At 47.5% G+C, this 44,628-nt stretch carries 41 protein-coding genes; 20 read left to right on the forward strand and 21 right to left on the reverse strand.

Translation table 11 applies throughout. From position 1 onward, the window contains the following. The 10 genes from M0R47_RS14790 to dnaA form a co-directional block, all read right to left on the reverse strand. Window positions 1-678: helix-turn-helix domain-containing protein (locus tag M0R47_RS14790; protein ID WP_292556185.1), on the reverse strand; the 678-nt coding region annotated here is incomplete at its 3' end. A gap of 377 nt (window positions 679-1,055) precedes the next feature. Beyond that, entirely contained in the window at window positions 1,056-2,900 is a 1,845-nt protein-coding gene (locus M0R47_RS14795) for a TniQ family protein (protein WP_292556187.1), read from the reverse strand. Beyond that, window positions 2,897-3,868, reverse strand: coding sequence for a TniB family NTP-binding protein (locus M0R47_RS14800; RefSeq protein ID WP_292556189.1), 972 nt, complete (start codon window positions 3,866-3,868; stop codon window positions 2,897-2,899). The genes M0R47_RS14795 and M0R47_RS14800 overlap by 4 nt, the downstream gene beginning before the upstream one ends. Further along, window positions 3,861-5,819 (reverse strand): Mu transposase C-terminal domain-containing protein, encoded by a 1,959-nt coding sequence (locus M0R47_RS14805; protein WP_292556190.1) that lies wholly within the window; start codon window positions 5,817-5,819, stop codon window positions 3,861-3,863. The genes M0R47_RS14800 and M0R47_RS14805 overlap by 8 nt, the downstream gene beginning before the upstream one ends. Continuing rightward, the gene (locus M0R47_RS14810) at window positions 5,758-6,513 is read right to left on the reverse strand and encodes a TnsA endonuclease N-terminal domain-containing protein (RefSeq protein WP_292556192.1); all 756 of its coding nucleotides are present in this window, start codon (window positions 6,511-6,513) and stop codon (window positions 5,758-5,760) included. The genes M0R47_RS14805 and M0R47_RS14810 overlap by 62 nt, the downstream gene beginning before the upstream one ends. 166 nt (window positions 6,514-6,679) lie before the next feature. Then, entirely contained in the window at window positions 6,680-7,072 is a 393-nt protein-coding gene (locus tag M0R47_RS14815; RefSeq protein WP_292556194.1) for a helix-turn-helix transcriptional regulator, read from the reverse strand. A gap of 819 nt (window positions 7,073-7,891) precedes the next feature. After that, window positions 7,892-10,354 carry a DNA topoisomerase (ATP-hydrolyzing) subunit B gene (gyrB, locus tag M0R47_RS14820; protein ID WP_292556196.1) on the reverse strand — a complete coding sequence of 821 codons (2,463 nt, stop codon included), beginning with the start codon at window positions 10,352-10,354 and terminating at the stop codon, window positions 7,892-7,894. A 42-nt stretch (window positions 10,355-10,396) separates the two neighbouring features. Further along, window positions 10,397-11,473: a DNA replication/repair protein RecF gene (recF, locus tag M0R47_RS14825; RefSeq protein WP_292556197.1), complete on the reverse strand. Its 1,077-nt coding sequence runs from the start codon at window positions 11,471-11,473 to the stop codon at window positions 10,397-10,399. Between the two features lie 10 nt (window positions 11,474-11,483). Further along, entirely contained in the window at window positions 11,484-12,584 is a 1,101-nt protein-coding gene (dnaN, locus tag M0R47_RS14830; RefSeq protein ID WP_292556199.1) for a DNA polymerase III subunit beta, read from the reverse strand. A gap of 188 nt (window positions 12,585-12,772) precedes the next feature. Beyond that, entirely contained in the window at window positions 12,773-14,089 is a 1,317-nt protein-coding gene (gene dnaA / locus M0R47_RS14835; protein ID WP_292556201.1) for a chromosomal replication initiator protein DnaA, read from the reverse strand. Between the two features lie 168 nt (window positions 14,090-14,257). Here dnaA and rpmH point away from each other — a divergent pair, with 168 nt between their 5' ends. Genes rpmH through mnmE form a run of 5 tightly spaced genes read left to right on the forward strand, consistent with a single transcriptional unit; the run spans window position 14,258 to window position 18,094 of the window. Then, complete coding sequence (gene rpmH / locus M0R47_RS14840; RefSeq protein WP_081466895.1) at window positions 14,258-14,392, forward strand: 50S ribosomal protein L34; 135 nt, start codon at window positions 14,258-14,260, stop codon at window positions 14,390-14,392. Between the two features lie 10 nt (window positions 14,393-14,402). Continuing rightward, window positions 14,403-14,771 (forward strand): ribonuclease P protein component, encoded by a 369-nt coding sequence (rnpA, locus tag M0R47_RS14845; RefSeq protein ID WP_292556203.1) that lies wholly within the window; start codon window positions 14,403-14,405, stop codon window positions 14,769-14,771. Then, window positions 14,753-14,986 (forward strand): membrane protein insertion efficiency factor YidD, encoded by a 234-nt coding sequence (gene yidD, locus M0R47_RS14850; RefSeq protein ID WP_292556205.1) that lies wholly within the window; start codon window positions 14,753-14,755, stop codon window positions 14,984-14,986. The genes rnpA and yidD overlap by 19 nt, the downstream gene beginning before the upstream one ends. Further along, the gene (yidC, locus tag M0R47_RS14855) at window positions 14,979-16,688 is read left to right on the forward strand and encodes a membrane protein insertase YidC (protein WP_292556207.1); all 1,710 of its coding nucleotides are present in this window, start codon (window positions 14,979-14,981) and stop codon (window positions 16,686-16,688) included. Before yidD ends, yidC begins: the two co-directional genes overlap by 8 nt. A gap of 17 nt (window positions 16,689-16,705) precedes the next feature. Beyond that, window positions 16,706-18,094: a tRNA uridine-5-carboxymethylaminomethyl(34) synthesis GTPase MnmE gene (gene mnmE / locus M0R47_RS14860; protein WP_366513231.1), complete on the forward strand. Its 1,389-nt coding sequence runs from the start codon at window positions 16,706-16,708 to the stop codon at window positions 18,092-18,094. Window positions 18,095-18,221: 127 nt separating this feature from the next. On the opposite strand, the gene norR is transcribed toward mnmE, so the two are convergent. Further along, entirely contained in the window at window positions 18,222-19,772 is a 1,551-nt protein-coding gene (gene norR / locus M0R47_RS14865; protein WP_292556210.1) for a nitric oxide reductase transcriptional regulator NorR, read from the reverse strand. 186 nt (window positions 19,773-19,958) lie between these two features. Between norR and hcp the strand changes: the two genes are divergently transcribed. Both hcp and mmoC read left to right on the forward strand, forming a co-directional pair. Beyond that, window positions 19,959-21,626: a hydroxylamine reductase gene (hcp, locus tag M0R47_RS14870; protein ID WP_292556212.1), complete on the forward strand. Its 1,668-nt coding sequence runs from the start codon at window positions 19,959-19,961 to the stop codon at window positions 21,624-21,626. 137 nt (window positions 21,627-21,763) lie between these two features. Then, window positions 21,764-22,798 (forward strand): aromatic/alkene monooxygenase hydroxylase FAD-binding subunit MmoC, encoded by a 1,035-nt coding sequence (mmoC, locus tag M0R47_RS14875; protein ID WP_292556214.1) that lies wholly within the window; start codon window positions 21,764-21,766, stop codon window positions 22,796-22,798. A 143-nt stretch (window positions 22,799-22,941) separates the two neighbouring features. On the opposite strand, the gene M0R47_RS14880 is transcribed toward mmoC, so the two are convergent. The 5 genes from M0R47_RS14880 to M0R47_RS14900 all read right to left on the reverse strand — a co-directional run bounded on the left by M0R47_RS14880 (window position 22,942) and on the right by M0R47_RS14900 (window position 25,790). After that, a complete protein-coding gene (locus tag M0R47_RS14880) occupies window positions 22,942-23,322 on the reverse strand; it encodes a hypothetical protein (protein ID WP_366513230.1) in 381 nt (126 codons plus the stop codon). 230 nt (window positions 23,323-23,552) lie between these two features. Then, entirely contained in the window at window positions 23,553-23,945 is a 393-nt protein-coding gene (locus tag M0R47_RS14885; protein ID WP_292556217.1) for a hypothetical protein, read from the reverse strand. Between the two features lie 238 nt (window positions 23,946-24,183). Next, complete coding sequence (locus M0R47_RS14890; protein WP_292556219.1) at window positions 24,184-24,375, reverse strand: CPXCG motif-containing cysteine-rich protein; 192 nt, start codon at window positions 24,373-24,375, stop codon at window positions 24,184-24,186. A gap of 2 nt (window positions 24,376-24,377) precedes the next feature. Then, the gene (locus M0R47_RS14895; protein WP_292556221.1) at window positions 24,378-25,208 is read right to left on the reverse strand and encodes an SDR family oxidoreductase; all 831 of its coding nucleotides are present in this window, start codon (window positions 25,206-25,208) and stop codon (window positions 24,378-24,380) included. A gap of 6 nt (window positions 25,209-25,214) precedes the next feature. Further along, window positions 25,215-25,790 (reverse strand): DUF4124 domain-containing protein, encoded by a 576-nt coding sequence (locus M0R47_RS14900; protein WP_292556223.1) that lies wholly within the window; start codon window positions 25,788-25,790, stop codon window positions 25,215-25,217. A gap of 461 nt (window positions 25,791-26,251) precedes the next feature. Here M0R47_RS14900 and M0R47_RS14905 point away from each other — a divergent pair, with 461 nt between their 5' ends. Genes M0R47_RS14905 through M0R47_RS14935 form a run of 7 tightly spaced genes read left to right on the forward strand, consistent with a single transcriptional unit; the run spans window position 26,252 to window position 34,049 of the window. Further along, window positions 26,252-27,259, forward strand: coding sequence for a MoxR family ATPase (locus M0R47_RS14905; protein ID WP_292556225.1), 1,008 nt, complete (start codon window positions 26,252-26,254; stop codon window positions 27,257-27,259). Further along, the gene (locus M0R47_RS14910; RefSeq protein ID WP_292556227.1) at window positions 27,259-28,215 is read left to right on the forward strand and encodes a DUF58 domain-containing protein; all 957 of its coding nucleotides are present in this window, start codon (window positions 27,259-27,261) and stop codon (window positions 28,213-28,215) included. The genes M0R47_RS14905 and M0R47_RS14910 overlap by 1 nt, the downstream gene beginning before the upstream one ends. Next, window positions 28,216-28,683, forward strand: coding sequence for a DUF4381 domain-containing protein (locus M0R47_RS14915; RefSeq protein ID WP_292556229.1), 468 nt, complete (start codon window positions 28,216-28,218; stop codon window positions 28,681-28,683). Next, window positions 28,680-29,660 (forward strand): VWA domain-containing protein, encoded by a 981-nt coding sequence (locus M0R47_RS14920; protein ID WP_292556231.1) that lies wholly within the window; start codon window positions 28,680-28,682, stop codon window positions 29,658-29,660. Before M0R47_RS14915 ends, M0R47_RS14920 begins: the two co-directional genes overlap by 4 nt. Then, window positions 29,657-31,456 carry a VWA domain-containing protein gene (locus M0R47_RS14925; RefSeq protein WP_292556233.1) on the forward strand — a complete coding sequence of 600 codons (1,800 nt, stop codon included), beginning with the start codon at window positions 29,657-29,659 and terminating at the stop codon, window positions 31,454-31,456. Before M0R47_RS14920 ends, M0R47_RS14925 begins: the two co-directional genes overlap by 4 nt. Before the next feature lie 2 nt (window positions 31,457-31,458). Then, window positions 31,459-32,346 (forward strand): carbohydrate kinase, encoded by an 888-nt coding sequence (locus M0R47_RS14930; protein ID WP_292556235.1) that lies wholly within the window; start codon window positions 31,459-31,461, stop codon window positions 32,344-32,346. 14 nt (window positions 32,347-32,360) lie between these two features. Continuing rightward, complete coding sequence (locus M0R47_RS14935; protein ID WP_292556237.1) at window positions 32,361-34,049, forward strand: BatD family protein; 1,689 nt, start codon at window positions 32,361-32,363, stop codon at window positions 34,047-34,049. A 215-nt stretch (window positions 34,050-34,264) separates the two neighbouring features. Here the strand turns inward: M0R47_RS14935 and nudE are convergent, their stop codons facing one another. Next, window positions 34,265-34,822 carry an ADP compounds hydrolase NudE gene (nudE, locus tag M0R47_RS14940; protein ID WP_292556239.1) on the reverse strand — a complete coding sequence of 186 codons (558 nt, stop codon included), beginning with the start codon at window positions 34,820-34,822 and terminating at the stop codon, window positions 34,265-34,267. A 43-nt stretch (window positions 34,823-34,865) separates the two neighbouring features. Here nudE and yrfG point away from each other — a divergent pair, with 43 nt between their 5' ends. Then, window positions 34,866-35,522 carry a GMP/IMP nucleotidase gene (gene yrfG / locus M0R47_RS14945; protein WP_292556241.1) on the forward strand — a complete coding sequence of 219 codons (657 nt, stop codon included), beginning with the start codon at window positions 34,866-34,868 and terminating at the stop codon, window positions 35,520-35,522. Here the strand turns inward: yrfG and M0R47_RS14950 are convergent. Further along, complete coding sequence (locus M0R47_RS14950) at window positions 35,485-36,843, reverse strand: DEAD/DEAH box helicase (RefSeq protein WP_292556243.1); 1,359 nt, start codon at window positions 36,841-36,843, stop codon at window positions 35,485-35,487. The two genes, yrfG and M0R47_RS14950, sit on opposite strands and share 38 nt — an antisense overlap. Before the next feature lie 97 nt (window positions 36,844-36,940). On the opposite strand from M0R47_RS14950, the gene trxA reads away from it, so the two are divergent. Both trxA and rho read left to right on the forward strand, forming a co-directional pair. Next, window positions 36,941-37,267, forward strand: a complete 327-nt coding sequence (gene trxA, locus M0R47_RS14955; RefSeq protein WP_292556245.1) for a thioredoxin TrxA — start codon at window positions 36,941-36,943, stop codon at window positions 37,265-37,267. A 209-nt stretch (window positions 37,268-37,476) separates the two neighbouring features. Further along, on the forward strand, window positions 37,477-38,733 hold the full coding sequence (rho, locus tag M0R47_RS14960) for a transcription termination factor Rho (protein ID WP_292556247.1): 1,257 nt from the start codon (window positions 37,477-37,479) through the stop codon (window positions 38,731-38,733). A gap of 65 nt (window positions 38,734-38,798) precedes the next feature. Here rho and M0R47_RS14965 read toward each other — a convergent pair whose 3' ends face one another. The 3 genes from M0R47_RS14965 to M0R47_RS14975 form a co-directional block, all read right to left on the reverse strand. Continuing rightward, complete coding sequence (locus M0R47_RS14965; protein ID WP_292556249.1) at window positions 38,799-39,071, reverse strand: oxidative damage protection protein; 273 nt, start codon at window positions 39,069-39,071, stop codon at window positions 38,799-38,801. Continuing rightward, on the reverse strand, window positions 39,068-40,117 hold the full coding sequence (gene mutY / locus M0R47_RS14970) for an A/G-specific adenine glycosylase (protein ID WP_292556250.1): 1,050 nt from the start codon (window positions 40,115-40,117) through the stop codon (window positions 39,068-39,070). The genes M0R47_RS14965 and mutY overlap by 4 nt, the downstream gene beginning before the upstream one ends. Window positions 40,118-40,211: 94 nt before the next feature. Beyond that, window positions 40,212-42,302: an AsmA family protein gene (locus tag M0R47_RS14975; RefSeq protein ID WP_292556252.1), complete on the reverse strand. Its 2,091-nt coding sequence runs from the start codon at window positions 42,300-42,302 to the stop codon at window positions 40,212-40,214. 141 nt (window positions 42,303-42,443) lie between these two features. On the opposite strand from M0R47_RS14975, the gene M0R47_RS14980 reads away from it, so the two are divergent. The 3 genes from M0R47_RS14980 to M0R47_RS14990 all read left to right on the forward strand — a co-directional run. Further along, window positions 42,444-42,728, forward strand: a complete 285-nt coding sequence (locus tag M0R47_RS14980; protein WP_292556254.1) for a hypothetical protein — start codon at window positions 42,444-42,446, stop codon at window positions 42,726-42,728. 436 nt (window positions 42,729-43,164) lie between these two features. Further along, a complete protein-coding gene (gene rfbB / locus M0R47_RS14985; protein ID WP_292556256.1) occupies window positions 43,165-44,232 on the forward strand; it encodes a dTDP-glucose 4,6-dehydratase in 1,068 nt (355 codons plus the stop codon). 67 nt (window positions 44,233-44,299) lie between these two features. Beyond that, window positions 44,300-44,628: sugar nucleotide-binding protein (locus tag M0R47_RS14990; protein WP_292556258.1), on the forward strand; the 329-nt coding region annotated here is incomplete at its 3' end.

The raw sequence follows: 44,628 nt of genomic DNA on the forward strand, positions 1-44,628 counted from the left end.
CGGTTTGCCTTTAATAAGGACGTAATCAGCCAAATCAGCAACGTCCATCCGAATCTCGTCGTCGCTGCGAGGCTCGATAAGCAATCCATATTCAGGCCCTGTCCGCAAGTGGACTTCGCATACCGTAATACCGCCCGCGCCGACTTCAAGCACGGGAGCAAGAGAACCATCCTCCTTGGTTGTTTCAAGCCCTGTCATGCGACAAATAGCTGTTGACTTACCAACGCCTATGCTTCCTATAAACGCGATTTGATGGTCACGTTTCAAAAGTAGATTAGCGCTACGCGTTAACTCTTCGATATATTCAGAAAGACGACGTTCAAAAGCATGTGGAGTTTCTGGCTGATCGCGAAGTTCGACTAATTCACATGCGATTTGCTCGGCTTCCCAAAGCAAACGCTGATCAGGGTGATCTAGGTTTGGTCTTGGCAACACTTTCCATGCGCGTTGAAGGGAGTCTGAAAGCTCTGCAGCTTCCTGACTACCTATTTGAATCAAAATATCTCGAACTTCCTGAAGTGTGACTTGGCGGTCACCACTTTCAATTCTTGATAATACTGCTGGACTTAATGAAACACGCTTTGCCAATTCTGATTGCGTTAAGCCTGCGCGGTCACGGACTAGCATTAGGTATCGACCTAGTTCGCCTTGACTTACATTGATTTCTTTCTCTACCACAAACACCTCTACAAGAAACTATGCTGTAATGATATAGAAACATTCCTAAAAATAAAACATAATTTATGAAATATTTCATTTTGACACGAAACTGTTTCTTGCTACCTAAACTCAAACATATCTCAATCCCTTGTAATACAATAGGAAACCGGATGTATTTGAGGCGTCGCCACAGTGGCTTTGACAGAGAATGCAAGTACGCAAATTGTCTTTATCAGCTTAATAGGCCGAACTCGAGCAATGGAAACTCGGCTGGGATTGTAAGTTATCGGTTAACTCAAGTGGTGGCTAATGCCTCCGTTTATCATCAGTGATGTGACTGACTTTGCCTTAGTCATAGTTGCTATTTTGCTTTATGGCAGCTGTTTACATACCAATTACTCCGGTAAATATTGAACATAGCGATAGAGTAAGCCTGTCTTCAGAATATCAGCACGGGTATATAACTTCTGTCTAAGCTTGTCATAATGTTTGTGGTCAGCAGGAAATATTTCGAGTGACTCCAAGATTTCAACAATTCTTGCTGAACTCATTTCGGACTCTTCCGACAGTTTGGATAAAATTACATAATCTTGCTTAAATTGCCTTATATGATCGGGAAAAATGACTTTGGCATTTCTGGAGTCCATTTTATGGTGAAGGTAGCCCCGGTTTACCAGCTGATAGGTAAATTCTTCGTGTATGCCTAATAACTTAGAGGCTTCGGTCACTGACATATATTCTGGAGTGGGACGCAGATTATTTAACCAGCGCATGAATTCTTTCCCATCAATGGATAATGCACGTATTTTTAATATTTGAGGATCGGATTTCCTGACGATGAGCCGGCCTGATAGTATTGCCTTGATCAGTTGCAAGAAGGGCATTTCAATCCTGCCTTGGATGTGATATTGCATGATTTGGGATATGGTTAGGCAAGCTGAAGTGCTTGGTGCTGCTCCTCTGTTGATATTTTCGATGATGGCGCTGAGTTCAGGTTGTGAATATTGCCATGTTGAACAATAGCCTATACGTGGTGGTGTTTCGAATTTAAAGCAACCACTGTTTTGCAACTGAGAAAACTGGGCTTTGGTTACTCCTAAAATGTGAGCTGCAAAATTTGCAGGGATTAACATTTTTAGATGGGGCAAAATTTTTTCCAAGTCAGGGCGATACACTGCGCTTTTGGTATATTTCTCTGCATACTCGTGATGGACTTTAACCTGTTTATCTGTAATTGCTCTGCTCAATACAGAACTGGCAATACCATATTCCTTACAGGCTTTTTGGAATGAGCACCATAGCTGAACTTTTTTGGCGTTTGGACTGAAAAGCGTGTGCTTGTCGGTTATATCTCGGATTAAGTTCATTGTTGCATAGTTCTCGACTATGTCTCTTAGTGGTTGAAAAGACGGCTTAAAAAATTGTTTAAGGAATTGCCGGTAAAAATAAACTAGCCGTTTCTGTTGGATATCAATGTAGCTCGCATGAGATAAATGTATTGTTTGTAAAAAACGCCAGAAACTATTCTGATCGGAAAAAAGTGCTTCGGCGCATCGAATAACGTTATCTTGAAAATCACTCACATACTCTAATTTCTGCCGCGTAGGCTTGGCCAGATCTTCTCCAATGTCTTGCCATTTCAACATGAATGCAATGAGCTCACACCGTTCCACAATAGATAGCTGATGATTGGTGTCGAATAAATTATTTTGTTGATTCAGCAAGCCTTTCTCCAAAAATTGCTGCATCTGAAGGACGGATGGTGGAACTGGCACAGCTTCTGCATTAGTTAGTTGTTCAAGGCATACACATTGATTCTTATGCGCTTTTAAAAAGCTATATTCTCTATGGCAGTGTGGGCATAAGTCACGGAGCCATATCTGGTGTCTGGTACAGGCTGCAGCTAGCTTTATTTGCCAACCAATGCGCCAGTATGACTCTTCCTGAAGGCATAGTGGGCAATAGCGCAGCCGCGAAGAATTGATATGTATATTGGATAAAGAACATATTTCTTGAAGCTCAGGAACGGTTTGCTGATAGCCAGTCCAATCTGTCGCCAAAAGGGTGTTGTATAACAGCTCGTAATTGATTGTTTCTGTGCTTTTGCCAGAAAGTAACCATCGATAGGAGGGATAGGTATTCTGATTGGCAAGCCTTACTAAGAAGCTAATCGGATTTTCATCAGAAAAGCAGCTGGTACGGACAGGAGGACAAATTAATGTTAGTTGTTCGTCCGTCATAACTTTTTCTCCTTGCTCCGGATTACCTCTAACACAGGGGCCTTATAGAAGACCATGCCGCGCTTATCCAGCCTTTGACCAATAAACTGCAGACTAAACGGGTTCATCTTGCCAACACCTTCAACCCATATTGAGTCACTGAACGCCTGTTCCAGACATTGGCGATCAATTCCGGGCATATTGCGATTTATAGCGATTTGATAAGCGCCCAGCATCAGTTTGACCATGTAGTCCATAGTCCCGTTAGTGGCAAAGTGTAATTGCCTAACAATACCGTCTTGCTGTAAGTCCAGTCGAGACGACATGGCCAATGCCTCATCAATTTTTTTTATTACACCGAGAAAATGGCTTCGGCTTGTCGGACACTCCAGATCGAAAGGTTTTAAGTCGATGCGCCGACAAAAACGCCGACGCAGTTGTTCATTAGCATCAAGAATGATTTGCGTACGCTCCAGCCCCATAATCACGGTTGATACCTGGGCTTTATCAATTAGGGTTTTCAACCAATCGGCTACTTCTGCTGGAGCTCGTTTATGGCCTCGGTCGACGAAATGTTGCATTTCATCGAACAAGATCAGTTTGATGTCGCAAGCTTTGATTAAATGCAGGATGCGTATGGTTTTATCGATGGCTGAACCCCGATGAAAAAGAGGATCACCCAATTGAACCAGAATTTCTTCTGCCAGATTTTTGATGGTGGGCAAGGCTGGGATATTGATTGCCAATATGGGAATGCTCTTCCGATCAACACGGTCTACAGGTGGAAACTCTTTAACCAGCATATCCATTAGGGTGGTTTTGCCTGTGCCCGTTGGACCGACTACCCAATAATTTTTAGTTAACCCAGTTTGCTGATTAAAAAGATAAGCCTCTTTAAGCAATTGATAGGCTTCATTAAACGCAGGATGCTTAATAATGAGTCTGGACACAACGGCCCATGTTTGATTGAGCGCGCTCTGGTCAAACATGATCAGTTTCCTTGCTGTCTACGTCAAAGTCAGGTATGTCGTCAGTGCGATAATCTTTGTCAGACTGCTCACTGACTTTTTCCGGTAGCGTATTAGATGAAAAAGCAGCCAGATTAAGCCCTTCTGTTTTATAACGGGCGGCTTTTTTGCGCTTGCTGAGTTTCTTACTATTGCTGACCTCTTCGATTAACTGGCGTAGTTTATCTTTTCCACGCTGATATAAGTCGATATCGACACGCTCAGCATTCGTTTGGTTGTTGTGTTGGCGTATTAATAGATGCTGTGCCAGAGTGAGCTTACTGGCGTATTCTGCATAGGTACAGGGCACCCTAAGGTAATCACCCTGATGTTCATCAAATACCCATATCTCACCTAAATCTTCTGAATTAATCCGAATGTTGACCTTAGCAATACCTAGTTTGCGCAAAGTGGCCAGTTCCGACGAGTTGTACATCAATCCCTTAAGTTGCACGCCTTCATGATTTAATTGGCGACTTTTCTGAATGGACAAAATTAGATCCAGCTTTTCTTTGCTTTCTGGCAGAACAGGTTCAATCATTTTAAGACCGTCTTTCCAAGCCAGTGCCGGTGTGATGCCTAGGCTTTTATGAGGAGTTTGAATATAAACATCAATCAGCCAGACATGGAGTAGTTTTTTGAACTCAGCCAATGTTAAACAGGCTGATTTGTCCGCATCATAATCCCCCCGCTGCTCGATATTAGAAAAGGTTGTTCCTTCCACTTTGTGGCTGACTTGTCGATTAAAGGTGCCCAAAAATCTCTCAATGGCGCCTTTGTAATGAGGTTGTTTTTTCGGACAGAATGTCAGTTCGATATTCAACTCTGCACACATGCGTCTCAGTTGATGGGAGTGGAACTCCAAGCCATTGTCACAAACCAAGTTAGAAGGAATGCCATAGGCAAGCCATTCATTTTCGACCTCCGAGTATTCCTGCGCTACATAAGTTTTCGGCAGAATCGCGCGTCGAAGCGCTCGCATCACCGCGAGTTCTGACGGTGGCTCAAACCCCACTTCAAATCCCAGCGGCAAACGGGAATAGCGGTCAATAATGAACGTAACTGTGGGCCTGCCGATCGTTAACCCGGTCACGTCATCAATAATCAGCAAATCCAGCGGAGTATGATCAACCTCGGCCCGCTCGAGTATGTATTCGGGCTCTGGACCTTTGCCTGTCGCCCGATAATGCCGGTCGGCGGCTTGTTTCCCTTTTCTGGCAGCCATGACTAAGTGTTGATCATAGGTTGCGATATAGCGATAAACTGTTGCTCTGCTGGGCGTAGGAATAGGTGTATTTCGACTGCTATTCAGCGCTCTAATTTTGCGATCAAGGGCATCATAGACATCTTGAATACTGCCCCCTTCGCGTTTCAGATAGATTTCTTCAATAAGTTGTTGTGCTTCTTGCGCCAATTCTCTGATAATCCGGCGCTTATTTTTAGGTCCCCTTTTATTTTTAATCAGGACGGTAATAGACCGATCCGCTTTTATCCACCGTTTCCACCAGCGGTAAACAGTGAGTGGCGACGGTGGGTGAGGATCATTGCACTCTTGTGCAACCGACTTAATTACTCGGGATAATCCTTGGCAAGTGACGTTCTCGCCATATAACTCGTCGGCTTTTTTTACGTAGTTAAATCGGTAAAAAACCTGTTGTTGTATTGCTTCAGGATACGCGGATAAATCGCAATCGAACCGCAGATCATTTTCTGTTGTTGCTATAAGGCTCTGCTGTCCGCATAACACGAGCTGTCCCGTACTAAGAAAGCCTAGGAGTTCCTGCTTGGAATAACTGCTTAATGCCAAATCACTTTTCCGCTCCAATTGGCACTGACCGTCTTCCAGCATGCGGATCAGCCGGTACGGTACATTATTTAAAATCAGGTCCTGTCCGGTATGCAAAGAGGCTAGTTTCATGGTGATGATCTCCATTGACGGGGGTAAAAAGTGAGCTGGTGTGGCAGAGTGGTTCGTCAAAATCAAAGCCTATATGCAGCTGTGCGAGCAACGCAAAAGCAGTGGATTGCAATCCCAAAAAACCGCTGATAGCTTCCAAGGTCGGATCGCTCGTATGAGTCATCCAAGCTTTGGCCTGTTCTAAAATCTGAACAGGGATCTCAAATCGCAGATAGGGTCGTAGTATCGAAAAATTTCTGATTCGGTTGGGAAAATTGAGTTCCTCATCGGTCAATACGATGAAGTTGTAGCCTTTTTCGGCTAAGAACTGATGAGCCAACTGCAACCGCTCCATTACTTGCGGTGAGCGTAACTTGGATAAGGGTTTTACTTCGACATAACAGATTTCGCCGTCATGCAAAATCAGCTCAAAGTCCGGAGTGTACTTACCTAACCCTTTCTGCGTAGGAAAGCTGAGTGTGAGTGGTTGCTCGCGAAACGACACAACGGCAGGAGAAAACTCAAAGTGGTAACAGGCTTTTTGTTCCAGTTGTGATTCCCAGGCAATCATGCGCTTCATCTTGGTCGATGGGAATTGTCCTCTGACCAGCCCCCGAGACCGTGTCACTGGTTCTCTTGCTCGTTCGGCTTTGGGTTGCGGTGTAATGATCAGGCGCAAAGAGGTGTCCTGACCAGCGTTTTCATGCTCGTCATTAAAATCTATAGACATAACGATTCCTTACCAAATAAGGTAATAAAGTTTTCTGTTAGTGGTAATTTGGCCAGAGTTGGCTTGACGAGAGCTTTGAGCGGGGAGATACTATACTTTCTGAGGGCGGGGTATCTACTTCGCTTGCAGCGCGGGACAAGCCGACTGGTTTGTTCCGTGTTGCACTTTACATATTCATTCTCCCTGAATTTAGGTGTTTATTCTTGTTGATGTTCAAAGCAAGGATGCCCATCATAAGTGTGATCTGTTCCTCGCTTAATGAGCCTAACTTTTCACTTAATTTGCTTATGAATTGATACTCAGATGGCATCATACCGTCAGGCAATTCCAATGACCGTTTGGATTGTTTAACGCACTCCCACATATTCAATTGCTCATCTTCGTCCAGATTCAATACATCAATGAGCTTTTCCAGTATTTTTTTGGATGGCGGCGGTTTTCGACCCTTTTCCAAAGAACTGACATAGCTCGCTTGAATACCTACTTCTGCCGCTAGTCGCTTTTGTTGCAGTTGACGGCTACGCCTAATTTTCTCTAAAAACAATCCAAACGGTGTCATTGAATAGCACTCTTAATCAGTGAATTTCTGATCTAAGAATAAATAAATTTTCATTACTAAGCAATTTATTTTTACAATCAATAACTTATTCGATATATCGAAACAAATAAGCACACAAGCAAGCAATAAACCTTATAAAAGCAAGAAGGTATCACGTATGCTTGTACTAATTTGTCATGATATTTTAGCGGCTAAATTTTGGTGAACATACGCACCTGCTGCATGTCCCTTTCCCTTTATGGCGTCAACTCACTGGAAAATATTGCGTGAACTCACATTCGGAGCGGGCTGTTTTAATCGAAAGCGGTCACCAGTTACCCCTTACCAACCTCACTCGTTCGTTGCGTGAGACTCCTTGTAAAGAGCGAGGACGTGTTCCCTTCGTCCTACATTATCGGGAATACAATAGAAGGAGCAAGACCATATCCACATCCAACTATCTCTGAAAAACAATAAAGCACCAGCTAACTGTACCTATTGTCAAAGGGAAACGGTCAACCGACCGTCCAAAACGAAACTGGCAAACCGCTATTCAGTTGGCTGACAGATGAATCAATGGGCCGAACACTGGCCAAAATGCTGAATCACTATCAACCGCTCAGCCAACAGATACTTTCACGCCTATTTCATGAGGTATCGCTTACTGTTGAACAACAGTAGCCGAATCCGTAAACTGGGTTTCGCTATCACTCTACCCAGTCTACGCTTATTTTGGATGTGATCATCCTGGACCGTTAGAACTCATTTCATTAATTATGAGATTTCATTTCACAATTGTGAGATTTATTTCATAAATTATGAGATCCGACATCCGACAAATTACACGTCCAGATTAGTAACATCCAACGCATTCTTAACAATAAAATCCCTACGCGGCTCGACCACATCACCCATCAGCGTTGTAAAAATCTCATCAGCAGCAATCACGTCCTCAATCCTGACTTGCAGCAAGCGGCGGTTATTGGCATCCAGCGTGGTTTCCCACAACTGTTCGGGGTTCATTTCGCCCAGACCTTTGTAACGCTGGATATGCTGACCTTTTTTGATTTCCTTCATCATCCATTCAAAAGCCTGCTTAAAGTTGCTGACAGGCTGCTGTCTTTCGCCCATTTGCATGAATGAGCCTTCGTTAAACATGCCTGCTGTATCTTGGGCATATTGCGCAATCTTTTGATAATCCTTGCCGTTGAAAAAAGTCGACGGCAGGACGAAGGTTTTGGTTATTGCATGGAGACGTTTATTAACCACAACCGAAAACTCACTACTTGATTTGTAGTCCAGCTCAACGGTGTATACCGCCTTGCTGTCAGAGTCAGTCAACCGCTGCTCCATATCAGCAAACCACGCGGTAAGCTTTTGCTGATCTTGCTTGAGTTCATCGCTGATTACAGCCATATAGGCAAACTGCTCCAGGAAAACCTCGTCGTAGCGCCTGGACAAACGGTTGTTGATGCTGTCTACGTCGGTAAACAGTTTGGCTAGTTTTTCCAGACCCTGCCCTTGAATCGGCGGCGCAGATACGTCGGTAAAAAGCTGGGCTTTATCCAGCGCGAGCTGAATCAGGTATTCATTCAACTGGGCATCGTCTTTCACGTAATGCTCCTGTTTGCCTTTTTTAACTTTGTACAACGGCGGCTGGGCGATATAGATATAGCCTTTTTCTACGATTTCGGGCAATTGGCGGTAGAAGAACGTCAGTAACAAGGTTCTGATGTGCGATCCGTCGACGTCCGCATCGGTCATGATGATGATGCGGTGGTAACGCAGTTTAGCCAGGTTGTATTCGTCCTTGCCTATGCCGCAACCTAACGCGGTAATTAATGTTCCGACTTCTTCCGATGAAATCATTTTGTCGAAGCGGGCTTTCTCTACGTTAAGGATTTTTCCTTTTAGCGGCAGAATGGCTTGGGTGCGACGGTCCCTGCCCTGCTTGGCCGATCCGCCCGCAGAGTCCCCTTCCACCAGGAACAGTTCGGATAACGCGGGATCTTTTTCTTGGCAATCGGCCAGTTTGCCCGGCAACCCGGCAATATCCAATGTGGTTTTGCGGCGCGTCAAATCACGCGCTTTACGGGCTGCTTCCCTAGCGCGGGCGGCCTCAACAATCTTGCCGACGATAGCTTTGGCTATTTGCGGTTTTTCCAGCAGGAATTCTTGCAGTTTCTCGTTCATCGTCGATTCGACCAGTGGTTTAACTTCCGAAGAAACCAGCTTGTCTTTGGTTTGAGAGGAAAACTTCGGATCAGGCACTTTAACCGACAATACCGCCGTCAGGCCTTCCCGTGCATCATCGCCGGTGGTTTGTACTTTTTCTTTTTTAGCCAAACCGCTGGCTTCAATGTATTGATTGATGGTTCGGGTCAAAGCGCCGCGGAAACCGGCCAAATGGCTGCCGCCATCGCGTTGCGGAATGTTGTTGGTGTAGCAAAACACATTCTCTTGGTAGGAATCGTTCCACTGCATCGCCACTTCAACGGTAACGCCTTCCTTTTCCGCAATGAAGTGGAATACTTCCGGAAACAGCGGCGTTTTGTTTTTATTGAGATGTTCGACAAAAGCGCCTATGCCGCCTTCAAACTCAAATACGTCTTTTCTGTCGGAGCGCTCGTCTTCTAGGCTGATGCGTACGCCTGAGTTCAGGAATGATAACTCCCTGAGCCTTTTTGCCAGGATGTCGTAGTGAAACTCGACATCGGTAAACGTTTCGGAGCTGGGCTTAAAGTTAATCAGCGTGCCGGAGCCTTCGGCAGGCCCTATTGCGGCCAAAGGAGCGACCGGCTCTCCCATACGGTACTTTTGCTTGTACAGCTGCCCGTTCTTGCGGACTTCAAGGTTCAGCTCTTCGGATAGGGCATTAACAACCGACACACCGACGCCGTGCAAGCCGCCGCTTACCTTATAAGCATTATCATCAAACTTACCGCCGGCATGCAGCACGGTCATAATGACTTCCGCCGCTGATCTGCCCTCTTCTTTATGAATGTCAACCGGAATGCCTCGACCATCATCAGAAACAGAGACCGAGCCATTGCTGTGAATAATCACTCTGACTTCTTTACAGTAGCCTGCCAAAGCCTCATCTATCGAGTTATCGACGACTTCAAAAACCATGTGATGCAATCCGGAACCGTCATCCGTGTCGCCGATATACATGCCCGGTCTTTTCCTTACGGCGTCCAATCCTTTTAATACTTGAATATTGGTGCTGTCGTATTCAGGCCTAGCAGTTACAGCGGCCGTTGGGCTTGACGTTTCGACAACTTGATCACTGGAGTTACTCATGCTTGTTTTTTCCTATGGGTTGCGAATGTTCCACGTGGAACACTACACGGATTTTATGGTGCCATGTTCCACGTGGAACATTTTGTAATTTTGTATCTGGCTTAAATCGCCAAAATCAATTTCTTCTGTAGCCGTTATAAATACCTGACATGCCATCTCTGACAAGTAACGCAGTAACTTGGCACGGTTAACTACATCAAGTTCTGCCGCAAAATCATCAATCAATATGCAGCCGGTCTGGCTCTGCTCATTGGCAAGCAATTGAACCTGCGCCAGTTTCAAGCTCATGACCAACAGCTTTAATTGGCCTCGTGAAACAAAATCCCTTGCTAACCGGTTATTGATTAATAATTGAAAATCCCCGCGATGCGGTCCGCTATGCGTAAATCCATAACGCAAATCTTTATCCTGATCTTCGATTAAGACCCGACTCAGTTCTTTTGACGTATCCCAACCTGATACAAGCTTTAGATCGATTCCATCAAGGGAAAGAAATCTGCCGACAATCTCGATAAAAACCGGCTTGAATTTTTGCAAATATTGCTGACGGTAGCTATCGACTATTGTACCGTAATAAACGAGTTCATTATCCCAAACATTGATTTGCTCAAGCCGCCTTGTTTTCAGCAAGGCATTACGTTGCATTAAGGCTTTTTTAAATTTTCGCCATGCCGACAGGAAATTTTGTTCGTTATTAAAAACGCCCCAATCCAAAAATTCCCGTCTGACTTGCGAGCCGGCATCGAGCAGTTCATAGCTTTTGGGATGAATAAGCTGCAACGGCAATGCGTAAGCTAAATCCGACCGTTTTTGCGTCGACTGCTGGTTGATGCGGATTTCGATGTTTTTACCATCCAGCTGGATTCCCAAATGCAGGCGGTTGCCATTCTTCTGCAAGATTTTCGCTGAGACTATCAGATGATTTTGATTAAAATTGATTACAGACTTGATGGCTGACGAGCGAAAGGACTTCGCTCGTCCCAAGATAAAAATGGCTTCAATAAGAGCGCTTTTTCCACTGGCATTTTCACCGACAATAAGATTGATCGCCGGTGAAGGATACATAGATTCCTGTTGGATATTCCTAACGCCGTAAATATCCAATTTCAACAAACTCATAGCTGCAATATTACAGTCTCATGGGCATAACAATAAACTTGTACCCGCAATCGCCAGGTTCATCGATAAAACAACTGCTGGCATTGCTCGCAATGGTCAGAACCGCAAGTTCGGAATCCAGGTTTGAAACAGCGTCCAATAAGTACTGGGCATTAAAAGCAATCGTTAAGGGCTCGCCTGTGTATTCAATAAACAGCTCTTCCTCGGCTTCATCATGCTCAGGATTATGGGTACTCATTTTTAGACTGCCGGAGCTGATGTCAAAGGTCACGCCCTTGAATTTTTCATTCGCCAAGATGGCGACCCGGGTCAATGCTTCTTTTAAAAGCTGCTTTTGAATGTGGATTTGATTGAAAAACTCCTGCTGAAAGACTTTCCCGAAATCAGGATATTTAGAATCCACCAGTTTTGCCGAGAAAATCAGGTTCTTGATAAAAATTCTAATATTATTGCTGGAAAACTCGACTTTCAATTCAGCATCCGGGTCGTCAAGCAGCCTGCTCAGTTCAAGAACGCCTTTTCTCGGGAGAATAATCCGGGCTTCAATACCGGTAGCCTGATCCAGAATATCCTCATAGATGGATAAACGGTGTCCATCCGATGCAACCAGCTTCAACTTACTGTTGGAAACATTAAACAACAAGCCATTCAGGTAATAACGGACATCCTGATTAGCCATGCAGAAAACGGTTTTATCGAGCGCCTTTTTAAACTTGCCGGCATTGATGAACAAGTGGCTCTCTAATTCCGATTCAGCAAACTCAGGATAATTATCCGCGGGCAAACAGCTCAACGAAAAACGGCTGCGGCTGGAGGCGATTTTTACTTTATCGCCCTGCAACTCAAATTTGATTTCAGCTCCATTAGGGAGAAGCCTGCAAATATCCAGGAACTTTCTGGCCGGTACCGTAATTGAACCGGGTGTCGCCGTTGCGATATTAATTTTTGCGATAATCTGAATTTCCAGATCAGTCCCTGTCAAAGTAAGCTGGTCTTCTTCGATAACCATCAGGACATTGGAAAGAATAGGCATCGTTTGCCTTTTTTCTATCACGCTGACTATTTGCTGCAACGGAAGCAGAAGTTCTTCTCTATTAATAATAAATTTCATAAAAGAATATTTTTATATTATTACTACTAGCTTAAAAGGAAACTGTTGATAACAGGTTTTTATCCTTAATAATCAATTAGCTGTGTTGTTATAAATAGTGTGGTTAAGGATGCTATTTTAACGTGTGCGGTTTGTTGTTAACTAAACGGCACTGGCAAAAATGCATTTTATCCACAGGTTGCTCCAGGTTAATGCGACAGAGTTCTCAACAGGTTGGAATAATCTTCCGCGATTTTGTTATCAGCCTCTTTTAACTCGGAAATTCTTTTGCAGGCATTCATTACCGTGGTGTGGTCGCGACCGCCGAAGGCATCGCCGATTTCAGGAAAGCTATGCGATGTCAGCTCCCTGGCTAGGCTCATAGCTATTTGCCGTGGCCTGGTAATGGACTGCTTTCTATTTTTAGAAGATAAATCTGCAACGCGAATTTTAAAATACTCGGCAACCGTTTTCTGGATATTGTCGATATTAACCAATTTATCCTGCAACGAAATTAAGTCATGCAGCGCTTCCTTGGTGAACTCGATGGTAATTTCGCGGCCGGTAAACTGGGCGTTGGCAATGACCCGCCTTAAAGCGCCTTCCAGATCCCGAACGTTGGATGGAATCCGTTTAGCGATAAAGAAAGCCACATCCTGAGCCAGCTCAATATTAACCAAAGCGGCTTTCTTCATTAAGATAGCGGCTCGGGTTTCCATATCAGGCGGCTCGATTAAAACAGGAAGCCCCCAGCCAAACCGTGATTTCAAGCGGTCTTCAAGGCCTATAATTTCCTTGGGGTACTTGTCGCAGGTTAGAATCACCTGATGCTTCTTTTCCAGCAGCGTGTTGAAGGTATGAAAAAACTCTTCCTGGGAGCGTTCCTTGCCGGCAAAGAATTGAATGTCGTCAATTAAAAGCACATCAACGCCGCGATAGAATTCTTTAAAGGCATTAATCGCATTTTGTTGCAAGGCCTTGACCATATCCTGGACGAATTTTTCAGAGTGCAGATACACGACAGTGGCTGATGGATTTTTTTGCAAAACCGCGTTGCCTATCGCATGCATCATATGGGTTTTACCCAAACCCGAACTGCCGTAAATAAGCAGTGGGTTATAAGCTTTGCCGATATTTTCAGAAACCTGTATCGAAGCAGCCCTCGCCAACTGATTGGATTTACCTTCAACAAAATTGTCAAACGTAAACGCCTTATTGAGGTAATTAGGACTGGCTTTTTGGGGACCGGCAGGCTTGACTATTTTGGCGGCCGTCGCAACGGTTGAATTTTTGGAACCGATTTCCAGACTTAGATTTAATGTTCCGTTGGAAAACTCATGAATCGTTTCTTCAATTTTTGCAAAATGATGCTCTTTAACCCAGTCCAATACGAATCGGTTGGGCGCCAGTAATTTTATTTGTTCTTCGGTTTCTATGGCCTGAAGGGGCCTTATCCATGTACTGAAGTCAGAACCCGAAATTTCATTTTCAAGTTTAGAAAGACAATTGTTCCAAATTGAGCTCATCGAAATAGTAAAAAGTTGATTATAATTAATAGTGTAATTTTGCTTTTTATCACTGTACAGCAATAAAACATTGGTCTATAGAATTGACAGGCCTAATGGTTTATTTTATCATCCGCTGTCTTTTTTATCTGTTTTTGTTAACACTCATCCGATCAGGCCTTAAGTAAAATGAAAAGAACATACCAACCAAGTAAAATCAAACGCGTAAGAACTCACGGCTTCCGTGCAAGAATGGCAACAGTAGGCGGCCGTAAAGTTCTTAATGCTCGCAGAGCAAAAGGTCGCGCCCAGTTAACCGTTTAGTTGACGGTTGGTGACTGAAGAAGTTTTTAGTTTCCCCCCGCAGTTACGGTTAAAAAAACCGGCTGAATATAAAAAGGTTTTTGCTAAGCCTGTAAAATCAAGCGACCAATATTTTACCCTATTAGCCATAAAGAATGATTTTGATCATCCGAGGCTAGGCTTGGCAATTGCTAAAAAAAATATAAGAAAGGCAGTGCAAAGGAATGTAATTAAACGAACTGTCCGGGAAAACTTTAGAATGAAACAACATGGTTTGGGGAATATTGATATTGTTGTTTTGGCTCGTAGAGAAGCCGTAGATGCTCCGCTGGATTTGTTAAGAAAATCATTGGAAAGGCATTGGCTTAAGCTGGTATCCCGATGCGATTCATACTCATAGCAATAATAAAGTTTTACAAATACTTTATTAGTCCCCTGCTTGGAAACAGATGTCGTTTCTATCCAAGTTGTTCAAGTTATTCTCTGGAAGCGCTTCAGCTCCACGGGGCCATTATCGGCTCTTATCTCACCCTCAAAAGATTATTAAAATGCCATCCGTTCCATGAAGGTGGCATTGATCCCGTTCCAGAAAAATTTGGTAATAAGAATGGATAATATAAGATTTATACTGATCGTTACTTTTGCAATGCTTGTTTTTATGCTACAGCAAGCCTGGCAACTGGATTATGGCCCGAAACCTGAAGTTGCCGCTATTACAGACCCTCTAGCCAATACCAAAGAAGATCTACCTTCTGCCACTGGGGCATCAGCCCAAACAGCTCCGGCAGAGCAAAATACCGCAGCCGTTCCGTTATCAACGACGTCCTCCGCCAATGTCATCAAGATTAAAACCGATGTGCTGGCTCTTCAAATTGATCTGAAAGGAGGCACCATCCAGAATCTGGATCTACTGAACTACCCGGTAGAAAAACCCAACACTGTTGTAGACAAATTACGCACAATGGTTGGTTTGCCTGTTGCGGAAAAAAACACCAATCCAGTCCGCTTGTTTGACAGTAGCCAAGAAAAATTATTTGTTGCGCAAAGCGGCTTAATTGCCGACAGCGGTTTTGCGACGGCGCCAACTCACCACACGGTATTTAAGGCTGAAGCAACCAGCTACGAACTAAAACCGGGACAAGACAGTTTAACAGTGCCGTTAACATGGACTGATAATAATGGTCTGACTGTCACCAAACTGTTTACCTTTAAACCCGGCAGTTATGAGATAACGCTGGCACAGAATGTCAAAAATGATTCCGGCAAGCCTTGGACAGGCAGACAATACAGCCAGTTACTCAGAGTTCCCGATACTTCCAGCAAGGGCGGAATGCTGACTGGCGGTATGAGAGCTTATGACGGTGGCGTTATTTATACCGAAAAAGAAAAATACCAAAAAATCGCCTTTGATGACATGGCTGATGAAAATCTTGATGTTGCGACCAAAGGCGGTTGGACAGCAATGATTCAGCATTACTTTGCTTCTGCGTGGATTCCGCCCGCCGACCAGGACAACCATTTCTATACCAAGTCGTTGAATGACAACCAATACGTTATCGGGACTTATTCTCCAGCGGTAACCGTTAACGCAAATACTGACGCGCAATTTGTTGCCAGATTATTCGCCGGTCCTAAAATCCAGCCGATGATGGAAAACATAGCGCCAGGTCTTGAATTGACTGTCGATTACAGCTTTTTGACTTTTATCGGCAAACCGATTTATTGGTTATTAAACCAGATCCACGATGCCGTCGGTAACTGGGGCGTGGCTATTATCGGCGTAACGCTGTGTATTAAATTGCTGTTTTTCCCATTGTCTCAATCCAGCTACAAATCAATGGCCAAGATGCGCAAAATTCAGCCGCGTCTTAAAGAACTGCAAGAGCGTTTTGCCGACGACAGACAGCGTTTCAATACTGAAATGATGGCGCTGTATAAAAAAGAAAAGGTCAACCCACTGGGCGGCTGTTTGCCTATTTTGGTGCAGATCCCGGTGTTCATGTGCTTATACTGGGTATTGAGCGAAACCGTCGAGTTCCGTCAAGCGCCTTTCATGTTATGGATACAAGACTTATCGATCCAAGACCCGTTTTATGTATTGCCGGTCATCATGGGCATCACCATGAAAATCCAGCAAGGCTTAAACCCTGCGCCGATTGATCCGATACAGGCTAAAGTGATGAAGATGTTCCCTATCGTCTTTACCATCTTCTTCCTGTTCTTCCCGGCCGGTCTGGTTTTATACTGGGTAGTCAACAATACCCTGTCTATCATTCAGCAGACGGTTATCACCAGGCAGATTGCTAAAACTGCTTAACCCAGGCTAAAGTGGATATAGAAAACCCAGATACGATTGCAGCCATTGCAACACCGCCAGGGAACGGCGGTGTCGGTATCATTCGCATTTCGGGCACTCTAGTTTCCGAAATCGCCAAACATCTAGTCCGCCGCGCCTGTTCACAACAGGCCAGCGGCATACACTCCATCCCTGGCGACAAACCCTTAATTCCCAGGCTGGCCCAGTACTCATCTTTTACCGATGAAGACGGCTCAGTGATCGATTCCGGCATCACTCTCTACTTTCCGGCCCCGGCCTCGTACACCGGCGAAGATATCCTTGAACTTCAGGGCCACGGCGGTTCGGTCGTATTGGATATGCTGTTGCGGCGCGTTTTATCGCTGGGCGCGCGCTTAGCCAATCCCGGCGAATTCACCGAACGCGCATTCCTTAATAACAAACTCGACTTGGCCCAAGCCGAAGCCGTCGCCGACTTGATTGAAAGCAGCACCGAACAATCGGTCCGTTCGGCGCAAAAATCGATGCAGGGCGTTTTTTCGATACAGGTCAATGAGCTGGTTGAAGAACTGACCGAACTCAGGATTTATGTCGAAGCGGCGATTGATTTTGTCGATGAAGAAATCGACTTTCTGACTGACGGCGTAGTCGAAAACCGGATGGTTAAAATACTGAACCGTATCGAACGAATCCAACAAACGGCGCAACAAGGCCGCCTGCTGCGTGACGGCATGACTGTAGTACTGGCAGGCAAACCCAACGCCGGAAAATCCAGCCTGTTAAATGCGCTGGCCGGACATGAAGCCGCGATAGTCACCGATATAGCCGGAACCACGCGCGACGTATTGAAAGAACGTATCCAGCTGGACGGCATGCCCTTGCATATTATCGACACCGCGGGCTTGCGCGAAAGCGACAATGCGATAGAACAGGAAGGCATCCGCAGAGCCCATCAGGAAATCAAAAACGCCGATAAAATCTTATTGCTGATCGACGCAAGAGAACCGGACATAGAATCGATATTAAAAACGCTGCCGTCCGGTAGCAATATCACCCAGATCTACAACAAAATAGACTTGCTGGGACTGGAACCGGAAATCAAACAAACCGAACTTGGTACCCAAATCTATTTGTCGATAAAAACCGGCAACGGCATGGAGCTGCTAAAACAACACCTCAAACAGAGCGTCGGTTTTAACGAAGCGACCGACAATGTTTTCATCGCCCGAAGACGGCATATTGAAGCGTTAAACAAAGGCCATGAATTTGTTGAAAGCGCCTTAGACCAGTTAAAAAGCAGCCAAGCCGGAGAATTGGTCGCCGAAGATTTAAGACAGGCGCAAATGAGCCTTGCGGAAATTACCGGAAAATTCACTTCGGATGATTTGCTCGGGAAAATATTTTCCAGCTTTTGTATCGGCAAGTAGTTAACGCCACAGCTAATCTGTCCTTGATTTAGCATAACCAAATCAAATAGCCAGTCTGGCTATTCCAACGCTGGCGTCCCAAGTTTTCAAATTTCCTGAAAATAGCTTGAAGCCGACCTGCATGCAATTAACTTTCCGCTTTATCTGCAAGCCGTTTCAGCAAACGGTGAAAATTACCCCGGTCCAGCCCCAGCATTCTTGCCGTAGCCGCCATATTGCCCTGCTGGGCGACAAGCTGCTGTTGGATGAGTTGTCTCTGGAACTCGTCAACTGCGCTTTTAAAATCTATTGGTGCGGATAATGTTTTTGATGTGTCTGCTCCAGTTTTGACAGGCGTATCACTCAACGGTTCCGGCACTATATCCAAATAAGCGAGAGATAGGGTTATAAAATCCGCTTGGCGATTTTCCGGTGTGGCCGATTTAAGCGCCGCCCGACTGAGCAAGTGTTCCAATTCACGGATGTTGCCCGGCCAGTGGTAAGCCAATAAGGCTTTCTTGGCATCCTGATCCAAGCGCAACTTTTTAATGCCCAGGCGCTGCTGGTTTCTTTCCAAAAAAGCGCCAGCCAGCAACAGCACGTCCTTCTCCCGCTCACGCAATGACGGAACATGCATGGGATAGACGGCCAAACGGTGGTAAAGATCCGGCCTAAACTGCCCCGCCGCGACTTCCTGCTGCAAGTTGCGGTTGGTTGCGGCAATAATCCGTACATTAACCTTGATTTGTTTATCGCTGCCGACGCGCTGTATCTCGCCATTTTGCAAGGTGCGCAATAGCTTGGCCTGAAGCGAAAGCGGCAGCTCGCCGATTTCATCAAGAAAAATCGTGCCGCCGTTGGCCAGCTCGAATTTACCGGTCCGGTCGCCGGTCGCGCCGGAAAACGCGCCTCTGATATGGCCGAATAATTCGCTCTCGGCAATACTCTCAGGCAATGCCGCGCAGTTGACGTAGACCATGACTTGATCCGCACGATTCGATTCCAGATGAATGCGCCGCGCAACCAGCTCCTTGCCTACGCCGGTTTCACCCAAAATCAACACGGCCAATTCGGACGGCGCAACGATGGAAATTTCATTGCGCAATTTCCGCATGCACTCGCTGTCGCCGATCATGTCGTGATCAGTGTGTTCCTTGAATAACGCCTGGGTCGCATAGCGCACCCGCTGTTCCAGCAAAGTAATCAGCTCCGCCGCCTTGACCGTCGCTGCAGTCAGACTGATAAAAGTGCTTAGCTGAACCGGGTCTATATTGTCAAAAGTGCCGGGAGACAGCGCATCCATTGTCAAAACGCCCCAAGGTTCGCCATCGATAAACAGCTTGACGCCCATACAGTCATGCACCAGCAATTCATCGTTATCGGTTTCAATTAAGCCGTCATAGGGATCGGGCAGGTCGGAGTCGGCGGCAAAGCGTACCGATTGATCGGAGGACAGAATCTGCGCCAAACGTGGATGTTCGCTGATCATAAATCGCCGTCCCAGAGTATCTTCCGACAAGCCGTTAACCGCCAGCGGTATCAGGCAAGGGTCTTCAAATTTGAGCAACGCGGACGCATCGCAGGGAAAAAGCCGGCATAGATGCGCCAATAAGCGCTGGTAGCGCTGTTCTGCCGACATGTTTGTGGATAGGTCGGCAACAATGGAAATTAGCGAGCTGGAAAATAAGTTTGTCGTCATAGTGATAACGCCGATGTTAATTAGACAGCTTAATAATGATGTTAATAACACAACGATACCTTAATTAAACCAGAAAATACAAGGTTTTTCGCTTGGCATGGTAAATGCTCTTACCCAAGAGATTGGAAAAATCCAATAAACCGTTCGATCTTAAATAAAGCTATTCAAGCTTGAGGAGAGTACCTGATGTTTTGTTACCAATGCGAACAAACCGACCGCTCCAATGCCGTCAGCGGTTGCGCAACCGCCAAAGGCATGTGCGGCAAAGATGCCACGACTTCCGATTTGCAGGATCTGCTGATATACGGCGTCAAGGGCATTGCCCAATACGCCAAGCGAGCCCGGGCTTTGAATGCCCCGGATAATGCGGCAGGAGACTTCATGCTGTACGCGATGTTCACGACATTGACCAATGTGAACTTCAACGCGACCCGCTTTGTCGCGCTGATACAGCAAGCTGCGCAGATAAGGGACCGGGTCAAGGCGAGCTATATTCAGGCGGCGCTTGCGTCTGGCCTTACGCCTGAACAACTTGCCGGCGCTGCTGCCTGGGAACCGGCCGCCGACATGGACGGGATGCTCAAACAGGCTGCCGGTGTAGGCATCAATGCCGGGCTCGATCAAGTCGGCGCGGACATTATCGGCCTGCGTTCGTTAGTGCTTTACGGCCTCAAAGGCGTTTGCGCCTATGCACACCATGCCTATGTGTTGGGCAAGGAAAGCGATACGGTTTATGCCGGCATCGAAGATGCGCTGGATTTTCTTAGTAATGATCCTACCGATGTTGAAGCGTTGCTGAATCAGGCCATGGCGTTGGGTACGTTAAATCTTGAAGTCATGGCATTATTGGATGAGGCCAACACCGGCACGTTCGGTGCGCAGCAGCCGACCCAAGTACGCGTCACGCCGATCAAAGGCAAGGCCATTCTGGTGTCCGGCCACGATCTCGGCGACTTGGCCGCTTTGCTGGAGCAAACCCAAGGCACAGGCATCAATATTTACACGCACGGCGAAATGCTGCCCGCCCATGCCTACCCAAAACTTAAGGTTTATCCGCATCTAGCCGGCAATTACGGCGGCGCCTGGCAGGATCAACAAAAAGAGTTTGCCGAGTTTCCGGGCCCTATTTTGATGACCTCCAACTGCATCATCGAGCCGCAACCCCAATACCGTCAGCGCATTTTTACCGCAGGCCCGGTAGGCTGGCCCGGCGTGCGCCACATCAGCGACAAGAATTTTGCGCCGTTAATCCAGGCAGCTCAAGCATTGCCGGGATTTAAAGATGACGCCATTGAAAAATCGATTACCGTCGGTTTCGGCCGCGATGCGGTCTTGGGCGTGGCGGATAAAGTGATTGACGCGGTCAAGTCCGGCGCCATCCGCCATTTCTTCCTGATTGGCGGCTGTGACGGCGCAGCTCCCGGCCGCAATTATTACACCGAGTTCGCCGAGCAGGCTCCAGAGGATACCGTGGTTATGACCCTGGGCTGCAACAAATACCGCTTTAATCAACATGACTTCGGCGATATCGGGGGCATTCCGCGTCTGCTGGATTTAGGCCAATGCAATGATAGCTACTCGGCGATCAAAATTGCCACTGCGCTGGCCGGCGCTTTTGAATGCGGCGTGAACGAGCTGCCGCTGTCCCTGATCGTGTCATGGTTTGAACAAAAAGCCGCTGCCGTATTGCTGACTTTGCTGGCTCTGGGTATCCGCAACATTCGCCTTGGCCCTACATTGCCTGCTTTCCTGACGCCTAACCTGGTGCAGGTGCTGGTGGATAAGTTCGGGCTAATACCGATCACTACTGCGTCGGCCGATATCGAAGCAGCGCTGTCGCGTAAAGCCGCATAATTTTATTTCTCCCGCCGCCGGAAATGCACAAGTCTTTGTAACCATTCAGCCTACTTCTACTTTGAAATCCCTTTTTTCAAAGAAAGCTTGAATATTCACAGCCTTTCCGGCGGCATTTTTTGGAGTCCAAACAAAACATGAATACTCACGCTATTGAACTGACTACCCGAGACGGAGAACAGCTCCGTTTTGAATGCGCCGCCGACCAGAATCTGCTGGCTGCCGCCGCCAGCGTCCACATCGTTTTGCCTGCCCAGTGCGGGCAGGGTAATTGCGGCACGTGTTATGCCAATGTCACTGATGGCGAGTTTACCTTGGGTAAACACAACCCAGCCGCACTGCCCGTAGACGATGAAGCACAGGGAGGCACCTTGCTTTGCTGCACCTTTCCGCGTAGCGATTTGCGTATTGACTTGCCTTTTGCCCATGACCGTATCCTGATCGGTGAAATCAAGGTCAGAAACGCTGAAATTACCGCTATCGATTCCGTCGGCGAAAACACCTTGCGCCTGGAATTGCTTCTGGCGCCGGATGAGGACGGCGGCAGCGTTGCCGAATTTGAACCTGGCCAGTTCATGGAACTGGAAGTGCCGGGGCAGGGCATCAAGCGCGCTTATTCGCTTGCTAATACGGGCAATTGGGAAGGCCGGCTGGAATTTTTGATCCGTCTGCAACCCGGCGGACTTTTTTCCACTTGGCTTCAAAAACAGGCCGCTGTCGGGCAGACCTTGATCGTTCACGGTCCCAAAGGCGCTTTCGGCTTGTCTGAAAACGGCCTTAAGCCACGTTGGTTTGTGGCTGGTGGCACCGGTTTGGCGCCGATGCTGTCTATGTTAAGGCGTATGGCCGAGTTTCAGGAACCGCATCCGGCACGGCTTTATTTCGGTGCAAACCGCAGCGAAGAATTGTTTTTCCAGGCCGAGTTGAAGGCATTGCAGGCGGAACTGCCCCAGCTTCAGGTGGTTTTTTGCGTATGGAAACCTGATGACAATTGGCAGGGCTTTTGCGGTACGCCGGTTGATGCCTTGGCCCAAGACTTGGCGGATGCGACGGTGTTTCCCGATATTTATCTATGCGGCCCGCCGGCTCTGCTCGATGCTGCCGAAGCGGCCGCTAAAGCCACAGGCGTACCTGCCGACCAAATATTGAGCGAGAGATTTTTGCCGGCTTAAAGACCGGGGGATCTGAAACGAGCGGTCAAGAAAGAATTGAAATAATTCGGAAGGGAGAGAGCACCGGCTTGTGGCCGAAAAACAGAAAGCGGTAAAAACCCTATCAGGAAAACAAATGCTCTCCTGATAGGGTCAGGTCATTCTTAGATTAAGCTTTTCAAAGCTTCAAATTTCTTTGCTGCTTCTTTTAATGCTTCTTCTGCTTCTTGTGTCTTGCCTTCTTGGGCAAGTTTTTTAGCTGATTTCAGAACGTTGTTAGCTGATGCGCGAGCTCTATCAACTTTATCGTTAGCATTGATTTCTTTGCTTAAATCAGACGCATCTTTGATCAGATCGGCAAGTGCATCGCCCTGTGTACCTGAAGCCGCAGCGTCAATCGCAACTTTGATTTTAGCGCTTACATTGTTAATCGCATCTGCGGGAGCATAGGTAACTCTTCCTTTATCAGTTTCTGCCATAGCTGAAGTTGAAACAGCACCCATAGAAGCTGCAATTAATGAAGCCAGTAAGATTTTTTTTAACATTTTCATATTCCACTCGACAAGTGATTGTTATATTTTAATTAAATTGGATGTGTAACTATTTATACCAATAGCCATATACCGGCATAAATTCTAACACATATTGAAACTGTACAACTAGCAGTCGAAGAATGAAAAAAACGATTTTTAGTAAGGTTTATTTTTGAATTAAAGATCAGATTCAAACACTCTACAAATGATTGAATCTGACTTAACAGCGGATAACTTGCGACTTAGTGTCCTGCGTCGTAAGTTACTTTCATTTCTTTAAATTGGGCTAAACTGGCTCTTAATGTTTCTTCGGCTGATTTATTGTCGCCGTTTTCAACAGCTTCACGAGCTACTCTCAATTTATCATTGGCTCTTTGGCGAAGACGTTCAGTTAACTCATAACGAAACTCTTTTTGGTATTGGCGAGCTTCAGCAATGGTGTTTGAAGTCTCATCTTTGCTGGCCCCTTTTTCGATTAAGCTAATCGCTTCTTCGATTTTAGAAATTGTATTTTCAGCGGCTTCTCTAACAACAGCATTGCCGTCTTTTTTTTCAGCAGCAAAAGTTGTTGATGAAACTGCCGCCATTGATATTGCGATAGCAACAGAAACTGCGATTTTTTTTAATACTTTCATTCGTTAAACCTATGATGTTATATATTTTTGTGTTTAGCATAACTATTAAAAATGAGAGTTAATGCTAAAAAGCAAAAATCCAACATAATGAATGGCTAATACTGCACGGCATTCTAGCACAGAAAAAATTAATCGCTTGATTTTAAAGAAATAATTACCATTAAAATTAAATGGTTATAAGGCCTCGCATAGCAGCCGTCTTATCACTCAGATGAAAATAGCATTTATAAAAACAGCGTTATTCATCATCTCTTTTAACGTCAAGAACCATTTCCCCAGCCTGATCTTCGGACACAATAAATAAAATAGGCCGGCAGCAAACCGAACAGTCTTCGTAATACTGTTGAGGGCCTGAGCTGGTATCTACCAATACATCCAGGGATTCGCCGCAATAGGGACAAACAATAATGATTTCATTGAGATCGTGCATGACTAAACCTTTCTAAGCAGGGCATCCAACCAGGGCAGGGGCAGAATGCGTTTAAGAAAGCCAAACAAATAGGTTGGGAAAGTAACGTAATAACGCACTTTAGGTCGTCTGGCTTCCAGTGCGTGGATAACTTTTTTGGTAACGGCAGAAGCCGGAAGCGTAAACGGAACGGCGGCCCCTTCTTTTTGCAAACGGGCTTCCATGGTTTGATAAATTTCTTTATGGTAGCTGTGCGTAGCATCTATATTTTTCTTATAGAGAGCCAAAGAGTTTTTTCTGAACTCGGTCAGAATCGGCCCAGGCTCAATCAGCGAAATGTGAATATCAGTGCCGTAAAGCTCAAGGCGTAAGGTATCGGCCAAACCTTCCAATGCAAATTTGCTGGCATTATAAGCTCCCCGATAACGCATCGCGACCAAGCCCAATACTGAACTGTTATAGATAATGCGGCCATGCCCCTGTTTTCGCATCAAGGGTATGATCAGGTTGGTCAACTCATGCGTGCCAAACAAATTAGTCTCAAACTGAAACCTGAGTACATCGCGGGATAAATCCTCAACAGCGCCGGGTTGACCGAAAGCGCCATTGTTAAACAGCGCGTCGATTTTACCGTCGCTTAATTTAATTGCCGAGTTGACCGCTTGTTGAATGCTATCGCTATCGGCCAGATCCAGCTGGATTGCGGTAAAGCCTTCCTGTTGCAGCCGGAATACATCTTCCTGTTTTCTTGCCGAAGCAATAACCGTATGGCCGCGCTTTTTTAATTCAACCGCAGTAGTGTAGCCAATGCCGGTGGAGCAGCCGGTAATTAAAATGGTTTTTGACGAGTTCATTAGTAACTATTTGATTAATTCAGGTTCGGTAAATTGGAAATTTTTTCCACTGCTACAGCTAACTGAAAAGACTAATGTTTTCTTGGTGCTTTGATTATGCAGTTCGGATGATTCAACGCGTGTGCATTGCCCTGAGGCCAACGCTTTTTCAGCGGCTTTCCCTCTTAAACGCTCAATATCAGGAAGTCTGGATTGAAAGCTTTGAACTAAAACCGGCAACTGATCCGGAGCATAAGGCGGGATAGAAAAGGCGGAAAATTTCTCGGGATTATTTTTAATAAGGAACTGGTTTTTTGCACTTTCGCTCATCGCGTCTTGCTTAAGCTGAATTTGCTTTTTGGATATCTGTTCCTGCTCAAGCTTTTCTTCCTGTTGCTTTTGCTCTAAAGCCTGTTTTTCTTTCTCCTTCTGCTGCAAGTCGGTCAAGCCGCCTGTTTTAACATTAATTTCTATCGCCTTATGTGCCGAATCGCAAGGCTTGGACTGATAGTCCGTTTTGCCATTAATGTCAGTGCATTTGTAAATGCCTGCAAAAGTACAGGTCGAAAAAAGGCTTCCTAAAATAAGCAGAGTAATACGCATTTTTTTCCTCGGTTTTACCATCGTAAACAACATTTCCCAGAGTATAGGTGATAACGACTATTGAGCAGATTTTTTGTTCAAGCTAACAGTAACAAATTAAAGAAATTAAAAAACTACTATTACTACTAGCCAAGCACTGTCTTGTTGATAAGCCTGTTTTCATATTTAATATCATGCACTTGAGTCTTGTGGTAAAGTGCGTTTAAAGTTATCCGGATCTTGTGGATGGGGTGTGGATAACTCAAGTATCAATGTTATCCACATCTTCATCCACAACTTGTTCAGTATTTCTTAACAGACTTACTCTATGTTGCCTCAGGTAATAACTGTATAAAATAGGCCCCTTTCGTTGAAAAACGCTTTACGGACAATATATTTGCCAGTTGAAAACCAGCTTGTGCTGAATGTGCAAGGCTTTCGTACTGTGATTTAGGAATAAACAACATCATGTCAGAACAACTATGCTAGAAAAAAATCTGCTAGAAAAAAATCGCAATAATGACACTGTTCAACCTGCGTTAATGCGGTTGAAAAACTATATCAATCAAGAGATTATCGGTCAGGATGTGTTGGTTGAACGGATGCTGATCGGCTTGTTGGCTGACGGCCATATTCTGGTTGAAGGCGCTCCGGGCCTTGCCAAGACCCGGGCGATCAATGTCTTGAGTAAAGGCATACAAGGCGATTTTCATCGGGTGCAGTTCACCCCCGATTTATTGCCCGCCGATTTAACCGGCACTGAAATTTACCGTCCGCAGCAAGGCACGTTTGAATTCCAGAAAGGGCCTTTATTCCATAACCTGATACTGGCTGACGAAATCAACCGGTCACCGGCAAAAGTGCAGGCCGCGTTACTGGAAGCCATGGCCGAGCGGCAAATAACCGTAGGCCAAGCGACATACCCTTTACCAAGATTGTTTATGGTCATGGCAACGCAAAACCCTATCGAGCAGGAAGGCACTTATCCGTTGCCGGAAGCGCAGCTGGACCGTTTTTTACTGCATGTGAAAATTGATTATCCGGATGCCCAGCATGAAAAAAGCATTCTGCATTTAGCAAGGGAAGAAGCACGTTCCGGTTCGATAAAAGCGGACAGCCAATATGAACCGATCGAGCAACTTACCTTGTTTGCCGCTCGTAATGAAGTATTGGATCTGCATATGGCGGAAAGTCTTGAAAACTACTTATTGCAAATTGTGCTGGCAACCCGCAACCCTGCTGCCTACGGAAAGGATCTGGCAACCTGGCTGCAATATGGCGCAAGCCCCAGAGCCAGCATAGCGCTGGACCGCTGTTCCAGAGCCAAAGCCTGGCTGGCGCAGCGCGATTTCGTCAGCCCGGAAGATATTCAGGACATGGCCTTTGACGTGTTGCGGCACCGCCTGATATTGTCTTACGAGGCCGAGGCCGAAGGCATCACGACCGATCATGTTATTAAAGAACTTATTGCCAGAGTTGCCGTACCTTGATGTTTTTTGCTAAACAAACGCCAACAACCAGTGAACTGGTTTCAGTATCGTTAAAGACGCTGCTCGACTTGGCCAGACCGGCCGCCGGATTAAGCCTGAAGCATTCGGCGATACGTGCAGGACAAAGCGGCGGCTATGTGTCCCGGTTTAAAGGACGCGGCATGGAATTTGAAGAAGCCAGGGGCTATCAACCGGGCGATGACATACGCAGTATCGATTGGCGGGTAACCGCGCGTACCGGCGAAACGCATACCAAGGTGTTTCGCGAGGAGCGTGAAAGACCGGTATTCATTTCTCTGGACAGCCGCCCTGCGATGCATTTTGCCACGCGCGGCGTTTTTAAATCGGTGCTGGCCGCCAAGCTTGCCGGTTTAGTTGCGTGGGCCGCCCAACATCATGGCGACAGAATTGGCGGACAGATATTCACAGGTGATGTGTGCCGCGAGCTGAAACCGCAAAACGGTAAGCATGCCGTTTTGCGGTTTTTAAACACTATCTGTGATCAGGATGATAGCGGTGCAGAGCAAACGACAATTACGCTGGAGCATGTGTTGGCGAGGCTGATGCACCACGCTCGTCCCGGCAGCCTGGTTTATATTATCAGCGATTTTCGCGGCATTAACGATCAGGTTGAAGCCCATCTGGCAAAGTTGTCGCGGCATTGTGATGTGGTGTTGATTTTTGTTTATGATCCGCTGGAAAGCCATTTGCCGGAAAAAGGCCGCTATCGTTTTACCGCCAGGGAAGGTGCGTATGGCGCCAGCCGGTCTGGAACAGGCGCGGCGACCGGCAATAAGCGGGATGTGGTTATCGATACCAGCGACCGGCAACGGCTATTACAATACCAGCAACACTTCACCCAGCGGCTGCAACAGCTGGAGCAGATAGCCAAAAAAATGGGTCTGGCGCTTATCCAATGCAGCACCACAGACGATCCGATACAACGTTTACGATAAATGAATCCAATCCTCGATTTAAAAGACATTCACGAACCTGAAGCCATAGGCTGGTGGCCGCCGGCTATCGGCTGGTGGATATTGGCTGTCGCTATTCCGCTGCTGATTTTTTTGCTGGTCTGGCTTTATAAAAGGCTGACCCGCAAGACCGCGATTAAAACCGCCAACAAAATACTGGCCCAAATCAAACAGGATACAAGCCGGGATAACCACCAGAAATTATCCGAGCTTTCGGTGCTGATCAGGCGTGTAGCCATCAGCATGTCGCCGAGGGAAAAAGCCGCCGGTTTGACCGGGCGGCAATGGCTGGCATTTCTTGATACTTCGGTAAAAGGCTTGCCTTTCAGCGAGGGCATTGGCCAACTTCTGGCTGATGCGCCTTACCGAAAAACGCAGCCCACGGAGCTGGAAATTTCCCAATTAGTCACCTTATGCGAAGACTGGCTTAAAACCCAGACAAAATCATGATTCACTTTGAATGGCCCTGGCTGTTGGCCGCGCTACCGTTGCCGTTACTGATCCGCTGGCTGGCTCCGGCCAAGATGCCGATTGAGCAGGCGGCGTTAAAAGTTCCGTTTCTGGATGATTTCTCCGATGGCGAAACCCGAGCGATTTCGCAAACCCAGCAATGGCCGCTATGGTTGGCGGCCATTGCCTGGCTGTTATTGGTCGTCGCTTGCGCCAGGCCGCAATGGCTGGGAGAGCCGATTGAGCAGGCGGTCAGCGGCCGGGACTTGATGCTGGCGGTGGATTTGTCCGGCAGTATGGAAGAGCAGGATTTTGTGATTAACAAGCGGTCGGTCGACCGGCTGACCGCAGCCAAAGGCGTTGCCAGCGATTTTATCAACCGCCGTGTCGGCGACCGGGTGGGCTTGATCCTGTTCGGCACCCAGGCCTATCTGCAAACGCCGTTAACCTTTGACCGGAAAACGGTAATGACCTTATTGAATGAGTCGGTCATCGGCCTTGCCGGCGACAATACTGCGATAGGCGATGCGATCGGTTTGGCGGTCAAGCGCCTTAAAAACGAGCAGACCAATAGCCGGGTTTTGGTGTTGATGACGGACGGCGCCAATACCGCCGGTGAAATCTCGCCGCTTAAGGCCGCCGAATTGGCCGCCGCCAATCATCTGAAAATTTATACCATCGGCATCGGCGCGGATGAAATGATCGTGCGCAGCTTTTTTGGCAATCGCAAGGTTAACCCGTCCGTAGATCTGGATGAAAAATCCTTGATAAAAATTGCCGAAAGCACCGGCGGCCAATATTACCGGGCCAGAAATACCGATGAGCTGAATAATATTTATATGCGGCTGGACGAGCTGGAACCGGTCGAAAAAGACAAACAATATTTCAGGCCGCGTAGCGAATTGTATTACTGGCCGTTATCGCTGGCATTAGGTCTGGCGGCAGTCATTGCGTTGTCCAAGGTGAAATTGTCATGAACCTAGCCGAATTTCATTTTATCAGGCCGTACTGGCTGCTGGCGCTTATACCGTATCTGGCGATACTGGCTGTGATGCTCAGAAACAAGCTAAGCCAGGGCAACTGGTCGGCGGTATGCGATGCCGCATTATTGCCGTATCTGTTGCAGGAAAAAGCGGTCAACCAAAGCCGTTGGCCGCTAACGGCAGGAGCTCTTGCCGCATTGCTGGCGATTGTCGCGCTGGCCGGGCCAACCTGGGAACGATTGCCTTCGCCGGTGTTTAGAAACGATTCCGCCCTGATTATTGCGCTGGATTTGTCCCGGTCGATGGATGCGACCGACATTAAGCCCAGCCGCTTGGTGATGGCGCGTTACAAAATTGCCGATATCCTGAAACAGCGCAAAGACGGCCAGACCGCGCTGCTGGTTTATGCCGGTGACGCCTTTACGGTAACGCCGCTGACCGATGACACCGAAACTATCGACAGCCAGCTGTCGGCATTGAATACCGACATCATGCCCAGTCAGGGCAGCAATACCGTGTCGGCGCTGGAAAAGGCCGTTGAACTGTTTAAACAGGCCGGCCTGCAAAAAGGCAGTATCTTGCTGGTCACCGATGGCGTCGATGCGGATAAAACCTTAGCCGCAGTCAAATCATTGGATAAATATCAACTGTCGATATTGGGTGTCGGAACGGATGACGGCGCGCCGGTCGCGTTGCCTGAGGGCGGGTTTCTTAAAGATGAGCAAGGCAATATTGTGGTGCCTAAACTAAATTCCAGTGAGCTGAAAAAACTGGCGCAGGCCGGGAATGGCGTTTATCAAACCATAACGGCCAATAACGAAGATATTCAAGCCGTGCTCACCAACGTGGACAGATCGGTGCAGCAGCAGGGCAAGCAAAACGATAACCTGGTATTGGACCAATGGGCGGAAAAAGGCCCGTGGCTGTTATTGCTGGTGTTACCGCTGGCTGCGCTGACGTTCAGGAAAGGCCTGTTATGTTTTGCCTTGCTGCTGATGCTGCCGCTGCCGAAAAACAGTTATGCGCTGGGTTGGCAGGATCTGTGGCAAACCAAGGATCAACAGGCGCAACAGGCTTACAATAATAAAGATTATGAGAAAGCGGCAGAGCGATTTGAAAACCCGGATTGGAAAGCGGCGGCGCATTACAAGGCGGGAGAATACGACAAGGCGCTGGAAAGCCTGAAAAGCAGCAAGTCCGAAAGCAGCGCTTACAACCAAGGCAACGCGCTGGCGAAAGCCGGTCAGTTGGAAGAGGCTATCAAAGCTTATGAAAAAGCCTTGGCTGTTAATCCTAATGATAGCGACGCCAAACACAACAAAGAGGTCGTAGAAAAAGAGCTGGAAAAGCAAAAACAGGATCAGCAACAGGACGACAAACAACAGTCCAAAGACGATTCCCAGCAAAACAAGGACAAGGACCAACCGGAAAAATCAGGCGAACAGAAGTCCGATCAAAATAAAGACGAGGAAAAGCCCGAACAAAAACCTGAGCAGAAGCAATCGGACAAGCAGCCGTCGGACGAAAACCAGCAGCAAGACAAAGCCGAAGAAAAAAAGCCGGAAGACGAAAAATCCCAGCAAGCCGAGCAGGGCAAAGACGAACAGAACAAGGAGCAAGCTAAAGAGCAAGCGCCAGTGGAAGCCGAGCCAACGGATGAACAACAGCAAGCCAACGAACAATGGCTCAAGAGAATCCCGGACGATCCGGCCGGGTTGTTAAAACGTAAATTTAAATATCAATACGGACAGCGCGGCCGTCAAGAAAAAGGCAATGCCGATGGTTGGTAAATATGGCTAGTAACCCAATCGCTATTTTCGGTGAAGCGCTGTTCGATCAATTCCCGGACGGTCAGCAGATATTAGGCGGTGCGCCTTTTAATGTGGCTTGGCATCTTCAGGCTTTTAATCAGCGCCCGTGTTTTATCAGCCGGGTCGGCGATGATGAAAAAGGCGATGTCATCAGGCAAGCCATGCTGGCTTGGGGCATGGCTGTTGATAACCTCGGCTGCGATCCCGACCATCCTACCGGAACGGTGCAGGTGACGTTCGACAATGGCGAACCCAGCTATGAGATTTTAGCCGACCAGGCCTACGATTTTATTGCCGCGCAGCAGTTGGATAGCGGCCGCCAGTATGATGTTATTTATCACGGCACTTTGGCCTTGCGTAACCGTGTTTCGGCGCAGGCGTTGCAGGATTTAACGGCGCAGCATCGGGGCAAGGTTTTTATCGATGTCAATTTGCGAGCGCCCTGGTGGCAAAAAGAAGCAGTCAAGCGCTGGATCGGCAAGGCGCACTGGGCCAAGCTTAATCATGATGAGTTAATGTGCTTGGCGCTACCGCAAGACACACTGCAAGATACGATGCGCTTGTTTCTGGAGCAGCATGAGTTGGAGGCTCTGGTGGTTACTTGCGGCAGTCGGGGCGCGCTGGCAGTCAGCCAGGCTGGGGAAAAGGTTGAAGTTGCGCCGACTGCTGATTTAGATGTGGTTGATACCGTCGGAGCCGGCGATGCGTTTGCAGCGGTTTTGCTGCTGGGCATGCAGCTGAATTGGTCATTGCAACTGACTATGGAGCGGGCGCAATCGTTCGCGTCCGCTGTAGTAACCCAAAGAGGGGCTACAGTTCAGGATTTGAGTTTTTATCGGCCGTTTATAGACGCCTGGAACCTTGATTAATCTAAATGATGAACATGAATACGATAAAAAAATTAGTTTTTCTTTTGCTACTGTCGAGCTTTATGCCCGGCAACGTCTTTGCCGCACAAATCGGCGTGTCGTTCGACCGCAATCCGGTCAGCCTGGGTGAGTCTTTCCAGATTATCTTTACCGCCAATGACACGCCAGACAGTGACCCGGATTTTAGCCCACTGGAACAGGATTTCGATATACTCGGCCAAAGCCAGAGCAGCAACTCGTCCTGGATTAATGGACGGTCCAGCAAGACTGTACAGTGGACGCTGAACGTGATGGCTAAACATCCGGGCAACCTGGTTGTTCCTGCGGTGAAATTTGGCGATGATGAAAGCCAGCCTTCAAGCATTCTGGTGACTCAGGCGGCCGCCAATAAAGCCGTCAATACCGATGATGACTTGTTTCTGGAGGTTGAGGCGAACCCGCAAAGCCCTTATGTGCAATCCCAGGTTCTGTACACCGTGCGCTTATACCGGCGGATCGACATCGCTCAGGCGGCTTTGAATGAGCCGGAATTGAGTGACGCGGTGATCGAAAAGCTGGGCGATGACAGTAATTACAATACCCAGATCAATGGCGTTAATTACCTGGTCACTGAGCGCAAGTATGCGATTTTTCCGCAAAAAAGCGGCGCCTTAACCATCAAGCCCTTGATGCTGACGGCAGAGGTTATGGCTAGCAACCGGCCGAACTTTAACGGCTTTTTTAATTCGCAGATGACCAAAACCAGGAAGATTTCATCCAAATCGGTGACGCTGGAGGTGAAACCCGCTCCGGCGACTTTTACCGGCCAGCATTGGCTCTCGTCGGAACAACTGGTTTTAAAGGAAGAATGGTCCGGCGATAACCAGCAAATGAAAGTCGGCGAACCTTTGACACGGACTTTGACGCTACTGGCAAAAGGCACGACCGTCGGCCAATTGCCCGAGTTAAATATTGGCAAAATCGATGCTCAGCTGAAAACCTATCCTGATCAGCCGGTATTGCGCGAACAGAAAAAACCGGAAGGCTTGATCGCTTTCAGGGAAGAAAAAATCGCCATAATCCCGTCCAAAGCAGGTTTTTATAAATTGCCGGCGATTGAAATTACCTGGTTTAACAGCCAAAGCCAAAAAATGGAAATAGCCAAAATCCCGGAAACCACCATCACCGCGCTTGAGGCGGCAGGAACGCTGCCGGATATGGCGGCTCCCGTGGCTCCGATGCCGGTGGAACAACCGCAAAAAGCTGAGCAATCGACGCCGATTATCACCCAGCCGCAACAACAAAATACCTGGTTTTGGGTGGCTTTATTCTTGGGGGCAGGTTGGTTGGCGACGCTGACTTATTTGCTGATTAAGCGCCCGGTTAAAAAACCGGTTGAGGAAAAAAGCGCTACGGAAATACGTCTGGAAGACAGCATCAAAAGTTTGAAAAAAGCCTGTGCCGATAATAACGCCATAGTTGCCAAGGATGCTTTGCTGGCTTGGGGCCGGCAAAAGTATGGCGCCGCGAGCCTGGGCGCTGTCGCCGAGCTAAGCGATGCAAGGCTGAGGGATGAAATTTTGCATTTGAACCAGATTTTGTACGGCAAGGCAGCCGGGCAGTGGCAGGGCAAAAAGCTGTTTCAGGCGTTTGTTGAAAATAAAGCCAGAGAAAAGATTGCGGTTACGGACGATGGTAAATTGGAGCCGCTGTATCGGCTGTGATTAGAAACATAGCACCACGAAGGCACGAAGGACACAGAGAAAAGCAAAAGATAAATTAAAAACTTCGTGTTCTCGGCAATTGTTCCTGCGTCGCCTAAAGCGCCTACTGTTGGTGCTCTACCTCCTGCATGACCCACAAGGATGTGGGAAATGCAGATATTGCAGGAGCAAATATCTGTCCTTGCAGTCCTTCGTGCCTTCGTGGTGAAATAATTCTATTCAGCTCGAAACGCTTTCAAATATTCCAGCGCCATAAACAGCGCGGCAATTGAGCGAGCTTCGGTGCATTCGCCGGTGGCCAACAATTCATTGATTCGGCTTAATTTCCACGGCACAACTTCCAATTCTTCAGGCTCATCGCCTTCCAGTTTTTCGGCATACAAATCCTGGGCGATGATAACCTCGGTCATGTGTTCCAGATAGGAAGGTGCGATCGAAAAAGAGCTTAAGTGGTGCAGGCGTCTGGCGCCAAAGCCGACTTCTTCTTTAAGCTCGCGGTTTGCGGCCTCCAGGAAAGATTCACCGGCGTCGGTTTTGCCCTTGGGCAAACCTAGCTCATAACGATGCACTCCGGCGGAATATTCTCTGATTAATAATACCGTTTCGGCATCCAGCATCGGCACAATCAGCACGGCACCGCCGGAGCCACTTCGAGCCAAGCGTTCGTAGTTGCGCTGTTCGCCATTGCTAAACTCGATATCCAGCGATTCAATGCGAAACAGCCGGCTGGTCGCAATAATGGTTTTGTTACGGATGGTTGGTTTTTCAGCCATTGTGCTATTTTAATAATAATTTTTACAAATATAACGCACTCTAATGATTGATTGGAAAAAAATTGATACCGTTTTGCTGGATATGGACGGAACACTGCTGGATTTGAATTTTGATAATCACTTCTGGAAGGAGTTTGTGCCGCTAAAATTTGCCGAAAAGCAGAGCTTGTCGATAGAAGCCGCAAAGCGGCAGTTGGAGCCGCGATTCAAGAGCATGGAAGGCAAGCTGGAATGGTATTGCCTGGATTATTGGAGCGATGTTTTAGCGCTGGATATTGTCGGATTGAAAGCGGAAATTTCAGGGTTAATCTCGGTATTGCCGCACGTCACGGAGTTCCTGGAAAAAGCGCATCAATCGCCGAAAAAAGTTTATTTAGTCACCAATGCGCATCGGGGTAGCTTGGGCCTTAAGATGGAGAAAACCTGCCTGCATGGATTTTTCGACGAGATTATCAGTTCTCATGATTTGGGATTTCCGAAAGAACATGCCGAGTTTTGGCGGTTGTTGCAACAGCGCGTGCCGTTTGAAAAGCAAACCGCACTGTTAATCGATGATAGCCTGGCGGTATTGAATTCAGCCAGGCAATTCGGCATAGCCCATTTAATTGCAGTGAGCCGGCCTGACTCCCGGTTACCTAAAAAAGAGATAGCCGGTTATCCTGCTATTGAGGATTTTCGGGAGCTGATGGTTGGGCTTTAGGCTTCCAGCTTTTATCTTGATTCGGACGTTTTCCCTTGTATTCGGTTTTGATTTTGTCATGCTTTTTTTCCGGCTTAACAATTTCAGCCAGAAGATCATCAGTAATCGGAAGAACCGGGATTTTCTGCTCAATGTATGCTTCGATATCCGGCATTGAATAAGCATATTCTTCACAGATAAAACTGATCGCGACACCGCTGGCGCCAAAGCGCGCGGTACGGCCGATCCTGTGCACATAATCCTCCACATCCTGCGGCAGATCGTAATTGAATACATGAGAGACATCGGCAATATGCAGGCCACGGGCCGCAACATCGGTCGCAATCAACAAGGTGATTTTGTTTTCCTGAAAATCGCTCAACAAGCGCTGGCGTTTATCCTGCGGCACATCACCGCTCAGTGCGGCCGTTTTGTAGCCGTTAGCGTTCAGGAAGTCATCGAGTCGTTCGGCACAGCGCTTGGTGTTAACAAAGATGATGCTGCGTTGAGGTTTGTGCTGGTTCAAGATGCCGACCAGCAACGGAATTTTTTGCTCATTCGAAGGACAAAATGCGCTTTGCTGGATGGCTTTGGAGGTGACTTCCTCGGCCTCGATGCGAATCAAAACCGGATTGTTCATGTGCTCATAAGCCAGCTCGGTCACTTTGTAGGATAAAGTGGCCGAGAACAGCATGTTCAAGCGCTGTTCCGGTGGCGGCATGCGACGCAACAAGTAACGGATGTCTTTAATAAAGCCCAAATCGAACATGCGATCGGCTTCATCCATCACCGTGACTTTCACGTTATCCAGCGTGAACGCATTTTGCCTGTAAAAATCGATGATGCGGCCGGGCGTGCCGATGATGATATCAACGTTGGACTTTAGGCTGTCCAATTGCTTTTGGTAGTCGGTGCCGCCGTATATCAGCGCCATTTTAAGGTTAAGGTGCTTGCCCAGTTGCAGTGCATCCTTATGGATCTGAATCGCTAACTCGCGGGTTGGCGCGAGAATGATGGCCCTGGGATTTTTTATTTTTTTGATTTTGGCGACGGCTTTGGGTGCCGGATTTTCTATATCAAGTGCATCATCGGTTTGATCTTCTTCATCGTCGTCTTCAGCATCATTAATTAAATACTGAAAAGTTGCCAGCAAAAAAGTGGCGGTTTTGCCGGTTCCGGTTTGAGCCTGTCCCGCAATATCCTTGCCCCGCAACAGTAAGGGTAGGGCTTTTCTTTGGATCGGGGTGCAGTGGTTAAAACCTGCGTCTTTTAAGCTGCGTAAGATAGAATCAGACAATTCAAGATTGCTGAAGCGGATTTCTGTTAAATGTGTATTGTTCATAGGCTATAGGATAACGTAAAAATCAAATCAGCTGAAATTGATTGACTACCGGCTTTATCCCTCCTATAGTTTTGATTTTAACAATTGGAGAAATAAAGTGAGCGATTCAGTCCTTCATGTAAGCGATAGTGAGTTTAACGAAACTGTTCTTAAAGCTGCGGGTCCTGTCCTGGTTGATTATTGGGCTGAATGGTGCGGACCTTGCAAAATGATTGCACCGATTCTGGATGATATTGCAAACGAATATGCAGGCAAGCTGACCGTTGCAAAACTAAATATAGACGAAAATCCGGATACGCCTCAACACTATGGTGTGCGCGGCATTCCAACATTAATGCTGTTCAAGGACGGCGAAGTGGAAGCGACTAAAGTGGGCGCCTTGTCAAAGTCGGAACTTGCCAAGTTTATTGATAGCAACATCTAAACTCATTACCCAATTACTTAGATCAAGCTCAGATTCAGCTCAGGCCTGTCACAAAAGGTTGGACGGGGCTGAGTACTTGAGTTAAACTTATGCGGTGCGATAATCATGCGCACCCAATCATATCGTCCGATAAACTACATCCCTGAATTATTCCTGTCCTAGTAGTTGCGGTTTAACACCGTAGTTACTTTTCCTTGAGTTTCTTTTATATGAATCTAACTGAGTTAAAACTAAAACAAATAAGTGAAGTTATTGAAATCGCCGAGTCCCTCGGGCTTGAAAACGTTGCCAGATCGCGAAAGCAAGACTTGATTTTTGCCATCTTGAAAAAACAGGCCAAGGCTGGCGACGATATATCAGGCGACGGCGTTTTGGAAATTTTACAGGATGGTTTTGGTTTTTTACGGACACCCGGTTGTTCATATTTAGCGGGTCCTGACGATATTTATGTTTCACCCAGTCAAATCAGGCGATTTTCTTTAAAGACCGGCGATACGATCAGCGGAAAGATAAGACCCCCGAAAGATAACGAACGTTACTTCGCAATGCTCAAGGTTGACCAGATCAATTTTGAACCTCCCGAAAATACCAAAAACAAAATCACCTTCTCAAACCTGACTCCACTATTTGCCAAACAACGATTTGTTCTTGAGCGAGGCAATGGCACCAGCGAAGATTTAACCGGACGCATCATGGATTTAATCGCTCCGATAGGCAAAGGCCAGCGCGGCTTGATCGTATCGCCGCCCAAAGCCGGTAAAACCATGATCCTGCAAAGTCTGGCGCAGGCGATTGCGGAACAGAATCCTGAGTGTTACCTGATTGTTTTGCTGATCGATGAACGTCCGGAAGAAGTAACGGAAATGGAGCGATGCGTTCGCGGCGAAGTCATTTCCAGTACCTTCGATGAACCGGCAACCCGGCACGTACAGGTTGCGGAAATGGTCATCGAAAAAGCCCGCCGCTTGGTCGAGCACAAACACGACGTGGTCATTTTGTTAGACTCGATCACCCGTTTGGCCCGAGCCTATAACACCGTCGTGCCTTCATCAGGCAAGATCTTAACCGGCGGTGTCGATGCCAATGCTCTCGAAAAACCGAAACGCTTTTTTGGCGCGGCACGGAATATCGAAGAAGGCGGCAGCTTGACCATTATCGCCACTGCGCTGGTTGATACCGGCTCAAGAATGGACGAGGTCATCTACGAGGAATTCAAAGGTACCGGCAACATGGAGTTGCATCTGGATCGCAAAATTGCCGAGAAAAGAATTTACCCTGCGATTAACATCAACCGTTCCGGCACTCGTCGTGAAGAATATCTGGTTGATCCCGATACCTTGCAAAAAACATGGATCTTGCGCAAGATTCTTCAGCCGATGGATGAAACTGCAGCGTCAGAATTTTTGATCGGCAAGCTCAAAGACTTTAAAACAAATGCCGAGTTTTTTGAGTCGATGAAGCGGTAGTTTTTGTAAATCAGATAAATTGCGCAACATGATTGAGTGTTGCGCATTGCTTTAAAGGCTAAGGATTAGCCTTTTGGCGGCACATAGCCTTCCGGCATTTCGTTGTTGCCTTCAAACAGGAACTTGTTTCTTTCTTCCGCCAAGAATGCCCGGGTTTTTGGGTCAAAGCTGGCTAATCTTCCTTCATTAATCAGCATGGTTTGCTTGGCTAACCATTCATTCCAGGCTTGTTTGGATACTTTTTCAAATATTTCCTGACCTTTAGGGCCCGGAAAGGGCGGCGCATCCAGGCCTTCGGCTTCTATTCCCAATTTTACGCATTTAACCATTCTAGTCATTTTATCCCCGTGTGTGATTGTTGGAGCAACAGCTTAATCGGCGCGGCCAAGCCAAGCTTATTAAGTTGCCCGGTTTTATACCAGACAGTTCGATCGGCTTCCATCACAAAATTTATAGGGTTATCGGATCGAACCAGTAGCGGCGTATAGTCCAGATGATAATGGGAAAAGGTGTGGCGCCGGGTTGACAGTATTTGTTGGTCAGCAATATGAATGTTCCGGGTCAGGCACCAGTCGTGTGCCTCAGTAATACTATCGAATTCCGGCAGGCTCCATAAGCCGCCCCAGATACCGGTTGGAGGCCTTTTTTCCAGTAATATACAGTTATCGGCATTGCTCAGTAACAATAAGGTCAGCTGTTTGACCGGCAAGGTTTTTGCCGGTTTCGGCGTTGGGTATGCCGAGACATTATTTTCACGTCTGGCTAAACATTCGGCATTCAGCGGACAGGCCTCGCAAGCCGGTTTACCGCGGGTACAGACGGTCGCGCCCAAGTCCATCATGGCCTGGGTATAATTCGCGACGCGGGCTATCGGGGTCAGCTTGGCGCTGAGTGCCCACAGCTCTTTATTGACAGCGCTATTGCCCGGCCAGCCGGAAACGGCTCTAAACCGGGCCAATACTCTTTTAACATTGCCATCGAGAATCGGGTGGCTTTTGTTAAAGGCGATGCTCAATATTGCTCCTGCCGTTGACAGGCCGATGCCGGGCAATTCGAGCAGCTCATCCAGCGTATCGGGAAAGCGGCCTTGTTCGGCAATAAGTTGCGCTGTTTTGTGGAGGTTGCGGGCGCGTGCATAGTAGCCCAGTCCCGACCAAAGATGCAGGACTTCATCAACAGGCGCACTCGCCAAGTCCGCGATGTCCGGGAATTTTGCAATAAATGCATTGAAATAAGGTATGACAGTTGCGACCTGAGTTTGCTGCAACATGGTCTCGGATAGCCACACACGATAAGGCGTCAGGTCTTTTTGCCAGGGCAGGTCTTTGCGGCCGTGTTGATCGAACCAAGCCAGGATATTGCGTTGAAAAGCGGATGGACTCATAAGAGGCAAAAGACGAAAGATGAAGGACGAAGGGGCGCATAGTTTAAGGGCTGCTTTTTTCGCCCTGTGTCTTTCGCCTTTTGCATGCTCCTCCTCACTTCAAAATGCCTTTTAACAGATTGCCCAGGCCAGGACCGAGTTTCTTGTCGAGTTTATTGATGAGTTTGTCGATTTTGGCTTTGTTTTTATCGCTCAATAATGACTCCAGGTCTATCGTATAGAGCGGTTTGTCGAGCGTTCCGGCAACATTAATCGCTACAGCGCCTTTAACTTGCTCGGGCTCAGTGGCAGTTGCATCAAGCAGCTTGGCGTCGATTTTGTAGTCCACAGCTTCAGAATTCAGGTTTACGTTGCCCTTGCCGTCGACTCGCAATTTGGAGGACTTGGCAACAAGGTCGTTATTCTGGATCAGGCCGTTAGTGATCGTGGCGGTGCCGGTCATTTCCGAAAACAGCGTTTGGTCATTTTTATTATCTGAAGGCAAGGCGGAGCCTTTAATGAGCGCCTTACCTTCATCGATGATTTTTTGCAGATTAAAACCCTTAAGTACGCTGTCTTTGAACATGAAGCTTAGCTGGCCGTTAAGTGATGTTTTCAATTCCTTTGTTTTTCGGCCCTGTCCCTGTAGCTGCGCGGATGCGTTAACCATGCCGCTTATTGGGGCTTCTCCCCGGTAGTCTTTCAGTAAGGGCTCAATTTGCACATGGTCTATTTTTTCGTTCACTGCCAGCGCTGGCTTATCGCCATGCGTATCCATATGAAGATCACCGGAATAGCTGCCTTGGTAAAACTGCTGAACCGCTTGCTGCGTGGTGAACACGCCGTTCTTGCTGCTCAAGTTTATACGGACATCCTGCATTGCCAGATCGTTGACCTTCAGTTTTTCGACCGACACTGTGCCGTCGGCACTGAGTTTCCTCAGTGTTTCAACAGGCAGAGCGGAGAGGCCGACAGCCAATAAAACGGCAGGGCTGGCGATGGGTTTGGAGGACTTATTGCGAGGGGATAAATAACGATCGACATCAAGCGCATCAATGCCCAAGTTGAAGCTAATAACCGATTCGGCAAAGCTTTTGATGCTGATAGCGCCTTTAATCTGGGTATCATCCAGGGTTAGTGCCAGATTTTGCAGGTCGGCCGAATCGCCTGTCGCGGTCAAATCAAAGTTGGCGGCTAGCTTGCTTAGGGCACTGGCATCCTGCATTGCGGGCAAGGCGATCGCCAGTTGTTGCATAACTTTGGCGGGGCTGAACGGCGCAATGGTAACCAGCCCCTGAAAGGAAGGCTTATCCTTAATAGAAGTGCCGGTCATTTCGGCGGCGGCAAGCGACACGTCGCCCGATTTAAGCTGCAACCCTTGAATTTTGGCTGTTTGTTGGTTCCAATTCAGCGCTGCATCGGCGATGGCTAATACCGTTGTTAATGGTTGGCCGGAAACGGCTTCGCCTGACGATACAACGTGCAAATCACTACGGCGTAGCGCAAAAGTATCAAGCTTTTCATTAACGGTTAACTCGGTGTTGAGTTTGATGGCGTGGATTAACGTGGACCCGCTCTTCAAAACGGTCATGGAAGCAGTGATATTAGCCGGCTCATCAAAGATAAGCTTATCGGCATTCAGGTTAAGGTCTTTTATTTCGATGTGTTTTTCGGTTTTCAGGTCGTCCCAGTTAATTCGTGCATTTTCAATAGTTATGTCGCCGATGGAAAAAGTCGTCTGCTCAGGTACTGGTTGGGCATCCGTTTTGTCGGCGACAACGGCGGGGGCGGTCTTGAGGTCAGAAGCTGTCAAATCATCCCAGTTGGTGAGTCCTTGTTTATTCCGGGCAAGATTTAAAACCAGGCCTTTTAAGACGATGCGGCTGATTTCTGCTTTTTTCGATAACAGCGGCAATAATCGTATGCCTATATTGCCTTCTTCAATTGTTGCAAAAGGGCGGTCTTGAAACTCCGGCGCATTGCTCAGCGCAATTTTTTCTGTTGAAATACCGGCCCAAGGGAACAACGAGAGTTTTAATTCACCGTCCAGCGTCAGTTCCCGGCCGGTTTTGTCCTTAACTGCGGCGATAATCTCAGGCTTAAAATCATTGGGATTGATGACGAATGGCAGGATGGAGACGACGGCTATCAGCAGCAAAGCCATTGCGGCAATTGTCGATAGGATGATTTTAAACGGTTTGCCCATAATGTTCCCCTTGCTTAAAAAATGTAATGACGATCAATTATGGAAATGATTATCTACTTATAACAGCTGTTGCCGGTTAAACGCTAATTGGATAAAGTCCAAGTTAGTAACTATTTATTATAATGAAAATGAGGTGTCAAAATGTTGCATTTAGCTAAATTTGCTGGAATTGCAGTGCTTGTATGGTTTTATTTATCTGCAAAGGAAAAGGGTGCGTCGCCTATTAATTGGGCTATCACCGGATTGGTTGGCTATTGGATTACGTGGTGGGCGGTTAAGCTGACCGTGGTTTCCGCTTTATTAGGTGTGGTCGCTAAAAATCCTACCGGAACTTTTCTGCTTCTGCAAATACCGGCTCTATGCGCGATCGGCGCGGCTTTTTTGATCAGAAAGAAATTATTGGCGGATGTTCCCGGAAATGATTAAACAGGGTTGCTGCTAGAAGGCCAAAAGACGCATGAGGCTTAGATGATGAAACATAAATATATGGTGTCGCTATTCTAATCTCGATTACTATGAGAAATTTGCTCATGCTCAGCTGGTTAGGTTAAAGTTAGATTAAAGTAATAAGATATAGTCAAGCTGTGTGCTAATGTTCTTATTCGCCAATGAGACTGTACAATGGAATGGCCATCCTCAAAAAATCGATCGTGTAAGGCATCCAGCACAGCGTCAAACCCGCCTGTTAGGTAATAGTACTCATTGAGTGAAGTAGTTACTTTCTTTATATTGCGAACTGTTGAGCAACAGATTGACCCTTAGACTGATTGGCAACAAGATTTCGGATTTTCATAAAAAACGCAAATACACCCTCGGCAAATATTTTTGCCGGGGAAAACAAATATTATTTCAGGCATAGTGAATGATTCTAGTAACGGGCGGAGCCGGATTTATCGGTGCAAATTTTGTCTTGGAGTGGCTGGCTCAATCTGATGAAACAGTCATTAACCTTGATCAACTGACGTATGCCGGCAATCGCGAGAACCTGGCCTCCTTGGCAGAGGATTCGCGGCATGTTTTCGTGCACGGCGACATCGGCGATTCCGTTCTGGTGGCCCGCTTGCTGGCCCAGCATCAGCCCCGCGCCATCATCAATTTCGCCGCCGAGAGCCATGTCGACCGCTCCATCCACGGCCCGGAAGATTTCATCCAGACCAACATCGTCGGCACCTTCCGGCTGCTGGAAGCGGTGCGCGCCTACTGGCACAATCTGCCAGTTGAAGCCCGGCAAAACTTCCGTTTGCTGCATGTGTCCACCGATGAAGTCTACGGCTCGCTCGTTAAAGACGCGCCGGCTTTTACCGAAACCCACCGCTACGAGCCCAACAGCCCCTACTCGGCCAGCAAAGCCGCCAGCGACCATTTGGTGCGAGCCTATCATCACACTTATGGCCTGCCCGTGCTCACCACCAATTGCTCCAACAATTACGGACCGTACCATTTTCCGGAAAAGCTGATCCCGCTGATGATTGTCAATGCGCTCGCAGGCAAGCCCTTGCCGGTGTATGGCGATGGCCAGCAAATCCGGGACTGGCTCTACGTCAAAGACCATTGCAGCGCCATCCGCCGCGTGCTGGAGGCGGGCAAAGTCGGTGAGGTCTACAACGTGGGCGGCGGCAACGAAAAACCCAACATCGACATCGTCCACACGGTTTGCGCACTGCTCGACGAGCTCCGCGCCCGAGCCGACGGCAAGAGTTATCGCGAACAAATTACCTATGTCACGGATCGCCCCGGCCACGATCGCCGCTATGCCATTGACGCCAGCAAGATAGGGCGTGAACTCGGTTGGACGCCGGCCGAAACTTTCGAGACCGGCATCCGCAAAACCGTCCAGTGGTACCTGGAAAACCAGGACTGGGTCGCCAACGTCCAATCCGGTGCCTACCGCGAATGGGTAGAAAAGAATTACACCGGTCGTGCCGCATGACGAATGCGCTAAGAGCGGATTTGCACGGCGCAGCCGCCCGCAGGGTGTCGGGCAGGGATAGCTCGACATGAAAATCCTGCTGTTCGGCAAAAATGGCCAAGTCGGCTGGGAGTTGCAGCGCAGCCTTGCGCCGTTGGGCGAGCTGGTGGCGCTGGGCACGGACAGCCAGGATCTGTGCGGCGACTTCACCGATCCGGACGGCATCGTTAAAACCGTTCGCGCCGTCGCCCCGGATATCATCGTCAATGCCGCCGCCTATACCGCCGTCGACAAAGCCGAGAGCGAACCCGATCTGTCCCGTACTATCAATGCCCTGGCGCCCGGACGGTTAGCCGAAGAAGCCCAGCGGCGCGGCGCCTGGCTCGTTCATTATTCCACCGACTACGTGTTCGACGG

The sequence above is a fragment of the Methylobacter sp. genome, assembly GCF_023227905.1.
GTDB lineage: Bacteria > Pseudomonadota > Gammaproteobacteria > Methylococcales > Methylomonadaceae > Methylobacter_A.

Bases quoted from the DNA above. Each gene is read 5' to 3' on its own strand.
- M0R47_RS14795 (WP_292556187.1), bottom strand. From the start codon at position 2,900: ATGACGGACGAACAACTAACATTAATTTGTCCTCCTGTCCGTACCAGC.
- M0R47_RS14800 (WP_292556189.1), bottom strand. From the start codon at position 3,868: ATGTTTGACCAGAGCGCGCTCAATCAAACATGGGCCGTTGTGTCCAGA.
- M0R47_RS14805 (WP_292556190.1), bottom strand. From the start codon at position 5,819: ATGGAGATCATCACCATGAAACTAGCCTCTTTGCATACCGGACAGGAC.
- M0R47_RS14810 (WP_292556192.1), bottom strand. From the start codon at position 6,513: ATGTCTATAGATTTTAATGACGAGCATGAAAACGCTGGTCAGGACACC.
- M0R47_RS14815 (WP_292556194.1), bottom strand. From the start codon at position 7,072: ATGACACCGTTTGGATTGTTTTTAGAGAAAATTAGGCGTAGCCGTCAA.
- gyrB (WP_292556196.1), bottom strand. From the start codon at position 10,354: ATGAGTAACTCCAGTGATCAAGTTGTCGAAACGTCAAGCCCAACGGCC.
- recF (WP_292556197.1), bottom strand. From the start codon at position 11,473: ATGAGTTTGTTGAAATTGGATATTTACGGCGTTAGGAATATCCAACAG.
- dnaN (WP_292556199.1), bottom strand. From the start codon at position 12,584: ATGAAATTTATTATTAATAGAGAAGAACTTCTGCTTCCGTTGCAGCAA.
- dnaA (WP_292556201.1), bottom strand. From the start codon at position 14,089: ATGAGCTCAATTTGGAACAATTGTCTTTCTAAACTTGAAAATGAAATT.
- rpmH (WP_081466895.1), top strand. From the start codon at position 14,258: ATGAAAAGAACATACCAACCAAGTAAAATCAAACGCGTAAGAACTCAC.
- yidD (WP_292556205.1), top strand. From the start codon at position 14,753: ATGCGATTCATACTCATAGCAATAATAAAGTTTTACAAATACTTTATT.
- yidC (WP_292556207.1), top strand. From the start codon at position 14,979: ATGGATAATATAAGATTTATACTGATCGTTACTTTTGCAATGCTTGTT.
- norR (WP_292556210.1), bottom strand. From the start codon at position 19,772: ATGACGACAAACTTATTTTCCAGCTCGCTAATTTCCATTGTTGCCGAC.
- hcp (WP_292556212.1), top strand. From the start codon at position 19,959: ATGTTTTGTTACCAATGCGAACAAACCGACCGCTCCAATGCCGTCAGC.
- mmoC (WP_292556214.1), top strand. From the start codon at position 21,764: ATGAATACTCACGCTATTGAACTGACTACCCGAGACGGAGAACAGCTC.
- M0R47_RS14880 (WP_366513230.1), bottom strand. From the start codon at position 23,322: ATGTTAAAAAAAATCTTACTGGCTTCATTAATTGCAGCTTCTATGGGT.
- M0R47_RS14885 (WP_292556217.1), bottom strand. From the start codon at position 23,945: ATGAAAGTATTAAAAAAAATCGCAGTTTCTGTTGCTATCGCAATATCA.
- M0R47_RS14890 (WP_292556219.1), bottom strand. From the start codon at position 24,375: ATGCACGATCTCAATGAAATCATTATTGTTTGTCCCTATTGCGGCGAA.
- M0R47_RS14895 (WP_292556221.1), bottom strand. From the start codon at position 25,208: ATGAACTCGTCAAAAACCATTTTAATTACCGGCTGCTCCACCGGCATT.
- M0R47_RS14900 (WP_292556223.1), bottom strand. From the start codon at position 25,790: ATGCGTATTACTCTGCTTATTTTAGGAAGCCTTTTTTCGACCTGTACT.
- M0R47_RS14905 (WP_292556225.1), top strand. From the start codon at position 26,252: ATGCTAGAAAAAAATCTGCTAGAAAAAAATCGCAATAATGACACTGTT.
- M0R47_RS14910 (WP_292556227.1), top strand. From the start codon at position 27,259: ATGTTTTTTGCTAAACAAACGCCAACAACCAGTGAACTGGTTTCAGTA.
- M0R47_RS14915 (WP_292556229.1), top strand. From the start codon at position 28,216: ATGAATCCAATCCTCGATTTAAAAGACATTCACGAACCTGAAGCCATA.
- M0R47_RS14920 (WP_292556231.1), top strand. From the start codon at position 28,680: ATGATTCACTTTGAATGGCCCTGGCTGTTGGCCGCGCTACCGTTGCCG.
- M0R47_RS14925 (WP_292556233.1), top strand. From the start codon at position 29,657: ATGAACCTAGCCGAATTTCATTTTATCAGGCCGTACTGGCTGCTGGCG.
- M0R47_RS14930 (WP_292556235.1), top strand. From the start codon at position 31,459: ATGGCTAGTAACCCAATCGCTATTTTCGGTGAAGCGCTGTTCGATCAA.
- M0R47_RS14935 (WP_292556237.1), top strand. From the start codon at position 32,361: ATGAATACGATAAAAAAATTAGTTTTTCTTTTGCTACTGTCGAGCTTT.
- nudE (WP_292556239.1), bottom strand. From the start codon at position 34,822: ATGGCTGAAAAACCAACCATCCGTAACAAAACCATTATTGCGACCAGC.
- yrfG (WP_292556241.1), top strand. From the start codon at position 34,866: ATGATTGATTGGAAAAAAATTGATACCGTTTTGCTGGATATGGACGGA.
- M0R47_RS14950 (WP_292556243.1), bottom strand. From the start codon at position 36,843: ATGAACAATACACATTTAACAGAAATCCGCTTCAGCAATCTTGAATTG.
- rho (WP_292556247.1), top strand. From the start codon at position 37,477: ATGAATCTAACTGAGTTAAAACTAAAACAAATAAGTGAAGTTATTGAA.
- M0R47_RS14965 (WP_292556249.1), bottom strand. From the start codon at position 39,071: ATGACTAGAATGGTTAAATGCGTAAAATTGGGAATAGAAGCCGAAGGC.
- mutY (WP_292556250.1), bottom strand. From the start codon at position 40,117: ATGAGTCCATCCGCTTTTCAACGCAATATCCTGGCTTGGTTCGATCAA.
- M0R47_RS14975 (WP_292556252.1), bottom strand. From the start codon at position 42,302: ATGGGCAAACCGTTTAAAATCATCCTATCGACAATTGCCGCAATGGCT.
- M0R47_RS14980 (WP_292556254.1), top strand. From the start codon at position 42,444: ATGTTGCATTTAGCTAAATTTGCTGGAATTGCAGTGCTTGTATGGTTT.
- rfbB (WP_292556256.1), top strand. From the start codon at position 43,165: ATGATTCTAGTAACGGGCGGAGCCGGATTTATCGGTGCAAATTTTGTC.